Annotated in this window: 53 protein-coding genes and 1 CRISPR repeat array (1 of these 54 cut by a window edge); of the genes, 23 read left to right on the plus strand and 30 right to left on the minus strand. The window is 60.3% G+C overall.

The features are described 5' to 3' along the window. Positions 1-7 precede the first annotated feature (7 nt). From yajC to HPY65_02635, 7 genes are all read right to left on the minus strand, one after another. Positions 8-316 (minus strand): preprotein translocase subunit YajC, encoded by a 309-nt coding sequence (gene yajC / locus HPY65_02605; protein NPU83353.1) that lies wholly within the window; start codon positions 314-316, stop codon positions 8-10. A 39-nt stretch (positions 317-355) separates the two neighbouring features. Then, on the minus strand, positions 356-1510 hold the full coding sequence (gene tgt / locus HPY65_02610; GenBank protein ID NPU83354.1) for a tRNA guanosine(34) transglycosylase Tgt: 1155 nt from the start codon (positions 1508-1510) through the stop codon (positions 356-358). Between the two features lie 540 nt (positions 1511-2050). Then, the gene (queA, locus tag HPY65_02615) at positions 2051-3091 is read right to left on the minus strand and encodes a tRNA preQ1(34) S-adenosylmethionine ribosyltransferase-isomerase QueA (GenBank protein NPU83355.1); all 1041 of its coding nucleotides are present in this window, start codon (positions 3089-3091) and stop codon (positions 2051-2053) included. A gap of 1 nt (position 3092) precedes the next feature. Beyond that, entirely contained in the window at positions 3093-3278 is a 186-nt protein-coding gene (locus HPY65_02620; protein NPU83356.1) for a DUF2065 domain-containing protein, read from the minus strand. 102 nt (positions 3279-3380) lie between these two features. Beyond that, complete coding sequence (locus HPY65_02625) at positions 3381-3809, minus strand: NUDIX hydrolase (GenBank protein NPU83357.1); 429 nt, start codon at positions 3807-3809, stop codon at positions 3381-3383. Then, on the minus strand, positions 3806-4579 hold the full coding sequence (locus tag HPY65_02630; GenBank protein ID NPU83358.1) for an NRDE family protein: 774 nt from the start codon (positions 4577-4579) through the stop codon (positions 3806-3808). The genes HPY65_02625 and HPY65_02630 overlap by 4 nt, the downstream gene beginning before the upstream one ends. A gap of 1 nt (position 4580) precedes the next feature. Continuing rightward, positions 4581-5363 (minus strand): NAD-dependent deacylase, encoded by a 783-nt coding sequence (locus tag HPY65_02635; GenBank protein ID NPU83359.1) that lies wholly within the window; start codon positions 5361-5363, stop codon positions 4581-4583. Positions 5364-5569: 206 nt separating this feature from the next. On the opposite strand from HPY65_02635, the gene corA reads away from it, so the two are divergent. The 4 genes from corA (at position 5570) to HPY65_02655 (ending at position 9333) form a co-directional block, all read left to right on the plus strand. Further along, positions 5570-6640 (plus strand): magnesium/cobalt transporter CorA, encoded by a 1071-nt coding sequence (gene corA / locus HPY65_02640; GenBank protein NPU83360.1) that lies wholly within the window; start codon positions 5570-5572, stop codon positions 6638-6640. A gap of 33 nt (positions 6641-6673) precedes the next feature. Continuing rightward, positions 6674-7159 (plus strand): ferritin family protein, encoded by a 486-nt coding sequence (locus HPY65_02645; GenBank protein ID NPU83361.1) that lies wholly within the window; start codon positions 6674-6676, stop codon positions 7157-7159. A gap of 76 nt (positions 7160-7235) precedes the next feature. Continuing rightward, a complete protein-coding gene (locus HPY65_02650; protein NPU83362.1) occupies positions 7236-7916 on the plus strand; it encodes an enoyl-CoA hydratase/isomerase family protein in 681 nt (226 codons plus the stop codon). 73 nt (positions 7917-7989) lie between these two features. Then, a complete protein-coding gene (locus HPY65_02655) occupies positions 7990-9333 on the plus strand; it encodes an aspartate aminotransferase family protein (protein ID NPU83363.1) in 1344 nt (447 codons plus the stop codon). 20 nt (positions 9334-9353) lie between these two features. Here the strand turns inward: HPY65_02655 and HPY65_02660 are convergent, their stop codons facing one another. The 3 genes from HPY65_02660 to HPY65_02670 form a co-directional block, all read right to left on the minus strand. After that, positions 9354-9956: a DUF488 domain-containing protein gene (locus HPY65_02660; GenBank protein ID NPU83364.1), complete on the minus strand. Its 603-nt coding sequence runs from the start codon at positions 9954-9956 to the stop codon at positions 9354-9356. 115 nt (positions 9957-10071) lie between these two features. After that, on the minus strand, positions 10072-10851 hold the full coding sequence (locus HPY65_02665) for a VacJ family lipoprotein (GenBank protein NPU83365.1): 780 nt from the start codon (positions 10849-10851) through the stop codon (positions 10072-10074). A 10-nt stretch (positions 10852-10861) separates the two neighbouring features. Then, positions 10862-12136, minus strand: a complete 1275-nt coding sequence (locus HPY65_02670) for an alpha/beta hydrolase (protein ID NPU83366.1) — start codon at positions 12134-12136, stop codon at positions 10862-10864. A gap of 310 nt (positions 12137-12446) precedes the next feature. Between HPY65_02670 and HPY65_02675 the strand changes: the two genes are divergently transcribed. The 8 genes from HPY65_02675 to HPY65_02710 all read left to right on the plus strand — a co-directional run bounded on the left by HPY65_02675 (position 12447) and on the right by HPY65_02710 (position 23798). Beyond that, positions 12447-14162 carry a mucoidy inhibitor MuiA family protein gene (locus tag HPY65_02675; GenBank protein ID NPU83367.1) on the plus strand — a complete coding sequence of 572 codons (1716 nt, stop codon included), beginning with the start codon at positions 12447-12449 and terminating at the stop codon, positions 14160-14162. Positions 14163-14182: 20 nt separating this feature from the next. After that, a complete protein-coding gene (locus tag HPY65_02680; protein ID NPU83368.1) occupies positions 14183-14545 on the plus strand; it encodes a nitrous oxide-stimulated promoter family protein in 363 nt (120 codons plus the stop codon). A 48-nt stretch (positions 14546-14593) separates the two neighbouring features. Further along, positions 14594-15412, plus strand: a complete 819-nt coding sequence (locus HPY65_02685) for a 3-keto-5-aminohexanoate cleavage protein (protein NPU83369.1) — start codon at positions 14594-14596, stop codon at positions 15410-15412. 467 nt (positions 15413-15879) lie between these two features. After that, positions 15880-16488: a TetR/AcrR family transcriptional regulator gene (locus tag HPY65_02690; protein ID NPU83370.1), complete on the plus strand. Its 609-nt coding sequence runs from the start codon at positions 15880-15882 to the stop codon at positions 16486-16488. 18 nt (positions 16489-16506) lie between these two features. Beyond that, positions 16507-17577, plus strand: coding sequence for an efflux RND transporter periplasmic adaptor subunit (locus HPY65_02695; protein ID NPU83371.1), 1071 nt, complete (start codon positions 16507-16509; stop codon positions 17575-17577). Next, positions 17574-22073 (plus strand): TolC family protein, encoded by a 4500-nt coding sequence (locus HPY65_02700; GenBank protein ID NPU83372.1) that lies wholly within the window; start codon positions 17574-17576, stop codon positions 22071-22073. Before HPY65_02695 ends, HPY65_02700 begins: the two co-directional genes overlap by 4 nt. 302 nt (positions 22074-22375) lie before the next feature. Next, complete coding sequence (locus HPY65_02705; protein NPU83373.1) at positions 22376-23371, plus strand: hypothetical protein; 996 nt, start codon at positions 22376-22378, stop codon at positions 23369-23371. Between the two features lie 175 nt (positions 23372-23546). Then, a complete protein-coding gene (locus HPY65_02710) occupies positions 23547-23798 on the plus strand; it encodes a hypothetical protein (GenBank protein ID NPU83374.1) in 252 nt (83 codons plus the stop codon). A gap of 384 nt (positions 23799-24182) precedes the next feature. Continuing rightward, positions 24183-29701: direct repeats of the CRISPR family, unit length 29 nt; unit sequence CGGTTCATCCCCACGCCCGTGGGGAACAC. Between the two features lie 86 nt (positions 29702-29787). On the opposite strand, the gene cas2 is transcribed toward HPY65_02710, so the two are convergent. The 19 genes from cas2 to HPY65_02805 form a co-directional block, all read right to left on the minus strand. Further along, complete coding sequence (cas2, locus tag HPY65_02715; protein NPU83375.1) at positions 29788-30093, minus strand: type I-E CRISPR-associated endoribonuclease Cas2; 306 nt, start codon at positions 30091-30093, stop codon at positions 29788-29790. Then, entirely contained in the window at positions 30074-30994 is a 921-nt protein-coding gene (cas1e, locus tag HPY65_02720) for a type I-E CRISPR-associated endonuclease Cas1 (GenBank protein NPU83376.1), read from the minus strand. Before cas1e ends, cas2 begins: the two co-directional genes overlap by 20 nt. Next, the gene (locus tag HPY65_02725) at positions 30970-31425 is read right to left on the minus strand and encodes a Bro-N domain-containing protein (GenBank protein ID NPU83377.1); all 456 of its coding nucleotides are present in this window, start codon (positions 31423-31425) and stop codon (positions 30970-30972) included. The genes cas1e and HPY65_02725 overlap by 25 nt, the downstream gene beginning before the upstream one ends. A gap of 39 nt (positions 31426-31464) precedes the next feature. Further along, positions 31465-32073 carry a type I-E CRISPR-associated protein Cas6/Cse3/CasE gene (gene cas6e, locus HPY65_02730; protein NPU83378.1) on the minus strand — a complete coding sequence of 203 codons (609 nt, stop codon included), beginning with the start codon at positions 32071-32073 and terminating at the stop codon, positions 31465-31467. Then, entirely contained in the window at positions 32048-32740 is a 693-nt protein-coding gene (gene cas5e / locus HPY65_02735; protein ID NPU83379.1) for a type I-E CRISPR-associated protein Cas5/CasD, read from the minus strand. The genes cas6e and cas5e overlap by 26 nt, the downstream gene beginning before the upstream one ends. Positions 32741-32742: 2 nt before the next feature. Continuing rightward, positions 32743-33951 (minus strand): type I-E CRISPR-associated protein Cas7/Cse4/CasC, encoded by a 1209-nt coding sequence (gene cas7e / locus HPY65_02740; GenBank protein ID NPU83380.1) that lies wholly within the window; start codon positions 33949-33951, stop codon positions 32743-32745. A 27-nt stretch (positions 33952-33978) separates the two neighbouring features. Next, positions 33979-34440, minus strand: a complete 462-nt coding sequence (gene casB, locus HPY65_02745) for a type I-E CRISPR-associated protein Cse2/CasB (protein NPU83381.1) — start codon at positions 34438-34440, stop codon at positions 33979-33981. Next, positions 34424-36004, minus strand: coding sequence for a type I-E CRISPR-associated protein Cse1/CasA (gene casA / locus HPY65_02750; protein NPU83382.1), 1581 nt, complete (start codon positions 36002-36004; stop codon positions 34424-34426). Before casA ends, casB begins: the two co-directional genes overlap by 17 nt. Continuing rightward, positions 36001-38637: a CRISPR-associated helicase/endonuclease Cas3 gene (gene cas3, locus HPY65_02755; protein ID NPU83383.1), complete on the minus strand. Its 2637-nt coding sequence runs from the start codon at positions 38635-38637 to the stop codon at positions 36001-36003. The genes casA and cas3 overlap by 4 nt, the downstream gene beginning before the upstream one ends. Further along, positions 38634-39164: a 3'-5' exonuclease gene (locus tag HPY65_02760; protein ID NPU83384.1), complete on the minus strand. Its 531-nt coding sequence runs from the start codon at positions 39162-39164 to the stop codon at positions 38634-38636. The genes cas3 and HPY65_02760 overlap by 4 nt, the downstream gene beginning before the upstream one ends. 379 nt (positions 39165-39543) lie before the next feature. Further along, positions 39544-40413 (minus strand): alpha/beta hydrolase, encoded by an 870-nt coding sequence (locus HPY65_02765; GenBank protein ID NPU83385.1) that lies wholly within the window; start codon positions 40411-40413, stop codon positions 39544-39546. Positions 40414-40474: 61 nt separating this feature from the next. Next, complete coding sequence (locus tag HPY65_02770) at positions 40475-41251, minus strand: RNA methyltransferase (GenBank protein ID NPU83386.1); 777 nt, start codon at positions 41249-41251, stop codon at positions 40475-40477. Between the two features lie 15 nt (positions 41252-41266). Further along, the gene (locus tag HPY65_02775) at positions 41267-42229 is read right to left on the minus strand and encodes a TerC family protein (protein ID NPU83387.1); all 963 of its coding nucleotides are present in this window, start codon (positions 42227-42229) and stop codon (positions 41267-41269) included. Between the two features lie 6 nt (positions 42230-42235). After that, entirely contained in the window at positions 42236-43432 is a 1197-nt protein-coding gene (locus HPY65_02780) for a glutathionylspermidine synthase family protein (GenBank protein ID NPU83388.1), read from the minus strand. Between the two features lie 5 nt (positions 43433-43437). Then, positions 43438-44058, minus strand: a complete 621-nt coding sequence (locus HPY65_02785) for a hypothetical protein (protein NPU83389.1) — start codon at positions 44056-44058, stop codon at positions 43438-43440. Between the two features lie 19 nt (positions 44059-44077). Continuing rightward, positions 44078-44899: a DUF350 domain-containing protein gene (locus tag HPY65_02790; protein ID NPU83390.1), complete on the minus strand. Its 822-nt coding sequence runs from the start codon at positions 44897-44899 to the stop codon at positions 44078-44080. Between the two features lie 62 nt (positions 44900-44961). Then, positions 44962-46161: an FAD-dependent oxidoreductase gene (locus tag HPY65_02795; protein NPU83391.1), complete on the minus strand. Its 1200-nt coding sequence runs from the start codon at positions 46159-46161 to the stop codon at positions 44962-44964. Between the two features lie 3 nt (positions 46162-46164). Then, positions 46165-46296 (minus strand): NAD(P)-binding protein, encoded by a 132-nt coding sequence (locus HPY65_02800; protein ID NPU83392.1) that lies wholly within the window; start codon positions 46294-46296, stop codon positions 46165-46167. A gap of 19 nt (positions 46297-46315) precedes the next feature. After that, positions 46316-47161 (minus strand): prolipoprotein diacylglyceryl transferase, encoded by an 846-nt coding sequence (locus HPY65_02805; GenBank protein ID NPU83393.1) that lies wholly within the window; start codon positions 47159-47161, stop codon positions 46316-46318. Between the two features lie 297 nt (positions 47162-47458). On the opposite strand from HPY65_02805, the gene HPY65_02810 reads away from it, so the two are divergent. From HPY65_02810 to HPY65_02820, 3 genes are all read left to right on the plus strand, one after another. Then, complete coding sequence (locus tag HPY65_02810) at positions 47459-48088, plus strand: DJ-1/PfpI family protein (protein NPU83394.1); 630 nt, start codon at positions 47459-47461, stop codon at positions 48086-48088. Between the two features lie 45 nt (positions 48089-48133). Next, a complete protein-coding gene (locus tag HPY65_02815; protein ID NPU83395.1) occupies positions 48134-48466 on the plus strand; it encodes a QacE family quaternary ammonium compound efflux SMR transporter in 333 nt (110 codons plus the stop codon). Positions 48467-48547: 81 nt separating this feature from the next. Further along, positions 48548-48967 carry a DUF1893 domain-containing protein gene (locus tag HPY65_02820; GenBank protein NPU83396.1) on the plus strand — a complete coding sequence of 140 codons (420 nt, stop codon included), beginning with the start codon at positions 48548-48550 and terminating at the stop codon, positions 48965-48967. On the opposite strand, the gene trxB is transcribed toward HPY65_02820, so the two are convergent. Further along, positions 48961-49926 (minus strand): thioredoxin-disulfide reductase, encoded by a 966-nt coding sequence (trxB, locus tag HPY65_02825; protein NPU83397.1) that lies wholly within the window; start codon positions 49924-49926, stop codon positions 48961-48963. The genes HPY65_02820 and trxB overlap by 7 nt on opposite strands. Before the next feature lie 179 nt (positions 49927-50105). On the opposite strand from trxB, the gene HPY65_02830 reads away from it, so the two are divergent. The 8 genes from HPY65_02830 to HPY65_02865 all read left to right on the plus strand — a co-directional run. After that, entirely contained in the window at positions 50106-50852 is a 747-nt protein-coding gene (locus HPY65_02830; protein ID NPU83398.1) for a YebC/PmpR family DNA-binding transcriptional regulator, read from the plus strand. Positions 50853-50878: 26 nt separating this feature from the next. Then, positions 50879-51376 carry a crossover junction endodeoxyribonuclease RuvC gene (ruvC, locus tag HPY65_02835; protein ID NPU83399.1) on the plus strand — a complete coding sequence of 166 codons (498 nt, stop codon included), beginning with the start codon at positions 50879-50881 and terminating at the stop codon, positions 51374-51376. Further along, positions 51376-51984, plus strand: a complete 609-nt coding sequence (gene ruvA / locus HPY65_02840; protein NPU83400.1) for a Holliday junction branch migration protein RuvA — start codon at positions 51376-51378, stop codon at positions 51982-51984. Before ruvC ends, ruvA begins: the two co-directional genes overlap by 1 nt. Before the next feature lie 259 nt (positions 51985-52243). Next, a complete protein-coding gene (ruvB, locus tag HPY65_02845; GenBank protein NPU83401.1) occupies positions 52244-53251 on the plus strand; it encodes a Holliday junction branch migration DNA helicase RuvB in 1008 nt (335 codons plus the stop codon). Continuing rightward, positions 53248-53844 carry an epoxyqueuosine reductase QueH gene (locus HPY65_02850; protein NPU83402.1) on the plus strand — a complete coding sequence of 199 codons (597 nt, stop codon included), beginning with the start codon at positions 53248-53250 and terminating at the stop codon, positions 53842-53844. Before ruvB ends, HPY65_02850 begins: the two co-directional genes overlap by 4 nt. A gap of 229 nt (positions 53845-54073) precedes the next feature. Continuing rightward, the gene (locus HPY65_02855; GenBank protein ID NPU83403.1) at positions 54074-55006 is read left to right on the plus strand and encodes a UDP-3-O-acyl-N-acetylglucosamine deacetylase; all 933 of its coding nucleotides are present in this window, start codon (positions 54074-54076) and stop codon (positions 55004-55006) included. 178 nt (positions 55007-55184) lie between these two features. Continuing rightward, complete coding sequence (locus tag HPY65_02860) at positions 55185-55754, plus strand: DUF4390 domain-containing protein (protein ID NPU83404.1); 570 nt, start codon at positions 55185-55187, stop codon at positions 55752-55754. Next, positions 55751-57671: the 5' portion of a HAMP domain-containing protein gene (locus tag HPY65_02865; protein NPU83405.1), read on the plus strand. Its footprint extends 350 nt past the window's final position; only the first 1921 of its 2271 coding nucleotides appear in the window; it begins with the start codon at positions 55751-55753; the stop codon falls past the right edge of the window. Before HPY65_02860 ends, HPY65_02865 begins: the two co-directional genes overlap by 4 nt.

Here is a 57671-nt window from a genome sequence, read left to right on the forward strand (position 1 = left end):
CCCCTGATTATTCCTTTGTTTCCTTCCCAGCCTTCTGGATGACGGCGGTGATGAAGGTCTTGCCCACCTTGACCCTCACCTTCTCGGCGATCTCCAGGGTTATCACGTTGTCCGCGATGGCGGTCACTTTCCCCTGGATTCCCCCGGAGGTGATGACGAGGTCTCCATGGGTCAGGTTGGCCAGCATGTCCTTGTGTTCCTTCTGCTGTTTCATCTGGGGCCGGATGAGCAGGAAATAGAAGATGGCGAACAGGACGCCCATCATGATGAAGAAGCTCCAGTCCCCGCCTCCGCTTCCGCCTCCGGGCAATCCCATGGCATATGCGTTTTCGATCACGAAAATATCCTCCCTGATTTATTCGGAGATATCCGTTTTCTCTCCGATATCCCCCGCCGGTCCGTCTTCCCACCGGTCCAGAAACTCCCGCTGCCAGACCGAATACGTCCCCCCTCGGATCTCTTCCCGGATCCGTTCCATCAGACGAAGATAGAACCGGACGTTGTGGATCGTGTTGAGCACCATGGCCAGGATCTCCCGGGCCATGTAGAGATGCCGGAGGTAAGCCCGCGAGTAGTTCCTGCATGTATAGCAGTCGCAGGCTTCGTCGAGGGGAAATCCATCCTCCCGCCAGCGGGCGTGCTTTATAACAACCTTTTGGGTGTTTGTAAATAATAATCCATTCCTTGCGCATCGTGTGGGGAGAACGCAGTCGAAGAGATCGATGCCGGCGGAGACGCTCCGGACGATATCGGCGGGGGTCCCCACGCCCATCAGGTAGCGGGGTTTCTCCCGGGGCAGGAGCGGGGCTGTCCCGTTCACGATTTCTTCCATCATATCTTTCGGTTCCCCGACGCTGAGACCCCCCAGGGCATAGCCCTCGAAATCGAGGGCCGCCAGTTCCTCCAGGGCCTGCCGGCGCAGGTCCGGGTACATCCCTCCCTGGACGATGGCGAAGAGCATCTGCCGCCTGTTCGTCCTCGCCTCCAGGGAGCGCCGGGCCCAGCGGTTCGTCCGCTCCATGGAGACGCGGGCCTCCCGGACCGTGGCCGGGTAGGGGGTGCACTCGTCGAGGCACATCATGACGTCCGAGCCGAGGGCCTCCTGGATAGCCACGGCGGACTCGGGGGTGAGGGAGTACGGAGAGCCGTCGATGTGGGACTGGAAGGCGACCCCCTCCTCGTCGATCTTGCGGAGGGCGCCGAGGCTGAAGACCTGGAACCCGCCGCTGTCGGTTAGGATCGGGCCGGGCCAGTTCATGAACCGGTGAAGGCCCCCGAGGCGTCGGATCAGCTCATGGCCGGGCCGGAGATACAAATGGTATGTATTTCCCAGGATGATATCGGCGCCAAGCTCCCGGACCGTTTCGGGCATCAGGGACTTGACGGTTCCCTGGGTCCCCACGGGCATGAACGCGGGTGTCCGGATCTCGCCGTGGGGCGTGGCGATCCGCCCCAGCCGGGCCTTGGTCCCGTGATCCTCCTTGATCAATTCAAAGCCTGGTTCTGTCATGGACATCCTTCAATCTGCTTTTCCCGTAATTTACGGCTACGACGCCGCAGCATACTTTTCTTCCAGGGCGCGGGGGCTGCCACGGGGGCTTCCGCCGTCGCGGCCTTTTTTCCCGCGATTTGTCGTCGACGGCCAGGAAGGCTGGAGGGATGGGAAAAAAGTCCCAATTGCTCCTCTGGGAACCCCCGGTCACGCCCCCGCGAACGTCGGTCGGGGAGTGGGGCTTCCCGGAGCGCGAATAGCGGCTTTTTCGGGGCACCCTGCCGTCGCAGCGCAGCGGCCGCAAAGTCATCTGTCTCTACGCCGTCCGGCGCGAGTTATGACTTTGCAGTGGAGCGAGACGATGCAGGGTCGAAAAAACGCTTCTGAGCGCGAGGGAAGCCTCTCTCACACGTATTTCCATGAATCAACCCGGCTGTTCAAAAAGGGTTGAATGCAAGGCGCCCGAAATCCCGGTCCGCGAGGCGTACCAAGTGGTACGTCGAGCGGAGCGGGATGAGGGCAACGCAGCAGACGCCCTTTTTCAACAGCCGTTCACAGTTACAGGATCAGCATCGCATCCCCATAACTATAAAACCGGAATCCATCCTCCACGGCCCGGCGGTAGGCCTCCTTCATCCGCTCCGTTCCGGCGAAGGCGCAGACCAGGACGAAAAGGGACGACCGGGGGAGGTGAAAGTTCGTCACCATGGCCCCGGCGCAGCGGAACCGGTGTCCGGGTCGGATGAACAGGTCTGTGTATCCCTCCCCGGCGGCCACTCGCCCGTTCTCGTCGGCCAGGGTCTCCAGAACCCGGGTGGAGGTCGTCCCGACGGCCACCACGCGCCGGGCTTGGTTGATCAGGCGGGCCGCCTCGCCGGTCAGCTCGTAATGCTCCGCGTCCAGGCGGGTGTTTTCCACCGGACCCTCCGGAAGGGGCTGGAAAGTGCCGTATCCCACATGGAGCGTCAGGCGCGCGGTGAGGATATCCCGCTTTTCCAGATCTGCAAAAATCGCCGGAGTGAAGTGGAGCCCCGCCGTGGGAGCCGCCACGGAGCCGGGCGCCCGGGCATACACCGTCTGGTAGCGCTCGCGGTCTGCCGGAGTACTCGAATCTCCGGCAACGCGTCGGATGTATGGTGGCAGGGGAGGCCGTCCATGGCGATCCAGGTAGGCGTCGAAGGTGTCTGTGGTTTGAAATGCAAGGAGCCACTTTTTGTCCGAAATGCGTTCCCGGATCTCCGCCTCGGCGCCCTCGGGGAGTAGAATCCGGTCGCCCGGCCGGAGTCGGCGGGCCGGCCGCAGGAGGGCCTCCCAGGTTCGCCTCTCCGGGTCTACTCCCGCCGGAAGCGGGAGAAGCAGGATCTCCACGGCGCCCCCGGTTTCCCGCCGTCCGTTCAGCCGTGCCGGGATGACCCGCGAGTCGTTGACGACCAGGACATCTCCCGGTTGCAGGAGGTCCGGAAGATCGGCGAAAACACGCTCCTCCGACCCGTCCCGGCCCCGCCGGACCACCAGCAGGCGCGACCGGTCGCGCTCCGCCGCCGGCTCCTGGGCGATCCGCTCGGGGGGAAGGCAATAGTCGAAGGCCGACGGGTCCATCCTACCGCCTGCCGAAGTAGACCAGGAGCAGCCCCGTAACGATGGCCCCCAGGCCGAGGATCCGGAGCGTCCGGTCGGGAACTTCCAGGAGCTTGACCAGGTACTGCTTGACCTGCGCCGGGAAGGCGAAATAGGGCAAACCCTCGATGATGAAGATCAGTCCGAGGACGCAGAGGAAGAATTCCAGCCCGTTTGTCTGTTCCATAAGCCGTTATGCCTCGATGCGGGACGACCGGAGCGGCTCCGCCGTGCACGCGTACAGGTTCACCCGATTGCGAACCGGCCCCCCTCACGGGAGAAAGCCGATCCTCCTCAGGACCCGCAGGGTGTTTCGCGACACGGGCAGGGCTTCCAGCTCGTCGGGCGACAGCCAGCGGGCGTCCGCGGCATCGTCGGCGCTCTGCACCCGGCCGGAGACATACTCCGCCGCCACGTCCACGATGACGTAGTGGAAGCGGATCCGTCCCGCCTGGTCGCGTTCGAAGAAATCAAACGTATAGACCGGTTCGCCGGCCCGAATGACGATGCCCGTTTCCTCCAGGATCTCCCGTTCGGCGCCTTCCTGAATTGTCTCGCCCAGTTCCAGGGATCCGCCGGGAATGGCCCAGAGGCCGCGGCTGGGCTCGATGCCCCGTTGGACGAGGAGAACCCTGCCCTCCCGGATGACGATGGCCCCCACGCCGACCCGGGGCCGATCGGGGTATTCCCGCCCGCTCATGGCGACACCTCCGCGGAAAACGCGAACCGGGCCGTCATCCAGGGTTCGGGAGCGCCCTGGAAGGAGCGCTCGATGAACGTGACCCCGCCGCGGCGGTTGATCATCAGGATGGTGGAAGAGCGCGTGCCGTACGTCGGGCTCGCGATGAACAGCGGGGACAGGATCCGCTCCCAGTCGAGGCCGATCCCCGTCTCGGGAAGATCCCCGTCGGGGGCCCGTTCCATGTCCGTGAGAAGCCCGAACAATGCCTCCGGGTCCGGTTCGGGATTTTGCGCCAGGAGGAGGCGGAAGGCCTCCCGGCCCCGGCGGATCTTGGGCCAGGGCGTGTCCAGGATGGCGTTGGAGAGGCCGTGGATGCCCGGGGAAACGGGACCCGACGGCCCCCTGCTGGATAGATAGTAGAGGGAGGCAGAATCGCCCGCGAAGAAATTGAAAGGATTGTAGTCCCGCGCCCGGGGGGTGAGTTTGTTCACGTACTCCGCCGGCCGCTCCGGGCCGGTCAGGAAGTTCCGGACCAGCCATCCCCGGGAAGGCGTCCCGGGCCGGATGGACGCCGGGTCCCGAAAATTCGTCAGCGCCGCCCAGCGGCCCCGGCGGGTGATGCCCAGCCAGGTACCACCGTCCTGCAGGTCACGCCCGCCCAGGATGTCGGGCCGGTCTTCCCAGAAGTCAGCCGCCGCCGTCGGCCGCTCGTAGAACTCGTCCCGGTTGGCCGCCAGGATCAGCGGGTATTCGGGGTGGGCCTGCCAGGCCAGGAGGATCAGGCACATGTCAGGACAGCCTGCCCCGGACGCCCGCGAGGATCTTCTCCATCGCGTCGCCCGCGCCGGCCCGGATGATCAGGTCCGCATCCGTGTCGTAGGGGGTGGATGTCATGTTGATGATGATGAGCCTGGCGCCGGCTTCCTTGGCATAGGCGGGCATGTAGGCGGCGGGATAGACGACCAGGGAGGAGCCGATGACGATGAAGAGGTCGCAGCTCCGGGCGTGCAGGGTGGCGTCCCGCAGGACCTCCGGGGGAAGCATCTCGCCGAAGAAGATCACGTCGGGCTTCAGGATGCCGCGGCACTTTTCGCAGCACGGCACGTCGTGACCGGACATGGACTGCCACAGGATCGACTCCAGGGCGTAGCGCTCGCTGCAGTCGAGGCACTTCACCCAGGCCATGTTGCCGTGCAGCTCGTAGACCCGCTCGGGGTTGTTCCCCGCCTTCTGGTGCAGGTTGTCCACGTTCTGGGTGATGACGGCCCGCAGCCGCCCCATCCGCTCCAACTCCGCCACGGCCAGGTGTGCCCGGTTCGGCTCGGCGGCGGTGAACAGGCCGCTCTCCAGGAGAAACCGCCACTGCTTCCGCCGGGTCTCTGGGCTGGAGAGGAACTTGTCGATGGTGAAGTCCTCGGGATCGAACCTGGTCCAGATGCCCCCGGGACTCCGGAAGTCGGGGATGCCGGATTCGGTGCTCACGCCGGCGCCGGTGAAAACGACGAGGCTGGTCGACCGGGCGATCATTCCGGCCGCGGCGTCGATCTGCTTTTCCAGGTTCGTCTCCGTCATGCCTGTTTCATACCCCCTCTGGAAGTCGTTCCTCTGTAAGGAGAAAGGAGGGCGATGTCAACGGGAAAGACACTTCGGGAGTGGCCGGATCGGTCCCGTTCCGGGGTTTTGGCGGCCCCGTCCGTACTTTTTGTTTGTCTTTGGCCCCCGATTTGGTTAAGGATAATCGCTCCGCTCAGGATAGTGGCTCTCCGGCAGAGGAAACCATGGCAAGACGCAGGATCAAACGGTCGGCCAAGTCCGGCCTCCCCCCCGGAACGCTCGTACACATCGGCGAACGCCGCGCGGAAGAGTCGCGGATCACCCTGCTCCGATATGAAGGGGAACATTTCGAAGAACGCGCCGTTTCGGTCAACCAGATCGTTCGCCCGCCCCGGGATCAGGCAGGGGTTGTCTGGTACCATGTGGCGGGAATCCACGACGTAGCGGTCCTCGAACGTCTGGGAGAGGTCTTCGGTCTCCACCCCCTGATCCTGGAGGACATACTCAACACGGAGCAGCGCCCCAAGATCGACGAGGGGGATGAATATGTCTTTCTCGTCCTGAAGGGATTCGTCATTGGAGAGAAATCCGGCGACGAGCTGATTTCCGAGCAGATCAGCCTCGTTCTTGGACCGAACTGGGTCCTGTCCCTCCAGGAACGGGAGGGGAACCGCTTCAGTGCCGTCCGGGACCGGATCGCGTCCTGTCAGGGGCGGATCTGCCGCCACGGCGCCGACTACCTGGCCTATGCCCTCCTGGATCAGCTGGTGGACGGATACTTCACGATCCTGGAGCAGATGCGGGAGCGGATCGGGGACGTGGAGGATGCGGTCCTGCAACACCCCGTCCCGGAGACGCTTCACGCCCTTCAGAAGCTGAAGCGGGAAGAGGCGTTCCTCCGGAAATCCGTCTGGCCCCTGCGGGAAGTCGTGAACCGCCTGGACAGGATGGAATCGAACCTGATCCGGCCGTCCATGCGGATCTACCTCCGGGATGTGTACGATCACGTGATCCAGGTCAACGACGCCATCGAGAACGACCGGGACATGCTCTCGGGCATGCTCGACATCTACCTGTCGAGCATCAACAACCGGATGAACGAGGTCATGAAGGTGCTGGCGGTCATCGCCACCATCTTCATGCCCATGACGTTCCTGGCCGGCGTGTACGGCATGAACTTCAAGCATTTCCCGGAGATCGAGCTGGCCTGGGGCTATCCGTACCTGTTCTGGGGGCTGATCGTGGGAATGGGCCTGTCGATGTTCGTGTACTTCAAGAGAAAAAAATGGATGTAAGATAACGAAAACAGAATCGAGGAGGTATTTGCAATGGGAAGCCTGTTTGACGCCACCGACATCGTCCAGTTCGCCGTCCGCATCGAGGAGAACGGCGCGAACTTCTACCGGTTCGCCGTGCAGCTCATGAAGGACGACGATGCGAAGAAGATTTTCGAGAAACTTGCAGACGAAGAGGTGAAGCACGGGAAAACCTTTTCCCGGATTTTCGCCGCCATGGAGAAGAGTCCGCCGCCGCCGGAGCTGTTCGAGGGGGAATACGGCGCGTACCTGCGGAATTACGTGGACAATGCCGTCATCTTCAAGAAGGACGTCCTCGACAAAGAAATGGCCCTCGTGAAGGACACCGTCTCGGCGCTGGATTTCGGAATCCGCCGGGAACTCGACTCCATCACCTACTACCATGAGATCAAGCAGCTCCTGGGAGCCGGAAATTTCGACGCGGTGGACAAGATCATCGCCGAGGAGCGGAAGCACTTCTGCATCCTGACGGACCTGAAGGCGAAGTACTCGAAGTAAATTCGGCATGGATGCCCGGAGCGAGCCGTTTCGGGCATCCATGTGTAGGAAAAAGGAAGGGGGAGAGATTGAATTCATGGCCACAATGAACCTGACAAAGGAAGGATCCGTTTACGTCCTCACCCTGACGAACGGAGTGGAACAGAACACCATGACCCTGGACTGGACCGCCGAATTCCAGGCCGCCCTGGACGAAGTCGCGGCGGCCGAGGGAAACGCGGCCTTGATGGTCACGAGCGACGACCCGAAATTCTGGAGCAACGGGATCAACCTGCCCTGGCTCCTCGCCCAGCCCAAGGACTGCTTCCCGAAGCTGGCGAAGCAGCTCGACGACCTGTTCGTGCGGATCGCCCTCTTGGACATGCCCACGGTGGCCTGCCTCGTGGGGCACACCTTCGCCGGGGCGGCCGTCATGTCCACCTGCTTCGACTTCCGCCTCATGCGGGAGGACCGGGGCTTCTTCTGCTTTTCCGAGGTGGACGTCCGGGTCCCCTTCACGCCCCTGATGCACGAGATGATTTCCACCCTGGCGGATTACCCCAGCCTGCGGGAGCTGATGCTGACGGGGAAGCGGATCGCCGGGCCCGAGGCCCTGGCCATGAAGGTCGTCTCGGCGATCTACACGGGCGACGTCCTGCCGGCGAAGGCCATGGAACTTGCTGATTTCCTGTCCAAGAAGGACCGGGCGACCTACACCTCCATCAAGCGGGGTCTCCGGAAGGGGCTCGTCGCCATGGTGGAGGCGCAGAAGAAATAGACACGGCCCCGGGGAGGGATTTCGGATCGATCCACGGGAGTACGGACCCTGCGGCAAAGGACGGGTGAACGACATGGCGAGCCGGACGAACGACGACCACGTTTTCTACCGGAGCCCCGCGAAGTTCTATCCCACGGTGGAGCGGGGCGAGGGCGTCTACCTCTGGGACAGCGACGGGAAACGGTACCTCGACGGCTCCGGCGGAGCCGTGGTGGCCTCCATCGGCCACGGCATCCGGGAGATTGCCGCGGCCGCGGCGGTCCAGATGGAGAAGGTCACCTTCGTCCACGGCAGCCAGTTCACGAGCCGTCCCGCCATGGATCTGGCAGAGCGGCTGGTCGGGATGGCATCCCCCAGGCTGGAGCGGGTCTACTACTGCTCCATCGGCTCCGAGGCGGTGGAGACGGCCGTCAAAATGGTCCGGCAGTACCAGGTGGACCGGGGGAAGCCCTCGAAATACAAGGTCATCTCCCGCTGGACCAGCTTCCACGGCAACTCCCTGGGCGCCCTGTCCCTGGGGGGCCACACGGGACGGCGGAAGTATTACCTGCCCCTGTTCCCCCACACGCCCCACATCCCCCCGGCCTACTGCTACCGGTGCCCCTGGGGCCGGGAGCCCGACTCGTGCTCCCTGGAATGCGCCGACGAGCTGGAGCGGGCCATCCTGTACGAGGGACCGGACGCCGTGTCGGCCTTCATCGCCGAGCCCGTTGTCGGGGCCACCGCGGGCTGCCTCGTACCGAAGGACGGCTATTTTCAGAGAATCCGGGAAATCTGCGACCGCTACGACGTGCTCCTGATCGCCGACGAGGTCATGACCGGGGTCGGCCGGACGGGGCGGAACTTCGCCCTCGAACACTGGGGCGTCGTCCCGGACCTGATCGTCTGCGCCAAGGGGCTCTCGGCGGGCTACCATCCCGTCAACGTGGTCATTGCCAAGGGAGAGATCCACCGGGTCATCCGGGAGGCCACGGGGACCTTCGTCCACGGCCACACCTATAGCCAGAACCCCCTGGGATGCGCCGTCGCCCTGGCGGTCCTCGACTACATGGACGCCCACGGCCTGGTGAAGCGATCCGCCGTCCTGGGGGCGTATCTCCTCGAAAAGCTCCAGGTTCTCCGCCGGCACCCCATGGTCGGGGACATCCGGGGTCTGGGACTCTTCGCCGGGGTGGAACTGGTGAAGGACCGGGAGACGAAGGAGACCTTCGCGCCGGCGCAGAAGGTCAACGCTCTCGTCGGGAGCCGGGCCTTCGCGAAGGGCCTCATCACCTATCCCGGTGGAGGCGGTGCCGACGGCGTCCGCGGCGACCACATCCTCCTGGCTCCGCCCTTCATCATCACGGAGGCCCAGATCGACGACCTGGTCGCCGTGCTCGACGAGGCGATCGGCGAGGTGGCGGCGGAACTGAAATAGATCCTGCGGGATCTCCAGGTTCAGGAATTTCCGCCCGCAGCTCCGTCCGTCACTTTCTCGTAGGCGATCTGCCGGCCCCGGCGGGCATAAGCGTCTTCCAGGATTTCCTCCCTGCTCCGGAACATGTCCGTTTCCGGAATCCCCAGTCTCTCCAGCATGCGCCGCTCTGTCTCCTGTTGCGGTTCGATGGATCCGTCCGCCAGGATGTGCAGTACTTCGACGCCCCGTTTCCGGAGGTGACGGCCCACGAGAACGGTCCGGTGACAGTCCAGGGGATCCTTCTCCGCGCACAGCAGGACAACGCGATACGTTTCGATTCCCTTCAGGACACGTTCGATGCCTTGCCGGAATGGTTCATCCCGGGCCAGCCGGTCGAAGCGAACCTTGCCGTTCGTGTAGTGTTCCGGGTTTTCGCTCCGCGCCCCAAGCTCACGGCCAAGGAAGGCATACGCGATTCCTGCCCCCTTCAATTTCGGCTGAAGCTCGCTCCTGCTGAAATGGGGAGAATGGCGGCTGTAAGGTTGGGACCGGACGTCCGCAACGGCGTCAATGCCGTGGTTTTGAAGCAATCGGAGAAATTCCGCCCATGAGTGGTTCGAATGGCCGATGGTGTAAACCTGCATGATCGCCTGGCTAGCTCCTCTAATCGAAGGTCTGCCAGGCGAAATCGGGCGCTGCCTGCTTGGCGGAAGGGGATTCCGGAGAGGTTTTCATGTGCGGACTTCCCTGGTCGCTACTTCATTTCATGAGAAGCATCTCGTCCCACTTGCTGTAGAGAAAACGGATAAAATCGTACTCGAACGGGAAGCCGCTCTCATAATACCGGAACGGTACCCGATGCCGCGCGTCGACGGCCTCCAGCGCGGATGTGCCGGCGAGAACGATTTCTCCGTGATCGACGCCCTTGAGGGGGTCGATCACGCTGATCAGCGCATAGCGGATGCCGGCGTCCACCGCGGATCCGCCGGCGCTGCGCAGGTTGTTGGGACCCAGCACCGGCAGGACCAGGTAGGGACCGGAATCGACGTTCCAGTGGCCCAGGGTCTGTCCGAAACCCTCGTTTTGCTTCGCCAGGCCCATCGGTGTGGCCGGGTCGAGCAGGCCGCCGATGCCGATGGTGCTGTTGGCCAGGAAGCGGCCGAACGTGATCAGGAACTTCTTCCCTTTCAGCTGGAAGGCGCTGTTGTAGAGCGTGCGGAACTCTCCGATGTTGCCGAAAAAGTTGGAAATCCCTTTCCGGGCGAAGGTGGGGACGACAAACTCGTAACCCCGCACGACGGGGAGAAAGAAGTATTTATCGAACCGGTAATTGAAGTTGTACATGCTGCGGTTGAAGCCCTCCCAGGGATCCGCAATGTCGGCGATCCGCTCGTCGTCACTGAATTCGGCGACCGTGTGCCTGGCAGGCTCCTCGGGAGGCAGCGCCGAGGTCCTTGTCACGGCGCACCCGGAAAGGAACAGGACCAGGTACAGGGCGACGACGAAAAACGGGCATGTGCGAGAAAGGAGAAACGTCATGCGGTACGCCTCATTCCTGTTTGAAGAAGCCGATGAAGTCGGCCATGTTGTCCCGGTATTCCAGGTTGCCCATGTGGCCCCCTCGGGGATAGATCCTGGCCCGCTCGCCGAACAGCCCGCGGAGGTAGTCGACCTCCTCCTTCGTCAGGATGAAGTCGTCTTCGTTCGTCATCGCCCCGAACTTGGGGGACGCTTTCAGGTACCCTTCGATGCTCCTGAGGCCAAGGGAAGCGATGTACGCGGCCCGGTCAAGACCCGGCCGCTTCTTCCGGATATAGGGATAGAAGTATTCATCGAAATAGGTGAGGAAACTCAGATGGACGGACACCCGGAAATAGTCGCCAAGCGGGTCGGTGGCACCGAGGACCCGGTTTTTCGGCACGACGTAGCCGCTGTTGGTCATGACGTCCGAGGAAAAGACCATTCCGGCCAGGGAGATCCGGAAGGAAAGACCGATCAGGCCTCCGCTTTCATCGCGGGAGAAAAGATGGGCCTTGTAGACCGCGTAGAGGAAATTGTCGTCGATGTCGACGTAATCGCCCCTGCGGTAGAAATCGATGACTTTGGCGAGCATCCGGTTGAAATAGACTCCGATCTTCCGTGATCCTCCGGGTATTCTCTCCAGCAGTCCCTCGATGCGGTTTACGGAGTTGAAGAGGTTCACCGCCGGATTGACCAGAAGGACCTTGCGAAAGTTGAAAACCTTCCTCTCTTCGTCCAGCCGGGCCACGAAAGCGGCATGGGTCCCGCCCAGGCTGTATCCGCAGAGGTGGAATTCGGACACCTCGACGTCCGCCTTCACCCTGTCCCAGGCGAGTTCCATTGCCCGGTGGAGATCCTCCGCGTCTTCCGTCAGATCGCCGGGGACGTGGCTTCGAGAGGCATTGATGATAAAGTTCGGGTGGGTCGGAGACGGCAGCGTAATGACATGATAGCCTGCTTTGTAGAGCGCCGCCATCATCGCCAACGCCTTCTGCGACTGGTCGTCGGCGCCGGTCCCGGCGATCAGGAAAACCAGGGGCGCCTTCCTGTCCTGGTAGGCCAGCGTGCAGCGGAGCCCTTCATCGTAAAAGAAAACATCGGGCTTCCGGAGAGCGGGGTTGATTTCTAAGAAGAGCTGGCGCACGGACATTCGCTCCGGACGCGGGGCCTTGAGGGGACCGGGAGTCCCCAGGATCGTGGCCTCGTAGGCGCCGGGGATCGGATAGCCGTAATCGTCCGCCGCCGGGACTGCAGCAGGCAGCAGCAAAAGCCAGAGAATAAGGAGGGCGAGCAGGCGCTTCATTCAACAGGACCACGTTCTTTCGAGTCTTGTTTCGCTGGGATCGTCGGACGAACACGCGGTGCGTCGCAGCATCCCCATGAAGGGTGTATGCCGGGGACAATTCCTTATACATGAATGGAGGCCGAATGCAGAGAAAAAAACGACGGCTCGTCCGTGGCGGGCTCTCCGCGCCGTCTGCTCGTCGCATTGGCGGGGGTGCCGTGAAGAGTGAAAGAACATCTTGCCCAACGGCCGGGAGGATTGTATCCTCTGCCCCGGCATTGCTTTTTCGTTTGCCGTACCCCTTGCATCCCCCGAAAAGGAGAAAATCATGTCCCTTGATAAATTCATGATTCGCGGCGATTGGATGCGACATTGCCTCGGGAGAGTCCTCTCCCTTCTTCTTTTGCTGTTCCTGGCCGTGCCGGTCATCCCGGCCGGGGCCTCCGAGACGGTCCCGTCGAAGATCCGGGACGTCATGCTTTTCTCGGACCAGGCCCTGGTGACAAGGGAGGCATCGCTCCACGTGAAGCCGGGACTCCAGGAGCTGTTCCTGGACGTGGAGGCCTTCCAGGTGGACGGCGACTCCGTCACGGCCAAGGTCTTCGGTGACGGCGAGATCCTGGGCGTCCAGTTCCGGGAGGTGCCCCTCCGGGAGGCGGCCCAGGAGAACATCCGGGCCCTGGAGCAGAAGCTCCGGGCCCTGCGCCAGACGGAGCGGCGCCTGAACGACGACAAGGAGGTCCTGGCGAAGAAGGAGCAGTTCCTGAAGGCCATCGTCACCTTCTCCGAGGGGCAGGTGCCCAAGGACATCAAGACGTCCTTTCCGAAAATGGAGGACCTGGACAAGACGCTGCGCTTCCTGGGGACGCACTTCGACGCCGTTGCGCGGGACCGGCGGGCCCTGGACGAGAAGATCGAGGACGTCCGGAAGGACATCGCGGTCGCCGAAAAGGAGCTGCAGGCCCTGAGGAGGCCCTCGGGAGAGGCGAAGAAGGTCGTCGAGGTGACCTTCCGGGCCGTCCGGGAGCAGCGGATCCGCATCGAGGCATCCTACCTCGTGCGCCGGGCGGCGTGGGGACCCCTCTACCGGGCCTCGGTCTCGTCGTCGCTGGACGGCGTGGACCTGTCCCTGTTTTCCCGGATCCGCCAGAAGACGGGAGAGGATTGGGACAGGGTGGCCCTTTCCCTTTCCAACGTGATCCCCCTCAAGGGTGTCGATCTCCCCGAGCCCGCCCCCTGGATCCTCTCGCTCCCGAGACCCGCGCCGACCATGTACAAGCGGGCCGAGCGGTATGACATGAACCGGTCGAAGGCCGCCATGGCGGCGCCGGCGCCGATGGCGGAGGCGATGGCCGGTGCTGTGGAAGATGAAGCCCCGGCCCGGGAGGCCGCTTTCGTCTCCGCCGCCCGGGAGGCGGGTGCGCTGTCCTTCGAATACCGCATTCCCCAGGCGGTGAGCATCGAGTCGCGGGACAAGGAAACCATCCTGCCCCTGACGACGAAACGCCTGACCGGGGAGTTCTTTCTCTACACCGTGCCGAAAACCAGCAACCTGGCCTTTCTCGTGTGCCGGACCGCCTCCGACGCGGAACTCCTGAGCGGCCCGCTGAACGTCTATTTCGGCGGGCGCTACGTGGGCAAGACCATGCTGGCGGAAAAACGGCCGGGCAAGGAGTTCTACCTGAATCTGGGGGCCGACCGGGAGGTGAAGGTCCAGCGGGTGAAGAGCCGGGACAGGCTGAAAGAAACCCTCTTCGGGATGGAGCGGAACACGACCGTCCGCGAGCTGTCCTATATGCTGACCGTCGAGAACCTGAAGGATAAACCCGTTACCGTCCGGATTCTCGATGCCGTGCCGGTCTCCCGGACCGACCGGATCCAGGTGAAGGACCTGAAGCTCGATCCCCAGCCGAAGGAAAAGGACGTCCAGGGCCAGGAGGGCGTCTACCTCTGGGAAGTCACGCTGAAGCCGCGGGAAAAGCGGGACGTCGGGATCTCCTTCGAGGTGTCCTACCCCAAGGATTCGCCGCCTGTCGGCCTGTAAAGGCCGCGGGGAGGGAGCCCATGGAAACGGCCGGACGGCGGCTGTCCCGGGAATGGAAGACCCTGGAGGCCATGATCCGCCTCCGGTGCCGGGATATCCACAAACCGGAGGGAGGCGATCTCTGCGGGGAGTGCCGTGATCTTCTCGGGTACGCGGAAGGGCGCCTCGCGAAGTGCCCCTTCGGGGAGGACAAGCCCGCCTGCACCCGCTGCCCCGTCCACTGCTACCGGCCGGAGATGCGCGAGCGGATCCGGGAGGTCATGCGTTACGCCGGGCCCCGGATGATCCGGGAGCATCCCTGGCTGGCCCTGATGCACCTTCTGGACGGACGCCGGAAGGCGCCGGATCTCAGGTGCAAGAGGCCCGGCGGCAAGGGGGAATGACAACCGGCGGTTCCCGCCCCCATCAAACCATTCAGGAGAATTCGCTTCATGGACAAGGTCATCATCACCGCCGCCATCACGGGCAGCCGCATGACCCGCGACGTTGCCCCGCACATCCCCATCACGCCGGAGGAGATCGCGACATCCGCCTTCGAGGCCTGGCAGGCCGGGGCTTCCATCGTCCACCTCCACGTCCGGGACCCCGAAACGGGCCTCGGCTCCCAGGACCCGGCCCTGTTCCGGCAGGTTGTGGAGCCCCTCCGGGAAAAGACGGACCTGATCCTGAGCCTCACCACCAGCGGCATTCCCGGCCGGAACCTGCCGACGGAGGAGCGCCTGGCGCCCCTGGCCCTGAAACCGGAGCTGGCCTCCTTCGACGCCGGGTCGATCAATCTCGGCGGCGGTGTTTTCGCCAACAGCCCGGAATTTCTGGACGAAGCGGCCCGGATGATGCGGGAGGCGGGGGTGAAGCCGGAGATCGAGGTCTTCGACCTGGGAATGCTCGTCACGGCCGTCCGGATGCGAGACGAGGGGAAACTGGACGACCCGCTCCATTTCCAGTTCGTCCTGGGGACCCCCTGGGGTGCGCCGGCGACGCCCAAGTCTTTCCTCCACCTTCACGAGCATCTGCCCGCGGACGCCACCTGGTCGACCATCGGCATCGGCCGGGGCTCCCTGCCCATGGCCATGATGGCCCTCATCCTGAACGGCCACATCCGGGTGGGCATGGAAGACAACATCTACGTGGACCGGGGGGTGCCGGCGAAGACGAACGCCGAGCTGGTGGAGCGGGTGGTCCGCATCTGCCGGGCCTACGGCCGGGACATCGCCACGCCCGCCGAGGCAAGAAAGATCCTGGGATTTTAGTTTCCTGCCGAAATTCGGATTCATTCTTTCAACGAGGTAAACCATTCGTTTCCACCGGATTGCCGCCTTCCGGGCGGCAATCCACCGTTCCAAGGACCGGACTATCCCATTGCCCCGCCACACCTGCTCCGACGGGGACAAAGCCGGCTGACCGGCTTCCACGTGTGGTAGGCAAAGGTTTTCTTCCCTTCTGTACGGCTGACGTGCACCCGCTTCAGCCCCGTTTGATTTCCCCGTAATAATTTTCATCCCGGAATGCACCTTTCGGCCATGACCAAACGGTTTGGTAGAGGTCCGTACCTGTACCTGGGGCCGAACGTTTCCCCTCGGCCACGGCGATGCAGGTCGGTGGAAGTATAACATTCCGATTATTTTACGGATTACATGACCACGATAAAAACGACTTGACAGGCAAACGGAGAAAACTTAATTTTCGAACCAAAAGTTAAGTTTTTCTGGAGCGACTCATGGCCAAGAATCTCGACAAAGAAAAAATCCTCGATGTGGTCCGCACGATGTCGGTGAAATACGGCTTCGACAAGCTGACCCTGGCGGACATCGTCCGCCCCCTCGGCGTCAAGAAAACGGCCCTCTATCACTATTTCCCCGGCGGAAAGTGGGAGATGATCGAGGCCATGCTGCACTCCGAGGAAGAGAAGATCATGCGGAAGATGGAGGAGGCCGTCGCCGGGGAATCCGATCCCCGTCAGAAGCTGCGGGCCATGGTCCTGTCGGTCCTCGAACACACCCGCGGCCTGAGGGAGATGCTGGACGTCCCCCGCGAGATGGCGGAGCAGCTGGGCGTCATTTACGGAAACCTTGAGCTGTCCTTCAACCGGAACATGATCGACATGCTCGTGGCGATTCTCGAAGAAGGGAAGTTGCTGAAAATATTCATGGACATCGATACGAGTCAGCTGGCCATGTCGATCCATTTCATCATGCATCGCATCCATCCGCCCCTTGCCTACGAGGAGAGCTGGCCGGTGCTGAAGGAGCGGGTGGACGGGTTTCTGAACCTGCTCTTCTACGGGATCGTCCGCCCTGAGTGCCGTCCGGTGCCCGAGCAAGCATGAGTGGAACGGTGAGGCCGCATGTTGAAAACCAGAGGTAATCGTCTCGAAAGTGCTCGGTTCATTGCCTGCCTCCTCGTGATTCCGGTTTTCCTTGCCGCCGGCTGCAGCGGCGGCAAGGGCGCGAACGAGCAGGCCAGTGCCCCTGTTCCCGTGGTCCTGAAGACAATCGAGAAGGCGGATGTCGAAAGGGTGATCTCCGTCACCGGGAACATCGAGGGGTTGAGAACCGCCCGGCTGGGCTTCCTGGTGGCCGGGAAGATCAACTACATTGCCGCGAGGGAAGGGGAGACCGTCCGGGCGGGGCAGCTCCTGGCGAGCCTTGATCCGGAGAGTTACCGGATCGGCAAGGAGATGGCGGATGCCGCCGTCGCCCAGCTTGAGGATGAATACAACCGGCTGACCCTCATGCACGAGCGGAAAAGCGTCTCCGACAGCGACTACGCAAAAATCACCAGCGGTCTGAGGCAGGCCCGGGCGCAACAGCGGCTGCAGGCGAAAAACCTGGCGGACACGAGGCTGTACACGCCTTTCAGCGGGATTCTCCTGAAGCGCGGGGTCGAGGTGGGGGAGATCATCGGTACGGGCATGCCCGTCTTCGCGGTCTCCGACATCCACGTCGTGAAGGTCAACGCCTCCGTTCCCGAGACGGACCTCCAGTTCATCCGGATGGGCTCGGAGGCCCGGGTGCGCGTTTCCTCCCTCGATTCGGAATATGCGGGGAAGGTCGTGGAGATCGGCTCCCTCGCGGAAGCGACGACCCGGGCGTTTCCCGTGAAGATAGAAGTCAAAAATCCAGGCCTGCTCATGCGGCCGGGCATGACGGCGGACATCCGGATCCAGTCCGGAAGGAAGACGGAAACCATGGCCGTGCCCGGGGAAGCGGTCCTGCGCGACCCGGACAACGCGGCCTATGTCTTCGTCGTCGATGAAACCAGGAAACAGGCCTTCAAGCGCCGGATCTCCCTCGGGGAGATCCGCGAAAACAGCATCTCCGTGGTCTCCGGTCTCGCTCCGGGCGAGCGGATCGTGGTCGGCGGCCAGCACAAGCTCAACGACGGCACTCCCGTTGCGATCAAGCCGGAACCATGAACTTCGTCAGGAAATCCCTGAAGTATCCCCAGGTCACCGTCTCCGTCCTCCTCATCCTGTTTGCCGTCGGCACGTGGTCCCTCCTGGAGATGCCGCGGCGCGAAGACGCCAGGATCCGTATCCGGGTGGGGCAGGTCATTGCCTTCTACCCCGGGGCCGATTCCCTGCAGGTCGAGGAGCAGGTCACGAAGAAGCTGGAGCAGTACCTGTTCCAGTATGAGGAGGTCCGGAAGGAGAAAACGACCTCCACGACCCGCGACGGCGTCGTTATCATCAATGTCTGGCTGAACGACAGCGTGAAAGACCTGGATGTGTTCTGGAGCAAGCTGAACCACCAGCTGCTCGTCCAGAAGGCCGTCAGCCTGCCGCCGGGCGTGCAGGGCCCCATCGTGAATTTCGAATTCGGCGACGTGGAAGCGCTGATGATCGCCATTGAAATGGACGATCCCGACTATGCCCGGATGAACGACTGCGCCCGGAAGCTGGAAGACGGCCTCCGGACCGTCAAGGCTGTCTCGAAGATCAAGCGCATCGGCGGCCAGAAGGAGCAGATCGTCATCTCGGCGGACAGCGCGAAGCTGGAACGCTACGGAATCAGTTTTGCGACGGCCATGATGGTCCTGCAGTCGCAGAACACCATCGGCCCCGCGGGCGACCTGAAAACGCAGGACTCGCAGGTCCGCCTTTACACAAAGGGATATTACCGGACGGAGGCGGAGATCGGCGACCAGATCATCGGCCTGGCCAGGACCGGCGAGACGGTTCGCCTGAGGGACGTGGCGACGATCCGGAGGCAGTACCAGGAACCGGCCTCCAAGGCCACGGTCAACGGCAGAAGCACCATGCTCCTTGCCGTTCAGATGCACGAGGGCCGCAATATCGTCGATTTCGGCAGGGAGGTAGAGGGGAAGCTGGCCGAAACGGCGAGGCTTCTCCCGGCTGGCGTCAAACTGACCACGATCGTCAACCAGCCCGCCGTGGTCGCGCAGAACGTCGGCCATTTCCTTCGCGAATTCATGCTGGCCATCGTCGCGGTCATCCTGGTCATTGTGCTTCTCCTCCCGTTCCGCGTTGCCGCCGTGGCCGCCATGGCCATCCCCATGACCGTCGCCGTGACGTTCGGTGTCATGCACGCCCTGGGCATCGAGCTGCACCAGGTCTCCCTGGCCTCCCTGATCGTGGCGCTGGGCATGGTCGTGGACGACGCCGTCGTCGTCGCCGATAATTACGTGGAGCTGCTGGACGGGGGAGTGGACCGGAAGATCGCCGCCTGGCGCAGCGCCTCCGACCTCGTGGTGCCCATCCTGACGGCGACGGTGACCATCATCGCGGCGTTCCTGCCGATGACGCTTCTGACGGGCATGGTCGGCGAGTTCATCATCGCCCTGCCCCTGACCGTGTCCATCGCCCTGGCGGCTTCTTTTCTCGTCGCCATGGTCCTGACGCCGCTCCTCTGCCTGACGTTCATCAGGAAAGGTCTTCACGGTGAGGAAGGAACCGGGAAAAAGCGCGGCGTAAAAGAGCGGTCCCTTCTCGACTTCATGCAGCTTGGATATGACCGGGCCATCGCCTGGTGCATGGCCCACTCCCGGGTGGCGATCTCCGCCTGCCTCGTCATCATCCTGCTGGCGGCGGCTCTGTACCAGGCCACCCCCCAGAAATTCTTTCCGGCGGCGGAGCGAAACCAGTTCGTCGTGGAGCTGTGGATGCCCACGGGCACGAAACTGGAGAAGACCGAGCAGGCCGTCCGGAAGATCGAGAGCCTGCTGAAAAACGACCGGCGGGTCGTGAACTATGCCGGCTTCATCGGCATGGGGGCGCCCCGTTTTTATTACAACTTCATTCCTGAACCGCCGGGCGCCAATTTTGCGCAGGTGATCGTGAACACGAACACAGACGAAGAGGCGAAGCAGCTCCAGCGTGAGCTGAACGCCCGGGTGGACGGGGAGGTCCCCGAAGGGAGGGTCCGGGCCAGGCTCATGCAGCAGGGAGTCCCCGCCGCCGCGTCCGTCGAGGTCCGGATCGTCGGCGACGACATCGCGACCCTGAAAAGCGCCGGCCGTCAAGTGGAGGACATTCTCCGGGATACCCATGCCGCTGCCTTCATCCGCTCCGACTTCCGGGAGGATTATTACGGCGTCTCCGTTCGGCTCCTGGACAACGCCGCCCGCATGGGCTTCACCACGGAAAGCGTCGCCAAGTCCATTTACGCCGGCTTCACCGGCGCCCCGGTTTCGACCCTCTACGAGGGCAACACGCCCGTGGAGATCCTGCTGCGCCTGGATGAACGGAGCCGGGGCAGCTTCGACCACCTCCAGAACATGTATCTGCCGTCTCCCGTGACCGGGGCGGCGGTGCCGCTGCGCCAGATTGCGACCCTGGAGCCGCAGTGGCACGACGGCCAGATCCGCCACCTCAATGGTCTTCGGACGCTGACGGTTCAATGCGAGCCCGCGGAGGGCTTCCTGGCCTCGCAGGTCCTGAAAAAGGCGCGGCCGCAGATAGCCAGGATCGCGCTCCCCCCGGGATACCGGATCGAATACGGCGGGGAATACGAAAACCGGAAGGAGACGTTTTCGGAGATGCTGGTGGTGCTGGCCATCAGCCTGGTTCTCATCTTTCTCGTTCTGCTGTTGCAGTTCCGCAATCTGAAGGAGTCCTTCATCGTCATGCTGACCATTCCCCTGAGCATGTTCGGGGCGTTTCTGGGACTGCTGATCACGGGCAATCCCTTCGGATTCACGGCGTTTGTCGGCCTGATCAGCCTGTCGGGCATCGTGGTCCGGAACGCCATCATCCTCATCGACCATGCCAACGAGCTCTGCCGCGGCGGCGCTTCCATCCGGACGGCCGCCCTGGAGTCCGGGAAAAGAAGGCTGCGGCCCATCTTTCTCACGGCCAGCGCGGCGGCGATCGGCGTCCTTCCCATGATCCTTTCCGGGTCACCCCTGTGGAGCCCCCTGGCCAGCGTAATCGCCGTGGGCATCATGTTCTCCATGGTCATCTCGCTCCTCCTGGTGCCCGTTCTTTACGCCGTCATGATCAAACCTTCCGACATCATGGTGAAGTCTCCGGCTGTCCATGAAAGACCCGTCCACGCAGGCTTTCGCGAAACAGTCGCTTCCCTGCTCCTGATCGCCCTGATTCTCGTTCCGATCGGCGCCGGCGCGCAGGACGGCCCGGAGCGGCTGAATCTGCAGAAGGTTACGGAACTGGCCGTCCGGAACAACCGGCTGCTCCATATCAAAGACCTCCAGGTGGATGAAAAGCGGCAGAAGGTGAACGAAAGCAAGGTCAAGTATTTCCCCGCCGTCGTGGTCGGCGGCTCATATCAGTACAGCAGCGTGGCCGGCACGGTCGATCTCAGCCAGGGATTTCTCGGCACGGTTTCCACGGGGTCCGTCCGTCTGCCGGTCCCTTCGGTGGACCTGGCCCTGGATCTGAACAGTTACGATATTGCCGGCGCGGGAGTCCGCTTCTATCAGCCCGTCTCGCAAATCCCGAAGATCCGGTCTGGTGTTGAAATTTCCAAGGCGGACCTGAAGATTTCGGAAATCGAGCAGGCCAGGGCGGCCATGCAGGTGAAGCAGGCCGCGGAGAAGCTCTATTTCGGCCTGCTCATCCTCCAGAGGCAGAAGGAGGAGGCACAGATCAAGCGGACCCTGGCGAAACGGAAGCTGTACGACGTCGAGAGCGCCGTCCTGGCCGGCAAAACGACGGCCTCCAGCCTGGCGGGATTGAAGGCCGCCGTGGCCGACGAAGAGCAGAACCTTCTGAAGATCCGGATCCAGATCGACGACTATTCCGCCGACCTGAGGCACCTGATCGGACTGCCGTTCTCAACTCCATTCGTCCTCGATCCGGTGAGCTTCGACGATGCCGCATACGATCTCTTGCCGGTGGACGCCCTGGCGCGGGAGGCACAGGCCGGCAACAGCGATCTGAAGGCGGCGGCCGTTCAGAAAGCCAAGGCCGAGCATGCGATCGATGCCAGCCGCTACAGCTACCTGCCGGACTTCGGCGTGATGGGCGGCTATACCTGGCAGGTGGGCAATGCACACTTCCGGCAGAGCGCGATCCATTCCGGGTTCGATCCGGGCTGGAACGTCCGGGACGCCTTCGTCGGCGTCTCTCTCCAGTGGAACATCCAGGACGCCGTCTCCAACGTGTACGTGAAGAGGCAGCGCCTCGCCCTGAAAAGGCAGGCCGAAGAGAACCTGGCCAACACGCTGGAGCAGGTGAATGCGGACATCGAAAAGGCGCACCGGAAGGCCACCCAGGCGGTCGAGCTGATTTCCGTCGCCGGGAAGGTGGTCGACTACCGCCGGGAAGATTACCGGATCCAGAAAGACCGGTACGAGGCCGGGCTGAGTCTCGAAGCGGACTATCTCACGGCGAAGGCGGCCCTCATGAAGGCCGAATCGGACCTCTTCGCCGCACAGCTGAATTACCGGGTCGCCGTGACGGACCTGCAGCTTCTGGCGGGGAGGTTGTAGCGGTTCGAGAAGGAAGGAAGTCCGATTCCACCGGTCCATTGTCAGCGGCCGATACCGATTCATTCCTGTCCCTGCGGGGAACCCCAATTGCGGCAGGCGGCAGCCGGCTCACACCAATCGATGCCGGCCTGGAAGCGGATCGACCTGTTCGCTGTGACCGGAATCGCAGTACGCGGCTCCATTCGACGGGAATGGAGCCGTATATTTCTTTGACATACCAGGGCGCTTCGTTTATACAGGCCAGCAAAACAATAGTTGTTTTCTAATAATTTCCTCAACTCAACCGCGAAAAGGAGAACGTCATGATCTTTCCCCGCCGATTTTCCCTCTCCCTGTGCCGAACTTTTTCGGTTGCCGTTGTTATGTGTTTCTTCATCTGTGTTTCTCAGGCCCAGGCGTTTTCCCTGGAGGGTGCGCTGAAAAAGGTGATCCCTCCGGTCAAGAAGGCGCCTGCATCGCAGGCGCAGCAGTCTGACCGGAATGCCTCGCCGGCCGGCGGCTCTTCGGTCCCGTCCGGCATCCCCGTGAAAGGTCTGGCAGGTGAGATTTCGCCGAACCTGCAGTTTTCCGTGACAAAGAACCTCACGACCTATGAAGGCTCAAACATGGAGTTTGTGCCGGGAGATTGGGTCGTCGGATTTACAAAGAGTTTCGATAAGCAGGTCGCCGCCGAAAACCAGGACAAGGACGTGACCTTCATCTACGAGTTCCATACGGACGGCACACTGCTGGCAACGCATTCCTTCAAACGGAAATTTCAGCTTCAGGGCAGCTACTTCCAGTTCAACATCCTGCCGGATCCCTCGTCCTCGGTGAACAAGTCCCTGCGCTGGGACTGGTCCGGCCGCTTTGCTGTCGCCCTGTCCACCCTGTCCGCAGGCAAACATCCCATCCTGGTCAAGGGATACATCGAGTCGAGCGGCAAGAAGACGTTGGTGATGCTCGGCACCGTGACGTACAACAATTCCGGCGGTAACGGCCAAATGGCCAGTTACGGCCCGCAGATCGACAAAAACGCCAGCTTCGATATCGAGGCGGAGAACGCCAAATTCAAGAGCAAGGGGGAGTGGGAGGACTTCAGGCTCAATGTCTACAACGACTGCGGCGTGAGGGTGATCATCAAATTTGCCAACAAGAAGAGCTCCGACTGGACCTTGTCGCTGTCTCCCCTTGAAACCAAAAGCATCACCATCACGGACATGGAATCCATTTATGTAAAGAAACCCGGTCGGGATTTTATCAGCGGTCCGTCCGTGTCGACCTTCGACAAGGGAAAAACCATCCGGCTGTGCCGCTGACAGAGCGGGCGATTTCAACAAGTGGTCAAGATGGAGAATGTCGAACTGAATAAAACGTGAACAGGAACGATCGATCTTAAGAATTTTCTTGAGCCCGGATCCGGGTTTGTAAAAACGCGGGTGTCCATTTTGGACGGTGCTCAAGAGATTTCAAAAAAAACTTAAAGGAGGATGTATGAAAAAATTGTTGATCGGAATCGTTGTGGTTGCTTTTTTCGCGTCGAGCAGTGCGTTTGCCCTCCAGGGCAAGGAATTGGTGGACTGCGGCATTCAGGTTTCTAAAGCATTGGAGGAAGATAATAAGAAATGCCATGAAAAGTATGGGCAGGACGGATCGAAAGACAGAAAAGGATTCAATAAGTGCAAATATTATGCGAAAGATAAGTATGAGGAAGGCAACAAAAAGTGCAAAGAAAGAACTAAGTAGATAGCCGTATTTCGTGTGGCGAGTGGACTTGCGGATCAGTCTGTCGCGATAGCCGATATCTTGGGCGCCAGCTCTCCACTCCATCAGCACAAAGAAAGGGCTGCAGGCCGTTGGTGGTCTGCAGCCCTTTCTTATTCCGGCCGCGGGACGCAACGTGGCGGCGGGTGCTGATAGACGGGGGCACACCTTTTCTTCGATGGATCGTTCATCATTTGTTGCTGTGATTTCAATCGGATGTATCAGAACCGTGAAAATTCCATTTCTACTAGAGAGATTTCATGGTTCATGCCCGGGTTGAGTCCAGGTGGGACTTTACAGGCGGTCGTTGTTTTCGAACGCCCGTGGCGTGTACAGCGTTTGTCGGTAAGATACCGCCCCCGACAGCGGTTCTTCGCCACGGCCGCGGGGAACACGCAATCCGCTTCGTCCTCCTCTATCCCGTTTGCGGTTCATCCCCACGCCCGTGGGGAACACTATCGTCTCGCTCGCCCGGTGGCTGATTTCCTCGGTTCATCCCCACGCCCGTGGGGAACACTCAGCAACCCCGTAGCACCGTCCGCCAACGGTCGGTTCATCCCCACGCCCGTGGGGAACACACCATGCGGCAGTTGTGCTGACTGGACGACCACGGTTCATCCCCACGCCCGTGGGGAACACCTCGGATGATTGAACCACGCATGACGCGGCGACGGTTCATCCCCACGCCCGTGGGGAACACGGTTCGATGGACAGAAACTTCTTCCCCGGCACCGGTTCATCCCCACGCCCGTGGGGAACACACGCAGAGGCCCGCCTTGCCGAAGAACACGGACGGTTCATCCCCACGCCCGTGGGGAACACATCGAGGAAATCTGGGACGTCTCCCCGGTCGTCGGTTCATCCCCACGCCCGTGGGGAACACAGGATTCCGGACGTTCCCGCGTCGTTGTCCCCCGGTTCATCCCCACGCCCGTGGGGAACACAACAAACACATTGTAATCCATTCTGCTCCACACGGTTCATCCCCACGCCCGTGGGGAACACATCTTCTCTTCCGTGACGGCCAGGTCCGCAATCGGTTCATCCCCACGCCCGTGGGGAACACGTCCATGTCGTCGCGTCCGCGCTGTATCCAACCGGTTCATCCCCACGCCCGTGGGGAACACGCTGAATAGAACTGAGCCTCCGAATCGTCCGTCGGTTCATCCCCACGCCCGTGGGGAACACAGGAGCATCTGGATTTTCGTGATGGCGTAGTCCGGTTCATCCCCACGCCCGTGGGGAACACATTTCTTCCCTTGACAGGATGATTTCAATTCGCGGTTCATCCCCACGCCCGTGGGGAACACCTCACAACTGGCCCCCATGATTGGAGTCGCCGCGGTTCATCCCCACGCCCGTGGGGAACACTCGGGAAACGGTCGGATTTGGCAACCCATAATCGGTTCATCCCCACGCCCGTGGGGAACACGGGGACCAGGGATATCATCCGCCGTGCGCCCTCGGTTCATCCCCACGCCCGTGGGGAACACTCGTCCATGCACCCGTGGACGGTAGCGATAGCCGGTTCATCCCCACGCCCGTGGGGAACACCCAGGCAGAGACAACCACCAGGACGGACAGGCCGGTTCATCCCCACGCCCGTGGGGAACACATGTATCCGATTGTCGATCCGGCGAGATTGTACGGTTCATCCCCACGCCCGTGGGGAACACGCGTTTGGGGCTGTGGTCGTTTTGCTTCTGACCGGTTCATCCCCACGCCCGTGGGGAACACTTCTGCTCATCCTGTCCTTGATCCGTTCGTCTCGGTTCATCCCCACGCCCGTGGGGAACACCACTCAACGTCTGATAACGTCAATTCTGTCAACGGTTCATCCCCACGCCCGTGGGGAACACCCGCCTACTCGCAAACCAATTCATCACCTCACCGGTTCATCCCCACGCCCGTGGGGAACACGATTGTCTCGCTCGCCCTGTGGCTGATCTCCTCGGTTCATCCCCACGCCCGTGGGGAACACTAGCTCATGCCGGACAGGCGGTCTTGTGCTATCGGTTCATCCCCACGCCCGTGGGGAACACTGCCCACTGCGGCGTCAACGCTCTTTTTCGAGCGGTTCATCCCCACGCCCGTGGGGAACACTCTCGAGGAGGCGCCGGAGAATGCGCCGTATCCGGTTCATCCCCACGCCCGTGGGGAACACCTGTCATTGGATGATGTTGGTTCCGTCAATCTCGGTTCATCCCCACGCCCGTGGGGAACACGAGCGGGTACGCGACAGAGGAGGCCATGACCTCGGTTCATCCCCACGCCCGTGGGGAACACATTGGATAAATGGACGCATTTCAGAAAACAACCGGTTCATCCCCACGCCCGTGGGGAACACAGGTCTTTTATTCATACGACGACTGCACGGCCCGGTTCATCCCCACGCCCGTGGGGAACACTTTGTAAAATGCCAAAAACTCCCCGGAGTATTCGGTTCATCCCCACGCCCGTGGGGAACACATCAAATCCCACACGCTCTCCGCCGTCCTGGCCGGTTCATCCCCACGCCCGTGGGGAACACATTCAGCAGGTAGCGGCGCCGTTTGTCCGGATCGGTTCATCCCCACGCCCGTGGGGAACACTGTAGGGGCTACGCCTTGCGCCACTCCTTTAGCGGTTCATCCCCACGCCCGTGGGGAACACGCCACATTTAAGGCGTGTATCAGTTTTGCCACCGGTTCATCCCCACGCCCGTGGGGAACACCTCTTGCTCTGCTTTTCCGTGATCCGGATCGACGGTTCATCCCCACGCCCGTGGGGAACACCCGACGGTTACGGCTTTCTCGGGCCACACTACCGGTTCATCCCCACGCCCGTGGGGAACACACTCCGCACATGGTCTTGATGTCTGCCGAGGTCGGTTCATCCCCACGCCCGTGGGGAACACTTGTAGACCGTGGCGCCGATATAAGGGCTGACCGGTTCATCCCCACGCCCGTGGGGAACACGCCTTGTATTTCACGAAAATTTTCATGACGAACGGTTCATCCCCACGCCCGTGGGGAACACAGGACGTCAGAGCCCCCGGCGGTCCATTCGGACGGTTCATCCCCACGCCCGTGGGGAACACCCCGACGCATTCCACCCTGGCCGACATCATTTCGGTTCATCCCCACGCCCGTGGGGAACACAACAGAGTGTTGTCGCCTTCCTTGGGAACCGGCGGTTCATCCCCACGCCCGTGGGGAACACTCCCCCGGGAGTATTGCGAACCCGTCATGAGACGGTTCATCCCCACGCCCGTGGGGAACACTCCACCTTCCTATTTAGGATCATCCCCACGGCCGGTTCATCCCCACGCCCGTGGGGAACACTCCACAAACGCCATGCTCGTAGATTGATAGTCCGGTTCATCCCCACGCCCGTGGGGAACACGCAAAAAATGCCCTTCGTGGAATGGTCCATGGCGGTTCATCCCCACGCCCGTGGGGAACACTTCGCCCCACTTAAGCATCCCGTTTCTCGCCGCGGTTCATCCCCACGCCCGTGGGGAACACTCCGGGCGGATCGGCACGGCGTTCTCTCCCTGCGGTTCATCCCCACGCCCGTGGGGAACACGTGGAAACCGATTAACCTGTGCGAGACCTGCGCGGTTCATCCCCACGCCCGTGGGGAACACTTCGGGAGCAGCCCGGGAAGAACGTTGCTCGTCGGTTCATCCCCACGCCCGTGGGGAACACGTAAATCTGCGGCCACACAACGCCCGCCTCCACGGTTCATCCCCACGCCCGTGGGGAACACGCCTCCATGAGCCATGGGCTGGCCGGTAGGATCGGTTCATCCCCACGCCCGTGGGGAACACATGGAAGAGGGGGGCTCGGGGGATTGTGAAGACGGTTCATCCCCACGCCCGTGGGGAACACATGATTGTATCAATGGCTGGTTTGAATTCTTCCGGTTCATCCCCACGCCCGTGGGGAACACGGCTGAGTGAAAATTATCTCACCAAAATGGTTCGGTTCATCCCCACGCCCGTGGGGAACACGCCTCCAGGGCGTTCTGGACAATCCAGAGGATCGGTTCATCCCCACGCCCGTGGGGAACACAAATTACATCCCTGGAGGCAAAAAGCCTTAGGCGGTTCATCCCCACGCCCGTGGGGAACACTTGGCGAGGGCCTTCAGGGCATCACGCGCCGCCGGTTCATCCCCACGCCCGTGGGGAACACCCGATGATATCTGTTGAATTTGGAAAAGGAGCCGGTTCATCCCCACGCCCGTGGGGAACACATCGCCGCTGTCGTGACCCCGATTCCCGCCCCCGGTTCATCCCCACGCCCGTGGGGAACACGGTCGGCGGGCGTCATGGCTAGGCTCCTATACCGGTTCATCCCCACGCCCGTGGGGAACACCTGATAGACCGCTGGCGGGACGAACTCCTGTCCGGTTCATCCCCACGCCCGTGGGGAACACCACGCCATAGTTCTGTTGCTCAACAGTGACGACGGTTCATCCCCACGCCCGTGGGGAACACCCCTTCCCTGTATCCCACTTTTTCCTTTAGCTCGGTTCATCCCCACGCCCGTGGGGAACACGCCCAAGATCGCACAGTCATGTCGTGAATGGTCGGTTCATCCCCACGCCCGTGGGGAACACTGCCTGTCGGATACTGCGTAGCCTCAAGAGAACGGTTCATCCCCACGCCCGTGGGGAACACTCGTCCATGCAATTGTGGACGGTGGCGATGGCCGGTTCATCCCCACGCCCGTGGGGAACACGAATCAGAAGGTAGTCGCAAAGTTTTTTGATCCGGTTCATCCCCACGCCCGTGGGGAACACGGGTCATGGTGCTACCTCCCATTCCGTTTCAACGGTTCATCCCCACGCCCGTGGGGAACACCGCCCTGGCCGCGATGGCTGTCGGCGGGCTCGCGGTTCATCCCCACGCCCGTGGGGAACACGCGAAAGAGGGGCCAAGAGCGTCGACGCTCCCCGGTTCATCCCCACGCCCGTGGGGAACACGGAAAAGGGCATCGGAAAGGCCATTCTGGAGGCGGTTCATCCCCACGCCCGTGGGGAACACTGTTGTGCCGTTGCGGTCTGCATATCTTCTGCCGGTTCATCCCCACGCCCGTGGGGAACACCAATCAGGATAGAGCCCGTGCCGCAAATCGTTCGGTTCATCCCCACGCCCGTGGGGAACACTTCAATGAAACATTGCCGCCCCAATCCGCGATCGGTTCATCCCCACGCCCGTGGGGAACACAGGGGATGAATAAGTGGGACGAAATGAGGACGGGGTTCATCCCCACGCCCGTGGGGAACACGCCCGTCGTGACCGAGGGCGGACCGTCCGTGGCGGTTCATCCCCACGCCCGTGGGGAACACTTCCGCTGCAATGAGACTCTAACGCGATGCAACGGTTCATCCCCACGCCCGTGGGGAACACAGGCTACCGGCGGCGTCGTTTCCTGCATGGATCGGTTCATCCCCACGCCCGTGGGGAACACTACCTGCCTCGTCACGGCCCCCTGATCCCCGACGGTTCATCCCCACGCCCGTGGGGAACACTTCAAAGGAAGCTCAATACACGGTCAATAGACCGGTTCATCCCCACGCCCGTGGGGAACACACCGCCGTCCACGGGAGCGGCCATTTCAACCCCGGTTCATCCCCACGCCCGTGGGGAACACCGGACTATCCTTCCGCGCCGTCCGAGCCGAGCCGGTTCATCCCCACGCCCGTGGGGAACACGACTTTTCCCACGTTCCGCCGGATCGCCTGATCGGTTCATCCCCACGCCCGTGGGGAACACCCTCCTCCTTCCTCATCCCAACCGTATTGCAGCGGTTCATCCCCACGCCCGTGGGGAACACATGAGCCGTTTGATTCCATTCATTCTTTGGCTCGGTTCATCCCCACGCCCGTGGGGAACACACTTCTTCTATCCCATTAAAACCATATTGAATTTTCAAAGAACCTTTTTCTACCGACAAATTCCCTGTCCAAAGTCACTGCCTTTATTATTGCTTGACGATGTCCTTTCTCGATTCCTCCGGCAGGAATGAAACGAGCTTGATGCCGTCCATTTCGACGGGAATCCGCCGATTGGCTCCAAGGGTCATGAAATCAAAACCTGATTCCGTATTGGTGCTCCAGGCCATGACGGCATTTCCATCCGCCACCCCTTTTTCGATTTGACTCCAGATCATTTCCCGGATCCGGCGGGATGCTTTTCCAACGTATATTCCCGCCCGAACTTCCAGAAGCCAGATGGCGAGTCTCCCCCGCAGCCGTGGAGGGACATTTTCAACCACGATGACCAGCATCGCCGAGTCCCTCCTTATTGGGTATTGCTGGTTCGATGGATTCAGGCGCCGGCTCCGGCATTTTCAACTCGCCGGAAGCGAGGACTTCCTCAATGGTCGGGATGATTCGATGCAGAATCCTGGATTGGCGGAAAGCATCGCGACAGGCGAGGCGGACCTCCCGTTCGGGATCCCGGGGGGATCGGGCAGCAATCCTGAAAGCCACGGGAACAACCGTATCGAACTTGAAAATATCTGCGATATCGTAGACGAAAGACTGCGGTTTCCCTGTATGGATGAAACCTACAGCCGGCGCATAGCCCGCGGCCAAGATCGCCGCTTCGCAGATACCATACAGGCAAGACGTCGCCGCGGACAGGCAGCGATTCGGAACATCGCCGCTGCCCCATTCATCGTGATTGTAATTCCGACTCTTCCAGGTAACACCGTGTTGCCTGGCCAGCAGTTCATACATCTTGCGGACCCTGACTCCCTCGATCCCTCGAAGCTGCTCCACACTGCGCCTTTCAGGCGGTTCTTCCTTGAAGCGGAGGGTGTACATCTTGCGGACTACCTTGAGCCGGGCTGTATCGTCCAGAGCCAGCCTGGCCTGGTAAAGAAGACGATCCGCCCGGGCACCACCAGGCTGGCCGGAGGCATAGAGCCGCACGCCTCCCTCCCCGGTCCAGACAAGGAGACAGCCTGTCCGTGATGCCAGGGTCACCGCTGCGTGAGACACCCTGATTCCGGGTTCCATCATCAGACAGGCAACGCCGCCGACAGGAATGTGGGTTCGGATTCCGTTCTTGTCCACGAGAACGAATGCGCCATCCAGGACATCGAGGTTCCCCTTCTCGACGAACAGGACTGAAACACGATCTTTGATCGGGATTGGCTTCAGGGGCGGGAGGAGAGGTTGCATGGTCGCGACTCCTTTGTTCTCAAGGTAATCAGGATTTCTTGCCGCATTCTTTTTTCGATCCAGTTGTTGGAATAACCCTTAGCCTTGTAAAGCGCTCGCGTCCGTTTTGTTGCCAGTTCGGGATCTTCGATCTCCTGTAACCATTCATAACCGACCCGTGCCAGCCATCGCTTGAACGGCTCCGCCTTGGGGGAGGGGATAGACTGGATGATGCGGAAAATGCCCTCGGTGTTGGCGCAGTTGGCTTTTTGCTTTCCACCCGGCGTTTCAATCCAAAGGGGGGTGGCAATTTGCCCCCACCCTTTGGATAACTCAGCGTCACGACGACGAATATCTTTTACATAACCGGCAGGATCGATAGAATCTGTCAATACGGCAACAATATCGACAATTGCGAACCACCATTCACTGTTGTGAAGTGTTCGTCTGATTTCCCTGCCCTTGTGAAAGGACCATTCTGGTTTCCATGTTTAGATCCTTGCGAGAGAGAGAAGCCCACATCCGAAGGCCTTGGCTGGGCCGATTCCCTTGATTATCTGGTTCCTGAATTCATCTTGATTGAGGACCTGTAATATCCCTTGGAAAACGACAGGTTGTATCTTTCCGATTCGCTTTTCTCTAATCTTGTGGAAATTCAGAACAGGCCGTTTTTCCACTTCAGCAATTTCAACCACAGCAAAACCGTTTAGTTTTCTGGTTAACCAAGTCTGTCGGTCTTCGTCACGCAATAATGGGACACGGCATTTTTTCTCCTGGCCATCCCCCTTTAATCGTCCATGCTCGTCAGCAATCGTTTTCACCGGGTTGGCAACCAGCAAAAAACGCAACCGCTGTCCTGCACGCAATAACAGAGGATATTCCTTGCAGGCGACGAGACGGACCTCTTTTGATGGCGATGGCAATGGTTCACGAATGGATTGAAGCAATACTTCGGCACTTTGCTGTCCGGAATGCTCTACACGAAACAAAAAATCCCGTTGCGCATCGGCATCTTCCGGGAACAGTCTCCATAACGCGCGATGAATTTCGTAAGGATTCCGGCATGTCGAACCGCTAATCATTACTTTGCTCAAATGCATTCCTTCCTCCATAGATGTAAACATTGCGGCTGGCAAATTGACGAGGCTGATTCACAAGGGGGACATCGCGCATGCGGATTGTCCTTACAGCCCCTTGTTCTTCGCTGTAGATTGTGCCGCTATCTGAAGTCATGCTCCAAAGTGCTGTTTGTGCGTTCTCTGCCACAACTCGTGTTTCAAATAGCGGACGAGACAGGGGGCAACAGCGACGTCCCAGATATGGTGTGAACAGGGGTTTTTTGACCGCCTGCTCAAGTTCATTGAGTGAAATGAAAGCTGGCTCTATGTTCCAGACTGCGACAGTGTAAAATGCATCGAAGAGATACTCTCGCCATGTTTGAATGGTCTCATGGGTCTTGAGGCCAGTATAGTCCTTCCTTGCTTCTTTTACGGTGTGATAATCAACAAGTTTAACCGTCTGTAACGCGTACTTCTTCCCGCTGTGCCTTATCAGGAAACGATCTTCCTTACATACTGCGAAACAGATACTTTGGGCCAATTGTTGCTGGCGTTCTCGATCATTGCGTTTTATTCCTAGGCAAGCGCCGAGTAGTCCAAGCAGAGCGCTCCTGGAAGGGAGGTTTGCCGACGGGCGATATCCCTCGAACGTATGCTCTCCCCAGGCTTGCATCGGCCCATACAGCTTCAGGATCAGATAGTCCCCCATCATTACACCTCGCCGTCTCCGCGAACCCATTCTTTCAGATTATCGAGCGTTGATTTGCGGTCGATTCCTTGTGGTGTCTCGAATTGGCCGAGTACAAACGAACCGCAGCGCTCTTCCAGTCCATATCCGCTATGGATCTGTTGCCAGTAGTTCAAGAGCGCCCTGATGGATACCGCACGAAAACCGTTTCCATTGGAGCGGACCGGTTCTTCGAAGGCATTGGCCAGCGAGACCGGAATGTCGGAAAAAGAAACGAGAACGAGGTCAGCCAAATTGTGAGCGGCAAAGCTGTGCTGCTTTGCCGAAGGGACGACCGTCGCCATCATGTGCAGCACGTGTGCGGCGATTTCCAGCGCCTTTTCTCTTGGTGCGTTTCCCAGATTGTCCTGTAACTGCTTCAGATTAAGGCTGGCATATCGGTAAAAGACACCGCTCGAAAATTCCTGCGTATCAAGGTGGCCCGACCCGAGTTCCTGCAGATCATCGACAGCCGTGAACCAATCGATATCGGCGTCGACGGCGTGAGTGGTCAATATATGGGCGACAGCCAGAGCTCCTTCAATGGTTGTCATCAAGCCTGAAGTAGCCATCCTGCCGGAGAGCGCTACATCTATTGCTGATCTCATGGCTTGTCGTAATGCTGTTCGGTTATCTTCTAATCTTTTTCTAATTTTCTTATCTAATGCATCATCGCGAAAATGATCGAGAGCCTTCTTCTTTTTCCCCTTCTGTTTTTCATAAAGTTGTTTCGCTTTTTCCGTTTCCTCGTCAGATAATCCTTCTGCCCTAATATCTTTAACTATCTGGCAAATTATCTTGAATTCTTCTTTCATCCATGGAGCTACTGCAAGTCTATTATCATCGGAATCATCCGGCACTCGTTCATCCAGATTTTCGTCTTGATTGCCACTTGGTTTAGTTTTTGCGAATCTTTCTATAGCATCATTGATGGTTGCTTCATCGAACTCATCTCTTAACAACGTATGGAACTGATCTTTCAGCAATGCGAGGTCGCGACTGCGAATGCTCGTTTCTCCTAGATGCTTTCCATAGTACTCGCTCTTGCGCATGGCACGCTTGAGACTCTGGCTTGAGATTCTTACCCGGCGGACACCACCGAAAACAGCCGATTTCTGCATGTTCATGTCATCGCGGTTGAGGCAGGAGGGACTGTGGGAGATCAACACGTGGAAATTGATAAAATTTTTCATGTTTGTCTTCTCCTTTGGTAAAAATGTTCAGTTTGTTTGATTAAGAAAGAACTGTTCGAGAAAATCACGTTTGCTTCGTTCGTTCCAGTACCAGAGAGTCATAGCTGTTTTTTGCCAGTTTACGGTTGGCTCAACCATGCGGAGTACCCGGCGTAACTGGATTATGTCGTTTGGAAAGTTGCTTCGGACAACTTGGAACAGCCTCTTTTCACTAACCACTGTACGGCCGCCCTTACGGATATCGGCCAGTGCAGCGCCCAGCGTGACCGGTCTGTCCGTATGCTCCTTGATACAGGGGAGGCAATAAATAAGCCTCTGATAGGCTTGCTTTTCCCATTCCGTTTTCCCCCTTCCACTGTACAATCGATAAAAAGCGGGGATTGCCAAGAGGTTTTCAGGGTGGCTGACGCGGCGTAGTTCGGCCTTCGGTCCGGATGTCAATCTCTGCCATGCCTGATACAACTCCATGAAGTCATGCGTTTGTCTCATCGTCACTCCTTCCATCATGTTGTGGTTTGAGTGCCTTCAGGTTCTTGTTCAGAATTTTCCTCGAAATGGCCATTGTCCGTACCAATTCGGGATCATTTAGATACGGATGTACCGATTCATTGAAAAGATTTGTGGTGATTCGATTCAACTTCTCACCCATTGCCAATAATTCCGATGAAGGATTTTCGAAATCAATGCAGCTTAAAGTGTGGAGCACCGCATCTTCACTGCGCCTGAAGAATTTCCCCTTAGCTATCTCGTGCAAATTGATTTTAATACCTTTGGCCCCCGTGAACTTCTTAGTCTTCTTGAGTCCTTTGATAAAAACGCCCAGTGCATTGAATAGTGAATTACCGTATCCCTTGGCGAGTTCAACGAGATCGTGAATGATGTTTGTATGATTACTCCATCCGTCATTGAGAAAAATCAGTTCGTGACGGCGCTCCTGGATGTCAGCAAGTTTACTTGGATTTCGATAACCTCCTATGTTCAATCGGAGTCCACGTACGAGACCTTGAGCTTGTCTAATAACTGCTGCCGGTTGTTGCCCTTCAGTCTTATCATCTGTCTGGAGTTGGACAACAAAACGGCTCAATTGAGTCCAAGCAGGAGCCAGTGTTGTAAAAGATATGAATCTTTCTTCAGGCACATTATTTTTGAATGTTGTTGTCCGCACACCATGAGGATGGGGCCAAAGACCTTGAATTGTGTATCTAAATTGGACCCTTTTAAATCCTCTAAAAACTTTCTGTCCGGAAAAGCCACAGCAACTACAAGAGTGTGGTCCATTCAGGGGAAGCAATTCGATGTGGGCGGGCTGCCAAAATAGTCCCCTTAATAGGCCAATGGTCTGTGCCGGAATGATTGATAATGCCTTGATAGGATCGACCCAAGTCGGCTTCTGTTTTTGTGTTTCCCGATGCCACGGTAAATCGGCAATCACTTTTTCTTTACTCAGGACATTGAACCAAACCGTTTGTCGAAGATCTTCTCCCTGCACCAAAGTTGTTACTGGAGAACCGCTAAATCCTCCTTTCCCATCCTTTCCTGGCCACCGTCCATCACGAAGATTTGACTTAAAACCGCCACCAAAGCTGGGTGCGCAAGAGGCTTGATTGAATAAGGCGATTGCAGCACACCCACCACAAAGGTGTGAACCAAGTCCGGGTTCGTTTACGAAGCAACTGTTGGTTGCTCCACTCAACCCCGCCATCAGCTTACCCATTGGGATGATTTCCTTGGCATCGGCTTCTCTTACCTGCATAAATGGATGTTCGGGGTGGTCAAGTTGAAACCAGTCATCATAGGGTGCGCATCCTTCATCGAATGTGCCCGTCTCCAAGGGTGATACAATTCGTTGTTTTAATTCCTGGATATCCTTCGGCAGGAAGAAGACCTGCGCTATGCAGATGAGCAACTGCAAGGCCGCCATCTCCATGTCATCACGCGGGAGAGAGAGTTCCCATCTGTCATCTTCGCACAATAGCTGTCGCAGAGTGATCTTTACCGGGTTCCCAGCAGGTAAAGGCCGTACGGGTATCCACTGATCCGTAAGAAGATTCATCTTTCCATCTCCAATCCGGTATCCCTATGATACCTGAAAACAATATTGTTCCATTCGCTCACGAAATTCCCCCCTTTCTCCGTCATTGCAAGCCAGCAACCTTTGTCATCAACCTCCCTGCATGCATTCTTGAGCCATCCTCTCCAACCATGGGGCACGCTTACACTATTGAGGGCAAGTTCTTCTGCTTGCCGGTAATCATCCAAGTCGTCGATCAACTCGCCATCAAGCAGTCGCTTGCCGTCCGGCGATTCCAAATACGGGATTACCGTCAGGTTCATCTCCCCGTCACGAGTGACGGCGGCCACGACTTCATCCGTATCGCCAAAAGGGTTCGCTGCGGAATGAATCATCACACGAGCCTTGCTTCTGGAAACGAAAAGGTCATTTGCAAACTGCTCGTATGCTTTTGTGATCTCATTCGGTTCTTTCTCCCATGCTGTCTCCTGATAAACCGGTTCAATCCAATTGCGATAAGCGCTAGGGAACATGACCTTTTCGTCAGTTGTGTTGATGAGTAATTGTTCGGTTCTCCAAAGGACGCGCGTGTTCGAGTAAACCTTCCCGGTTAGTCCATAATCACTATCTCGTGGCAACAGAACTGTGCAGACAGGCTTTTCAAAGTTTGGCGGACGCTTGCTATGTTCATGCCGATGTAGCCGGCCCATCCGCTGAAAAAGGAGGTCAACCGGGCAGAGTTGGGTCACGATCCAGTCAAAATCAAGGTCGAGCGACTGTTCGACAACCTGCGTGGCCACTAGGATCCGGCCTTGATCCCGGTTGCCTTTGGGGCCAAATTGTTGAATGATATTGTTCTCTTTTGTCTGTCTATCCTTGAAACGGTAACGAGCATGAAAGAGATCTACGGGCGCCGACGAAAAATTTTTAAGTCTACGAGCTACACCTTGAGCAGTAGCAACGAGATTACATATTATCGCTACCTGTGCGCCTTCATCGGCAGCCATGACTGCGCGTTGTAGTATGCTGTCATCTGGCTCCATTTTATCAGTCCGGAGACATTCAGCTTTGACTTCCTGCGACTTGGGTTGATCTTGTTGCGTGAGTGATAACTGCCCCGATTCATTCTCGCCAACCCAGGTGATTAGAGGATAAGGTGCCTGTCCTGTCATGTTTCTACTGCCGGTCTGCCATGTTGCGCAAAGTTGTCTTTTCTGGTTTGCCGGCAGGGTTGCCGACATCAGGATGACTGATGCTCCGGCTGCGTGCTGTTGGCGTAAAACCTCTTCGAGCAGACCGTACATGTACGCATCATAGGCATGAACCTCGTCTACGATGAGTATGCTTCGTCCGATTCCAAAACTACGCACGAAACGATGTTTGACCGGCAAGACGGAGATCAGCACTTGGTCAATTGTGCAAATTCCGATCTGACCGAGGAAAACCCGCTTTCGGCTTTCCGCGAGCCACTGTCCACATTGCACCCATCCGTCCGGCTCCCCGTCAGCATAGATCCCCTTGCGTTTCAGACCCGCAAATTTGTCATTGAATCTTGCTGAACCGTGCGCAAGCAGCAAGTTTGGCGAGTTATTGAATAGTTTCGTTGCGACTGTCTCCAATCGCCCCAACATGGCGTTTGCCGTTGCCTGGGTCGGCAGAGCGAAAATGATCGAATCGACTAAGTCAGCGGCCAATAGTCGCCATGCATAGGCGAGGGCTGCTTCCGTTTTTCCTGAACCGGTGGGGGCCTCAATAATCGTCAATGCAGAGTGCAGAGGCAGATCATTAACCATGGTCTGGAGAGGATGGGGTGAGGTGCAGACCGGCAACAATTGTTGTATGCCGCCGTAATCTTTTGGGGAACCGTTAATTCCTGAGAAAGAAAAAATTCGGGGTGCATCATCCGAAAGCTTTCTTTCAAAATATGAGGAAAGCGGCTCCTTTTGATTCTGAAAGGTAAAGTTCACCTCATCGCAACGGGATGCAAGCCAATCGGCCACAGAACAGAGTCCCGCGAGAAGGGGTGATGGAGGCGGCGGGCTGTCATTCAAAGAAAGGCCTACTGGTTGCAAAAAGAATTGGCAAAGTGTTTCCAGCCACGAGATGCGTACCGTGCGATCTAACTCTGCAGGCCCCTGGTCAGATAGTGAAGACAGAGCAGTTTCTCGAATATAAGAAACGTCCTTCACATGGCCGTGATGCCCGGTTGTCGCCTCAATCCAGGGTTTCCACTGCAACCAATGAGCCGGGTCATCTTCGTCAACGAACATGGAATTGCTCTGGCTGCATCCGAAACATCGGAAGAAGTCTTGCTTGAACCATGACAGTCCGTTTTCGCCATGCATGTACTCCCTGCATTCATATTCAGAGGGTAGGCGGCGACTTTCATCGGAGAGAGGGTAAAGTGCTTTCCATGCAGGTTTGACTTTTAGTTGGAAACGAATGTCGTACTTTCCGTAATCGTGGAGGGCTGTAAACATCAAGAGCCATGCACGTATCTGCGTCTCGGTCACAGCGGAATATTGACAAAAGCTCCTTCGAATCGTTGCACTGGCATCCCACCACGTGGCAATGACCGCCGCCACATCCAGGCAGTGATAAGGCAAAAGATGGTAGCTCGCTCCTTCCCTATCCGCTTTTCCCCAATACCGGTAATAGGCGGGCTGTATGCTCATCTCCCCTCCATCTTCATCCAGATTTGAGCTACCATGCGGGCATCGGCCAAGGCGCGATGGTTCTGGCCGCAATTTTCAGCCTGGCCGCACAGGTGGCGATGGACGGTTTCCAGGCGGTGGTTCGGAAGATGTGGGCAGCGGCGGCGGCTCATTTCCAAGGTGCAAACGTGGGGATGTGTGAGGTTCATTCGGAGACGCTGGAATTCGTAACGAAGAAAACGGAGGTCAAACGGTGCATTGTGGGCGACGAGCAGGCTGTCACGAATAAAGTCCTGGAAGCGCGGGATGATTTCTTCCGGCGCGGGCTGGCCGTGAAGCATGTTCTGTGTAATGCCGTGAACCTTTGCTGCACTTTTGGAAATCGGTACCCCTGGATTAACAAGGCTGTGAAATTCGGAGACGGTTGATCCATGGCGGGAAACGGCTATCGCTCCGATCTCGATGATCCGGTGTCCATGGGTGGGAGAAAGCCCCGTGGTCTCCACGTCGAAGAAGACTATGGATTTGCTGTACGGATGCTTTGGCATGAATCCACCGTTGGCAGAGGACGTCGGCAATCTGTTTCTTGGATTCCTTTTTGATCGATGATTTGTTTTTCGATGCTTTCCGGGGAACGTCGTCGAAGGTGAGGAAGGGAAGCTGCTCACGAGTTCAATTCGGCGTCCGGCCGGTTCCGTCGTGCTATCAACATCCGGGTTGATGCTATAGCGCATCGTTCCATCTGGTTCCAGAGATTATTGCTATTCAATAATAGTATTCACATGGTGTGCATGTTTGGTCAGAACGATGCTGTGGTATCATGGTGAAGAAAACAAGGCTCAAACGACGAGGGAGTGTCGCATTTCTTTGGAGTGAAAAAAGAAAAGAAGGAAAATCAGGATAGGGAGCAGTTCTACCGACTGCTTCTCACCTCCCCAGCCGCCCCATCCACCCGTCGATGTAGGCGGCGACTTCCTGCCAGCCCGGTTCGGCGATGATGAAATGGTCGCGGCCGGGGAATTCGCGGTACATGGAGACGGCCCCGTACTTCTGGTGGATCTTCTTGACGATGGAGGGGGGCAGGAGGCGGTCCTCCCCGGCGGCGACGGTCAGGACGGGGCAGGTCACCTTCGATTCGTCCACCTCCGTCGCCTTGCTGCGGTCGAGGAACCAGAAGCTGATCTCCAGGGCCGCCTTCGGGGACTCGTAGGTCAGTTTTTCGAACACCCGCTTTCGCTGATCTTCCGGCATGCGGTGGAAGGAGGAGTACACGGCCCCCTCGAAGGTCGGGCGGATCGGCTCTTTCCAGGAACCCCAGCGCCCCATGTTCATCCAGGCGCTCTTGAAGCCGGTCCAGGACAGGGGGTTGACGCCCCGGGGAAAGGCCGGCGCCACGAGGACCGCCGCCTTCGCCAGGCCCCGGCTGGCCAGGATCTGGGCGATGAGGCCGCCCATGGAGTGGCCGATGATGACCGGTTTCGTTGGGAGGGCCCGGATCTCCTTCTCCACGTCCGCCGCATAATCCAGGATGCCCGTTTCCGTGAGGCGGGGATCCGGCGGGGAACTAAGGGGGATGTTGTGATACCGGAGGGTCGGGGTGACGACTTTGTAGCCCCGGGCCTCGAAGTAGCTCCGGAAGGAATCCCAGCACCAGGGACCGACGAACATGCCGTGGATCATGACGAGGATCGGTTTCTCCCCCTGGGGAGGGGGCACGGCGTCCGCGGCCGGCGCCGGGGCTGCCAAGGCCAGCAGGGCGATCAGGATTGCAAGGGCATGGTTCACAGCGCGTTTCATGTCTTCCTCCCGGTGAGGTCCCGTGGGATTCCATGTCCCGCGGTTCAGGGAATATGAAGGATCAGCCGGCGGTCCAGGCGTACATCAGGATCGCTGCCGCTTGCGGCAGGCTGAGCGATTCGGCGTCGCCTTTCCCGGGGATCGTCCAACGCTCGTCCGCCAGGGCCAGGAGATCCTCCGGCAGGCCGTGGCTCTCGCTTCCCAGGAGGATCGCCGAAGCACCGCCCGCGTGCGGGGGCATGCCGCCCGCGGCGACGGCCGCCGCCACCGGCCCGTGCTTCTTCAGGACCGGGATCGCCTCCCGGAGATCCACGTCTTCCAGGATATTCAGGTGGAAAAGGCTCCCCATGGAGGCCCGCACCGCCTTCGGGTTCGTCGGGCTGACCGTTCCCGGGTCGAGCAGGATCGTCCCGATCCCGAACCAGTGGGCCGTCCGGATGAGGGCGCCCAGGTTGTTCGGATTGTTCACCTCGTGGAGGCAGAGGACGGGTCCGGTCTTCCGCGACAGGACCACCGCCGGCTCCTCCCGCTCGGCAACTGGTACGACGGCGATGATCCCCTCGGGCTGGACGTCCTGGCTCAGTCCCTTCCAGTCTTCCTCCCTCACCGCATAGACGGGGGCTCTTTCAGCCAGGGAGTCCATCAGGGACGGCCAGGATTCCCCGCGATCTCTCCGGACGAGGACCGCCGAGACGGACCGGGCGCTTCGTTCGAGCTCCCGGACCACCTTCACCCCCTCCGCCAGGAACAGGCCTTCCCGCCGTCGGTATTTCTCCAGGCGGAGCTTCCGCCAGGACTGGATCTCGGATCGGGAGGGGGCGGGGTAGGGATCGATCAAGACAGGATCCTCCGTTCAGGCCGGCGGGTGCCCGCCGTCCAGGGATACGCCGGTGTCTCCCTCCTCGATCGGCTTGGGCCACAGGACGGAGGCCAGGATGGACAGGGCCAGGACGCCGACGATCACTCCGAGGGAGACGAAGACGGGGATCATCACCAGGTGGGACAGGAGCATCTTGACGCCCACGAAGGACAGGATGACCACCAGGCCCCAGTGGAGGTAGTGGAAAATCCGCATCAGGCCGGAGAGGGCGAAGAAGAGGGACCGGAGCCCCAGGATGGCGAAGACGTTGGACGTGTAGACGATGAAGGGGTCCGTCGTGATGGCCAGGACCGCCGGGATGGAGTCGACGGCGAAGAGGATGTCCGTCGTCTCCAGGGCCAGGACGACGGCGAACAGCGGTGTGGCATGGCGGATGCCGTCTTTGACCAGGAAAAAGCGGCCTCCGTCGAAGGAGTGGTCCACCGGCATGATCCTGCGGAGCCCCTTCAGGACGGGGTTCTTCTCCGGGTGGACCTCCCGGTCCGTGCTCACGGCCATCTTGGCCGCCGTGAAGATCAGGAACAGGCCGAAGACATAGATGATCCACTCGAACCGCTCGATGAGGGCGACGCCGGCGAAGATGAAGACGGCCCGGATGACGAGGGCGCCGAGAATCCCCCAGAACAGGGCCTTGTGCTCGTACTGGGGGGGCACCTGGAAATAGCCGAAGATCATCAGGAAGACGAAGAGGTTGTCGACGCTCAGCGAATACTCGATCAGGTAGCCCGCCAGGAACTCCAGGGCCTTGTGGTGCCCCTCGAACCAGTAGACGCCGCCGCAGAACAGCATGGCCAGGGCGACCCAGAAGCCGGTCCACAGGAGGGCCTCCCTGACATGGACCACGTGGGCCTTCCGGTTGAAGACCCCCAGGTCCAGGGCCAGGAAGACGAGAATGAGAATGGCGAAAACGGTCCAGCCGACGATGGTGACGGTCATTTCCTCCTACCTTGGTCTTGATTCCGGAAAACCGGCACGAACTGCATGCCCTGCGAACTGGGAGAGGTTGTGGATGATGCCCTTCTCCCGGCGGAAGCCGAGGCCGCAGGGCTCCCAGGAGAAGAAGACCCCCGCCTGGTAGAGGCGGCCTTCGCTGTCGGTCGGGAGGTCCGCGAACTCCTGGTAAATGGAGCGGTACGATACATAATCCCCGTCCCTTCTGTCCAGTTCATTTCCCGATTGGTCGAGGATGCGCACGTTGTCCCCCTCCCGGCTGAAGGTCTTTTTCTCCACGCAGGTGGTTCCGCGGAGCGGCTCGAAGGATGTTTCCAGGAGGAGCGGATGGCCCGGGAAGAGGTCCCAGAGGACCTTCAAAATGCCCTTCGACTGGAAGAGGAGCGAATAGGGCGGATTCAGAAGGACGACCCTGTCCCGCCGGAGAAGGTCCGTCAGGAGCTCCGCCAGCTCCGGCTCCTCCATGCCGATGTACTCGTAGGGCAGGAGCTTGTACCAGAAATCAAAACGGTCGCCCGCGGGATTGGAGATCCCCTCCTCGTCGAAGCACACGTCATGGGCGTACTCGAAGCCGGTTATGAATCCTGCCTCGTAGGCCATTTCCTCCAGGAGGCGGGTCGTATTCTCGTCCTCTACGCCCAGGTCGAGGCAGGAGAAAAGGATGCACGGGATGGGGGCATCGGCGCCGGCGAAGGCCGGATGGAGGCTGCGCATCCGGATGAAGGACTCCTGCAGGGTTTCGTAGAGGCGGTTGAACTGCAACTCTTCTTCCAGGCCGTTGTGGCGGAGGACCATCCACTGGATAAGGGCCGTCTCGAAGATCATCGAGGGCGTGTCGGCGTTGAATTCGATGAGCTTGATGGGCTTCCCGTCCAACCCGCCGGCCAGGTCGAAGCGCCCCAGGAGGTGGAAGTGGCGGTCGTCCTCCCAACTGAGCCGGATCATCTCCACCAGGTTGTCCGGGATGTCCAGGAGGTCGAACAGCCCGTGATCGATGACGTGCTGGGCTGCCTGAACATAGAGGCCGTAGAGCTCTTCCGCCGCCCGGTAGAATGCCTCCCCCTCCTCTTCCGTCACCTGGACCAGTTCGTTCGCCACATAGTCCAGATCGCCGGAGGAGTCGTACCAGTAAAACCCGACCTGTTCGAAAATGGAGGGGGGGATGGGGTTCACCCTGAGGATTTGCACGGCTTTCAGCCCGAGAAGCTTCGGAAACTGCTGGTCATCCGGGAGAAGAACCCGCTCTTCCGGGCGCCCGGCGAGGTCGATGTGTATTGGCGGTTTCCGTAGCTGTATCCGTAGTAGCGGCTTCCATACCAGTAGCTTCTCGTGGGATTGCCTGCCCGCTGCTCCTCTTCCTTGAGGCGCTCTTCCAGGGGGAGGCGGCTGGCCAGGCTCTGCCGGTAGACGGCCTCGTTGCCGTAGACGAAGGGATTCGGGGCTGTGTTCTTGCCCATCATGTAACCCAGGAGACCCGCCGACAGGACGGTCCCCAGGCCCAGCATGCTCCGCTCCTGGCCCGCTCCGTCCATGAGGCTGCGGACCTTGTCCTCCGGGAGGGTCTCGCTGGTTCCGTCCCGCCTCTTTACGACAACTCCCGTCGTGCTGCTGGGGTATTCGTTCACGATCTTGTAATCCCCCGGCGCCGTTTCCTCGATCTGGGTCATGACGCCGGCTTTCCGCTCCTGCATGACGTTCCCGTCCCCGCCGCCGGTCGTCGTGACCGGCGCCTCGTCACATCCCGTGAGCAAGGTGTGGGCCAGGAAAAAGACGCCCCCGGCGATCATTCGGCTTTTTCGTCCCGGTTGTTTCATGGCTCCCTCCGGTTTTCGATCAAACGATCATGCGGCTGATGACGACGGCGAGGGCGATGACGAGCCCCTGCACCAGGAGGGCCGCGGCGCTGTTTCCCGCCTGGATCTGGTCTCCCAGTTTCGTCTTCGGGAGAAAGATCCAGTCGGAGATCTTCTCGAAAATCAGGAGAAACAGCATTCCCGAAGCAGCGCTGATGAGGAACCAGCCCAGGCTCTCGGCCCAGCCGACAAAATCGCCGGCGATGCTGGACCGCAGGATGATGCTGTAGGCCACGAGCAGTCCCGCCACGGTGATCCCGGCGCTGAGGTTGCCCTCCTGCAGGCAGGCCGCCGTACGGAAACGGTAGATCCGCTGGTGCAGGAAGACCGCCAGATACAGGAAGATCTGGGCCAGGGCGAAGAAGGCCACGGCCGAAAGCAGGCTCCCGGTTTCGCCGGCGAAGGCACCGTTCAGCAGGATGCCCGTGGCGATGAAGCTGCCGGCCTCCACGATCCCCGTCGGCACATTTCCCGCCTTGATCAGGTCATTGTTGCGTACACCCGGGACGAGGATGCGGTCGTTCAGGAGGTGGGCGGCGAAAAAGAGAACCGTCGTGATGGCCCCGTCGGTTAGAAAAACCACGAGGTCCGCCCTCCGGAGCCCCCCCTGGAAAACCCCCGCCAGGGCGGTGCAGATCCCCACGTAAAGCCCGAACCGGCGCAGCGCAACGGCGGTGTTTCCCTCCTTTTCCACGGCGAGGTCGTCGTCGAACTTCGTGAGGACGTCGGCGATCCGCTTCGAAATGTAGAGGAATGCCAGGATGAGCGCCACGTACACCACAATCATGCCGTATCGTTCCATCGTTCACTCCTTGTCGTCAGGTCATTCCGCCGGTATCGGCGCAATCCGGGTTCGCGGATTGTTCAAAGTTTCCGGAGCAGCCCCTGGGCGGCGATGTGGATCGGGTCCCAGGCGCCGCCGAAGGGCGGAGAGTAGGCCAGGTCAAGGTACGCCACGTCCTCCAGGGACATCCTCGCCCAGAGAGCCGCCGACAGGGTGTTGACACGGCTCACCGCTCCCGCCTCGCCGACCGCCTGGACTCCCAGGAGCTTTCCCGTACCCCGGTCCGCTGTGAGCTTCAGGCCCACTCTCCTTGCCGTGGGCATGGATCGGGCCGCACTGTTTCCCCAGAGGATGGTGCTGACGGGATGGAAGCCCGCGGCGGTCGCCTCCCGCTCGCTCAATCCCGCGGCGGCGGCTTCCAGGCCGAAGACCTTGAAGGACTGGGCTCCCACGATGCCGGGAAAGGTCATGGGGTCTCCGCCGATGTTGCTGCCGGCCACGCGGCCCTGCTTGTTGGCGATGTCGCCGAGGGGAATGTTGACCCAGCGGCCGCTCACCCGGTGGTAGGACTCGCAGCAGTCTCCCGCTGCGTAGACGTTTTCCGCACAGGTGCGCTGGGCGAAGTTGACGGCGATGGCCCCCGACGGTCCGAGGGTGATGCCTGACTCCCGGGCCAGGTCGACGTCCGGTCGGACCCCCAGGGCAAGGAGGATGATGTCCGCTTCCAGGGGGCCGGCGCTTGTGTTGAGGCGGTTTCGGCATTCCGATCCGGGTTCGATGGACGTGACAAGCGTGTTCGGCAGGAAGGCCACGCCATGGCGCTCCATTTCCTCCAGGATCGGACGCGACAGCTCGGGATCCCAGCGGGCCGCCGGCAGGGCGCCGCGGTGGACCATGGTCGTTTCGATGCCCGCCTCGCGGAAGGCCTCAGACATCTCCAGGCCGATGAAGCCGGCGCCGATGATGACGGCCCTCCGGCAGGGGGTGTCCTGAAGAAGCTGCTTGATGCGGATGGCGTCGCTCAGGCCCTTGAGGACAAAGACGCCCTCGCGGTCCTCTCCGGGTATCCCCGGCGTGAAGGCCCTGGTTCCGGTGCCGAAGACGAGGAAATCGAAAGGCAGCTTTTTCCCGTCTTCCGTGAGCACCGCCTGCTCCTTGATGTCCACGGTTCCCACCCGGGTTTCCGTGAAGACTTCAATTCCCGTCTCCCGGAACTGCTCCGGGGTCCGGGCCACCAGCTTCCGATTGTCCTTGATTACATCGCCGATGTAATAGGGCATCGGTCAGGCGGCGGTGGATGTGTGGGGCGTCCGCTCGATCATCGTAACGGTCAATCCCGGGTCCTTCCGCCGGGCCTCCGCTGCCGCAGAGGCGCCTCCGGCGCCGGCGCCGATCACGATCAGGTTCTTGCTCATGCCGGATCCTCCTTTGCGATTATCGATTCCGCTCCGCGGCGGTTTTACGCATCATGAAGACCGCCAGTCCCGCCCCGATCATCAGCAGGCAGAGGAGCTGGCCCATGCTGAGGGAAAACAAGAGAAGCCCGAGCTGGGCATCGGGTTCCCTGAAGAACTCGATGACAAACCGGATAAGGCCGTAGCCGATCAGATACATGGAGAGCAGGAACCCGTCAAAGGGACTTTTCCGGCGGATCGCCCAGAGGATTGCAAAGAGGACGACGCCTTCGAAAAGGGCCTCGTAGAGTTGGGAGGGGTGGCGAAGCAGGCCCGTGGGGTCGAGTGGAAAGTACATCCCCCAGGGCATCGTCGTGGCGCGCCCCCAGAGTTCGCCGTTCAGGAAATTCCCGAGCCGGCCGAAGGTGTAGCCCAGTGGAACGGTTGGGCAGATCAGGTCCGCCATGTTCCAGAAGGCGATGCCGTTGCGCCGGCAGAACCAGACGGCCGCCAGGACCACTCCCACGAGCCCGCCGTGGAACGACATGCCGCTGATGCCGACGAAGCGCATACCGCCGCCGCTGAATTCGAACGGCAGAAGGATCTCCAGGGGATGTCCGAGGTAGTAATCCAGGTTGTAAAACAGAACGTACCCGAGGCGGCCGCCCAGGATCAGGCCGAAAATGATCCAGATGAAGAGATCCTGGATCGTCTCAGGCGTGTAGGGGAACTTTTCCTGGCGGATCCGGCGGACCACCAGGAAGTAGGTGAGTCCGAAGGCCGCCAGGTACATCAGGCTGTACCAGCGAAGCTGGAAGGATCCGAACTGGAAGAGGAAGGGGCTGATGTGGCTGGGGAGGCTCGCCCAGCCGGTCGGATTGTCCATGAAGTCTGCTTTCTCCCGCCCTGAATTCCTGCGATGCAGCGGGGATCGAAGAAGTGGAGGTTCCTGCCGGGCGGCCCTTCCGACAACCCGGCCGGCCCCGTTCGCGGTGTACACCGGCAGTCTCTTACCACAGCGGGCGGCCGATGCGCAACGGAAGTCCGTGAAACCGGGGTGTATTGACAGGGGGTGGCGCCTTCTGTATCGTTGCTGCGGTCCGGACGGGCCGCGGTCGTGTCAGTTGATGCGCGTTTCACCCGGAGCGTCCCTTCCCGAGACGGCACTGCAAACGGAGGCGTTATGAATTGGGGCGTCCTGATTTTCCCGAACGTGGAGGAGCTGGATTTCGCGGGTCCCTGGGAAATCCTCGGCATGTGGAGCAAGTTCGCCGGGGGGCCGGATACCCGGCTGATCATTGCCGAGACATCCGGGCCGGTCGCCTGCGCCAAGGGCCTGATCGTCCTTCCGCATGTTACTTTCGCGGATTGCCCGCCGCTGGATTATCTTCTGGTCCCCGGGGGCGAGGGGACGCGCCGGGAGGTCGACAATCCGGCCCTGATCGATTTCATCGCCGGGCAGGCGAAATCGTGCCGGGCCGTGCTTTCGGTCTGCACCGGCTCCTTCCTGCTGCACCGCGCCGGGCTCCTGAACGGACGGAAGGCGACGACCCACTGGGGTTCCCTGAATCGGCTCCGTGAACTTGGAGACGTGAACGTCGAGGAAGACCGGTTCACCCGCGACGGGCCCGTCTGGACGGCCGCCGGCGTGTCCGCCGGGATCGACATGATGCTCGCCTTCATCGCCGAGACGGCGGGGGAACAGGCCGCGGGCATCGCCCAGTTTTCCGCTGAGTATTACCCCGCCACCCGATCTTACGGCGGATTCGAAAAGAGCAGCAATGCCCCGGCATATCTGAAGAGGGGGGGCTGAGAAGCCCGGGCGGGGTCGTCTGCGAAACCGTTTTTGGGGGAGTGCATGAAGAATTGGATTTTTCTCGCGATCGCAATCGTCAGCGAGGTGATAGCCACCTCGGCGCTCAAGAGCAGTGCAGGTTTCACGAGGCTCCTGCCTTCGCTTCTCGTCGTTGCGGGCTACGGCGCAGCTTTCTATCTCCTGTCCCTGACGCTCCGCACCATTCCGGTGGGGGTTGCGTACGCCGTCTGGTCGGGAGTCGGCATGGCGCTCATTTCCGTGGTAGCCTGGATTTTCCTGGACCAGAAACTCGATGCGCCGGCGATCATGGGAATCGTCCTGATTGCGGCGGGGGTTGTTGTGATGAATGTTTTCTCAAGGACACTCGTACATTAGACGGCAGAAAAGGAGAAAGGGGACAGATATTTATAAGTCCCCCCGCCACTTGTTCTTGCCGATCGGAGGCTCGCGGACCTGATGGAAAATCGTTTCCGGGATTACAATCTGGCCCTCTTCTCCGGGGGGCGGCGGGTCTTCTCGTCGCAGGGGAAGGGGCTCCGGCCGCTGGTGGAGTGCCTGGACGCCTGCCGGGACTTCCGGGACTGCGTGCTCCACGACAAGATCATGGGCCTGGCGGCGGCGAGGCTTGCGGCGGACTCGGGGATCGTGCGGGAAATCGCGGCGCGGACGGCCTCGGAGCCGGCGGCGCGGTTCCTTGGTGCAAGAGGCATTCCCCTGGAAGCGGAGGGAACCGTTCCCGCCATCCTGACGCAGGACGGTGGCGCCGTCTGTCCGGGGGAGCGGATCGCCCTGGCCGTGGAAGATCCGGGTCGGTTTGAGAAGGAAATCCGGGCGATGATCGCCTCCGGTGCGGCAGGGCAACCCACCGGTCAGTAAGCCGTGCCCTTGAGGTCCTCCACGTAGAGCTGGGCCGAGTAAGCCGCAACGGCTCCATCACCGCAGGCGGTGATGACCTGCCGCAGGGGGGTGACCGTGCAGTCCCCGCAGGCGAAAATGCCCGGTGCCGAAGTCCGCATCGCCCGATCCACCCGGACGGCCCCGTCGGGTTCGCAATCGGCAAGGTCCCGGACAAGGTCCGTATTGGGGATCAGCCCCACGAACAGGAACACGCCCTCCGTCGGGACTTCCCTTTCCTCCCCCGTCTTGACGTCCCGGAGACGCACGGCCTCCACCGTCTCTTTCCCGAGGATTTCCTGCACGACGGAGTTCCACGCGAAGGCGATCTTTTCGTTGGCGAAGGCCCTGTCCTGGAGAATCCCCACGGCGCGAAGGCGGTCCCGCCGGTGGACCACGGTCACCTTTCCGGCGAAGTGGGTCAGGAACAGGGCTTCCTGGATGGCCGTGTTGCCGCCCCCGACGACGACGACCTCGCGGTTCCGGTAAAAGGGCCCGTCGCAGGTGGCGCAGAAGGAGACCCCCCGGCCGATGAACGCTTCCTCACCCGGGACGCCGAGCCTCCTCCAGGAGGCCCCTGTAGCCAGGACTACCGACAGGGCGTCGATCGTTTTCCCGCCCGCGCTGATCCGCCAGACCGGAAGGTCTCCCCGGCGGCCGGCTTCCAGGGACGTCGTGTCCTCGGACAGGATTTCCAGGCCGAACTGCGCCGCCTGCTTCTTCAGGCGCTCCACCAGGTCGAATCCGTTGATGCCCTCCGGAAACCCCGGATAGTTCTCGATCATGTCGGTGATGGTGATCTGGGAGACGGTGGAGGCCCCCTGGACCAGGATCGTCCGGAGGTTGGCCCGGGCGGCGTAGATGCCTGCCGTCAGGCCCGCCGGACCTCCGCCGATGATGGCCACGTCCCAGGGTTGGTCCGGATGCGCCGCTTCTGCCATGGAAAGCCTCCTGTCCGCCGGTTGCGGAATCGTTTTACACCCTTTAGACAATCGGGGCGGACCTGTCAACGGACGGCCTTTTTTGCCTTGGCAAGCAGGAGTGGGTATGCTATGAAACGGCGAATAAATCAGAATATTTATGGAACTTAACCCGTTCCGTTTCCAAGGAGAAATCCCTTATGTCCGGCCATTCCAAATGGAGCACCATCAAGCGGAAAAAAGGCGCCATCGACGCGAAGCGCGGCAAGATCTTCACGAAACTCGCCAAGGAAATCAGCCTGGCCGCCAGGCTGGGCGGCGGCGATCCCGAAGCGAACGCGCGTCTCCGTCAGGCGGTCATCGCCGCCCGGGATGAAAACATGCCCAAGGACAACATCGAGCGGGCCATCAAGAAGGGAGCGGGTGAGCTGGGTTCGGTGAGTTACGAGGAAGTCACCTATGAAGGATACGGTCCCGGCGGCGTGGCGCTGATGGTGGAAATCATGACGGACAACAAGAACCGGACGGTGGCCGAGATCCGCCACATCCTCTCCAAGCACGGGGGGAACCTGGGGGAAAACGGCTGCGTATCCTGGATCTTCTCGAAACACGGCAGCATTCTCATCGACAAGAAGCAGATCGGCGAGGACGAACTCATGGAGCTTGCCCTGGAGGCCGGGGCGGAGGACGTCCGGGAGGAGGAGAACGAATTCGAGGTCCTCACCGATCCGCTGTCCTTCGAAGGCGTCCGGAAGGTCTTGCAGGAGAAGGGCCTGAAGTTCCTCGAGGCGAAGGTGACCATGATCCCCCAGAACCTCGTCAAGCTGGACGGGAACAAGGCGGAGCAGATGCTCAAGATGATGGAGAAGCTCGAGGACAACGACGACGTCCAGAACGTCTACGCGAATTTCGACATCGCCGACGACGTGATGGAAAAGTTGAGCTGACCGGCTTTTCGCGCGTCTCCTGCGGCATGCGAGCGGATAACCCCTTTCGAATTCTCGGCATCGACCCCGGCAGCCACGTGACGGGGTACGGCGTGGTGGAAAAGCGGAGGGCTGGCCTCACCTGCATGACCTATGGGGAGATCCGCCCGCCCCGGGGGGCCTCGCTTACCGTTGCCCTGTCCACGGTATACAAAGGGATCGAGGATCTGATCCGCGAGTCCGCCCCGGATGTCATGGCCATCGAGGACATCTTTTTCGGAAAAAACGTCCGGAGCCTGATCCGCCAGGGCCAGTTGAGGGGCGTCGCCATCCTCGCCGGAAACCACGGCGGCCTGCCGGTTTTTGAATACACCCCCCTGGAGATCAAGAAAGCTGTCGTCGGGTACGGACGGGCGGAGAAAACCCAGGTGCAGAGTATGGTCAAGGCAATTCTGCGGCTTCCCGGGGAGGCGCCGGCGGATGCCTCGGATGCCTTGGCGGTGGCCATTTGCCACGCCCATTTCGGAAAGGACAAAACGGTCTGATGATCGCCCGGATTCAGGGCATTCTTCTCGAAAAGTCGCTCAGCTCCGTCACCCTGGACGTCGGTGGCGTGGGGTACCGCGTTTTCGTTCCCCTAACCGCCATCTACGATCTCCCGGAGGCGGGCGAGAATCTGGTCCTGCACATCCATACGCATGTGCGCGAGGACGCCATCCAGCTCTTCGGCTTCCCCGATCCGGCCCAGCGGGGACTCTTCCAGATGATGATCGCCGTCACTGGAATCGGCCCCCGGCTGGCCATGAACATCCTGTCGGGAATCACCCCGGAGGAACTGGCGGCGGCCATTACCCGGGGAGACCTGGCTCGCCTGGTGAGGATTCCCGGCGTGGGCCGCAAAATGGCCGAGCGGATGGTCCTGGAACTGAAGGACCGGATCCTGAAGGCCGGATTAACGCCCGCGGCGGGACCCGGCGAGACGCCACAGGGGGTTGCCGTCATGGAAGAGGATGTTCTCTCGGCGCTCCTGAACCTGGGTTACAAGGAAACGTCGGCAAAGAGCGCGCTGGACAAGGCGGCCCGCGAAATCCCGGCCCCGACGACGCTCGACGGACTGTTGAAGGGTGCTCTCAAGATCCTTTCAGGCAGTTGAAAAGCGGCCGTCTGCAGCGTTGCCCTTGTCCTTCGCCATTCGACGTACTATAAAGTAAGCCTCATGGCTCACGACTTCGGGCGCCTTGCATCCAACCCTTTTTGATCAGCCTGTGAATGCATAAGCGAACGGGCTGAGGTTTGACCGAGAACGGACGGCTGTGGTCCCGCCGAGGACGGAATCCCCGGATCCGGGACCGGAAAGGAAAGTCCGGGTGACAAACAAGCGAAAACAGGAAGCCCCGGAAGAGAGAAACCCGCTGGTCCATCCGGCGGTCATCGAGGAAGATACCGGCCTGGATGTGTCGCTTCGTCCCCGGAGTCTGGACGAATATATCGGCCAGCCGAAGATCAAGGGAAACCTGTCCCTGTTCATCCAGGCGGCCCGGGAGCGCGGCGAGGCCCTGGACCATGTGCTTCTCTACGGCCCCCCCGGCCTCGGCAAGACGACCCTGGCCTATATCGTGGCCCGGGAGATGGGGGTGGACATCAAGGTGACCTCCGGCCCCGTCATCGAGCGGCCCGGGGACCTGGCGGCGATCCTCACGAACCTCCATGACCAGGACGTTCTCTTCATCGACGAGATCCACCGCCTCTCCCACGTCGTCGAGGAAATCCTCTACCCGGCCATGGAGGATTACCACATCGACATCCTCATCGGCCAGGGACCGTCCGCCCGCTCCATGAAGCTGGGCATCCCCCGGTTCACCCTGATCGGCGCCACCACGAAGGCGGGACTCCTGACGTCTCCGCTCCGGGACCGATTCGGCATGAGCTTCCGCTTCGATTTCTACGATCCCGAGGAACTGGCCGTGATCATCCGGCGTTCCGCCGGCATCCTGTCCATCGCCGTCGACGACGAAGGGGCGGTGGAGCTGGCCCGCCGCTGCCGGGGCACGCCCCGGATCGCCAACCGGCTTCTCCGGCGCGTCCGCGATTATGCCCAGGTGAAGGCCCGGGGAAAGGTCGACCGCGAGGTGGTCGTCCGGGCCCTGGAACTCTTCGAGGTGGACGGCCGGGGGTTCGATCACATGGACCGGCGGATCCTCCTGACCCTGATTGAAAAATTCGGCGGCGGGCCCGTGGGAATCGACAGCCTGTCGTCGGCCATCGGGGAGGAGCGAACTACGCTGGAAGACGTTTACGAGCCTTTCCTGGTTCAGGAGGGCTACATTCAGCGGACCGCCCGGGGGCGGCTGGCGACGAAGGCGGCTTACGACCACTTCGGCCTGGCCTGGCCCGGCGCCCGCCAGGGGGAGTTGTTATGAACGTTCTGCTTCACATCTGCTGCGCCCCGTGCGCCATCGTCCCGGTGGGTGAACTCCGGGACGAGGGCCATGAAATCACGGGCATGTTTTTCAACCCCAACATCCATCCTTTCCAGGAACACCAGCGGCGCCTGGAGACGCTCCGGGAGTACGCGGAGATGGCCCCCTTCCCGGTCATCTGGCCCGAGGACTATCCCCTGGAGGAGTACCTTCAGGCCGTCCTGCCCCTGGGGCCCGACCGATGCACTCAGTGTTACCGGCTCCGTCTGGATCGGGCGGCCGAGGCCGCCAAGGCCGGAGGCTTCGACGCCTTCACCACGACCCTTCTCTACAGCCGTTACCAGCGGCACGATCAGATCCGGGAAGTCGCAACGGAGATCAGCCGGCGGCACGACATTCCCTTTCTTTACCGGGATTTCCGGGAGGGATGGCAGGAGGGGCTCCGCCTGTCCCGCCACATGGGTCTCTATCGGCAGCCCTATTGCGGCTGCGTCTTCAGCGAGAAGGAGCGGTTTTATCGTCCGCACCGAACGGTGAAGCAGGCGGCCGAGAAGGAACCGGCCGGCGCCAGGATGCCTCCCGGATGCGGATGACGGCAACGCCGGGCCATGTCCCGGCGTCTAATTTCGAACCGACAGATGTCGTGTGTTCTTTTCGACACACCCGGGAAAGATCCTGGATCGGGCAGGCCGCAAAATCTTGCCGTTAAACGTTCAATATGAGGGGTCATTCCAAGATTCAACCCTGTTTCTCGCTCCGGCCGGGCAACATGGTGTGGATCTTGCTTTTTAAGACTCCATCACATTTACAGCCGTGGGTACTATGCATTTACAAAGAACGCTCAAGAAAGAAATCAACTGTCACAGCACAGGGTTGCACTCGGGACGGAAGGTCTCCATGACGATCCGGCCCGCCGGGGTGGACGAGGGGATTGTGTTCATCCGCAGGGATATCCCCTCAGGATATCGAATCCAGGCGGATTATAACAATGTGGCGGATACGACCCTTGCCACCACCATCGGCACGAACGGCGCCAGCATCTCCACGGTGGAGCATCTCCTCTCGGCCTTCTGGGGCATGGGGATCGACAATGCCATCGTGGAAGTGGACGCCCCTGAAGTTCCCATCATGGACGGCAGCGCCCGGCCCTTCGTCGAGATGCTCAAGGGCGTGGGGACCCTGACCCAGGGCAAACACAAGAAAGTGCTGGTGGTTCGCCGGGAAGTATCGGTTTCGGACGGAACGGGGACGGCCATGTTCCTGCCGGCGCAGGAATTCAAAATTACCTATAAAATCGACTTCAAGCACCCCATCATCGGCCAGCAGTCCTATTCCATGACCTTCACCGACGAGCGTTACGAGCGGGAGATCTGTTCCGCCCGTACGTTCGGCTTTCTCCGGGACGTCGAATACCTGCAGGCCCGGGGACTCGCTCTGGGCGGCTCCCTGGGGAACGCCGTCGTTCTGGACGACGAGCGGGTTCTCAACAAGGAGGGCCTCCGGTTTCCCGATGAGTTCGTGAAGCACAAGATCCTGGATGCCGTCGGCGACCTTGCCCTTCTGGGGATGCCCATCATCGGCCATTTTGTGGCCTACAAGTCCGGGCATAAAATGAATAACCTCCTCCTGAAGGCGCTGATGTCCCAGGAGGAAAACCGGGAGATCATCGACCATCCCGTTGGAGAGGCCGTCCCGGAGCAGTTCCGGGCGCTGCGCATTCCGGAGTTCCGCATCCTCGATGCCGCCCGGGCCTGATCCTCTGGAAAATATTAATCTTCCCGCCTTGTTGTAGCGTCCAAGGTCCACATCTGGAGCTTGCAATTTCCGTGACAGTTCCTTAAGATCCAAGCTTGCCTTCCGGCGGACGGAGTCGGGCGAGTCCCGAAAACCCCTTCCGTCCGGGGAGGAACGTTTTTGCCAAGGAATGACATCCATGAAAAAAATCAGCTTGTTGACGACTGTCGCCCTGATTCTGATGACGGCCGTCCTCGCAACGGCAGCGGCAACGGCGAAACCGCTCATCCGGGACATTCTCGTCACGACCAAGGGAGAGCAGGTTCTCCTGTACGGCAAGATATCCGACGGCTTCACCCCGGACATGAGTGCGGCCGTGATGGCCGGGTTCCCCGTCCAGTTCACCTTTTACGCCGGTATCTACCAGGAGCGTTCCTTCTGGTTTGACCGCCGGATCTCGGATATCGAGATCAACCGGACGCTCAAGTACGATAACCTGAAAAAGACCTTTCAGGTTTCCTCCGACGGCGGATCCGAGCCTGCGGTGTTTCAGACCCTCGGCGATGCGAAGGTCGCCATGTCGGATCTGAACGGCTTTCCCGTCGCTTCGGTGAAGGCGCTTTCGAAAAACACGGAATACTACATGAAAGTGATGGCCAAGCTGGACCGGGTGCGTCTCCCCCTCAGGCTGGAATATGTCTTTCTGTTCGTCTCCCTGTGGGATCTGGAGACGCCCTGGCACACATACAGGTTCATCTATCGCGAATGAAACCGAAACGGAAGAATCCGGCGATCGACGAGAAGGAGGCCCGAAAAAGGCGGCGTGAGCGCCTCATCATCCTTTTGACGGTGGCGCTGATCATCCTGCTGGCTTATGTGGAGAGCAACGTTTCCTGGCGGGGCCATGTTCTGCCCATATCGGACAACGTCCTGATCTTCGGCTTCATCAACATCAACATCATCCTGATCATCCTCCTCATCTTCCTGATTGTCCGCAACGTGGTGAAGCTCGTGTTCGAGCGGCGGCGCGGCGTCATCGGGTCGAGATGGCGCGCCAAGCTGGTGGCGGCCTTTGTGAGCCTGTCCCTGATCCCCACGGCCCTCCTGTTTGTCGTGTCCATCAATTTTCTCTCCTCCAGCATCGAGAACTGGTTCAACGTGCGTCTTGGAGATGCCCTGAACACGACCCTGGAGGTGGCTCAGTACTACTATCAGCAGGGGACCGAGTACGCCCGGTACCATGCCCGCGGCATCAGCGGGGAGATCACCGACAACCGTCTTTATGAGCCGGACAAGCATTCGTATCTGAAGGCCCTCATGGAGCGGCGGCAGGCCAGCCTCAACCTTGGGGTCCTGGAGGTGCACTTCGACAGCAAGCGGGAGGAGATGATCGTCCGCAGTACCGCCAGTGAAACCATTCCCCCGTCCGTCCTGACGGCCGCGCAACTCGAGAAGGTCTATGCGGGACAGGAAGTGGCGGAGATCGAGTCCTCCACTGCCGCCGGGGAGATCATCCGGGGGATTGCTCCGGTTTACACGTCGCTGGTCCCCAAGGAGGTCATCGGATACGTAACGGTCAGTTACGTCATGCCCAAGACCATGGTGGACAAGATGGCCGTCATCTCCGCCGCCTCGGAGCAATACCGGCAGTTGAAGATCCTGAAGAACCCGGTCAAGTTCACCTACGTGATCACCCTGTCGGTGGTGACGCTCCTGATCCTTTTTTCCGCCACCTGGTTCGGCCTGTTCCTGGCGAAGGGCATCAACGAGCCCATTGCCGATCTGGCGGAGGCCACCCGGAGGATCGCCGCCGGCGACCTGGACCACCAGATCAACTCCGCGGGGGATGATGAGATAGGAGTTTTAGGGCAGTCCTTCAATGCCATGACCCGGGAACTCAAGAAGTCGAACCAGCGCCTGGAGGAAGCGAACGAGGACCTGGAAGAACGCCGGAAATACATGGAAACGGTCCTGGGCAACGTCTCGGCGGGCGTGATCGCCGTCGACCGGGACGGCAGCATAACCGCCGTCAACCGGGCGGCGGAGCGGATGCTCCATCTCCAGACGGAGCGGATTCTCTGGAAGTCTTACCGCGAGTTCCTGACGGCGGAACAGCTTACGATGGTCCGGGAGCTGCTTCAGGAAATGAAGGAGAGTCCCGAGGGTTCCATCCAGAAGCAGATGGAGATCGTCGTGGAGGGCCGGGCCATCACAATCCTCATGACCGCGACCGACATCCGGGACGACGAGGGGCGCGACATGGGGGTCGTGGTCGTCTTCGAGGACCTGACGGAGATGCAGAAGGCCGAACGGGCCGCGGCCTGGCGGGAAGTGGCGCGGCGCATGGCCCACGAGATCAAAAACCCCTTGACGCCGATTCAGCTTTCTGCCCAGAGACTGCAGCGCAGATACGGAGACCGCCTCGGGGAGGACGGAAATGTCTTCCAGGAATGCACAAAGACCATCATCGCCCAGGTGGATGTCCTCAAGAACCTGGTCAACGCCTTCTCCCAATACGCGCGGATGCCTGTGACGAATCCGTCGCCCAACGACCTCAACGCGGTCATCACCGATCCGGTGGTCCTGTTCCAGGACGCCCATAAGGACCTCCAGTTCGATCTCGATCTAGACCCGGAGATTCCCCGGCTTCTCATCGACGCCGAGCAGATCAAGCGGGTCATGGTCA

Source organism: Syntrophaceae bacterium (assembly GCA_013177825.1).
GTDB lineage: Bacteria > Desulfobacterota > Syntrophia > Syntrophales > PHBD01 > PHBD01.

What these genes read in the sequence shown, in the direction of transcription:
- yajC (NPU83353.1), bottom strand. Translation starts at nt 316, where the DNA reads ATGGGATTGCCCGGAGGCGGAAGCGGAGGCGGGGACTGGAGCTTCTTC.
- tgt (NPU83354.1), bottom strand. Translation starts at nt 1,510, where the DNA reads ATGACAGAACCAGGCTTTGAATTGATCAAGGAGGATCACGGGACCAAG.
- queA (NPU83355.1), bottom strand. Translation starts at nt 3,091, where the DNA reads ATGGACCCGTCGGCCTTCGACTATTGCCTTCCCCCCGAGCGGATCGCC.
- HPY65_02625 (NPU83357.1), bottom strand. Translation starts at nt 3,809, where the DNA reads ATGAGCGGGCGGGAATACCCCGATCGGCCCCGGGTCGGCGTGGGGGCC.
- HPY65_02630 (NPU83358.1), bottom strand. Translation starts at nt 4,579, where the DNA reads ATGTGCCTGATCCTCCTGGCCTGGCAGGCCCACCCCGAATACCCGCTG.
- HPY65_02635 (NPU83359.1), bottom strand. Translation starts at nt 5,363, where the DNA reads ATGACGGAGACGAACCTGGAAAAGCAGATCGACGCCGCGGCCGGAATG.
- corA (NPU83360.1), top strand. Translation starts at nt 5,570, where the DNA reads ATGGCAAGACGCAGGATCAAACGGTCGGCCAAGTCCGGCCTCCCCCCC.
- HPY65_02645 (NPU83361.1), top strand. Translation starts at nt 6,674, where the DNA reads ATGGGAAGCCTGTTTGACGCCACCGACATCGTCCAGTTCGCCGTCCGC.
- HPY65_02650 (NPU83362.1), top strand. Translation starts at nt 7,236, where the DNA reads ATGGCCACAATGAACCTGACAAAGGAAGGATCCGTTTACGTCCTCACC.
- HPY65_02655 (NPU83363.1), top strand. Translation starts at nt 7,990, where the DNA reads ATGGCGAGCCGGACGAACGACGACCACGTTTTCTACCGGAGCCCCGCG.
- HPY65_02660 (NPU83364.1), bottom strand. Translation starts at nt 9,956, where the DNA reads ATGCAGGTTTACACCATCGGCCATTCGAACCACTCATGGGCGGAATTT.
- HPY65_02665 (NPU83365.1), bottom strand. Translation starts at nt 10,851, where the DNA reads ATGACGTTTCTCCTTTCTCGCACATGCCCGTTTTTCGTCGTCGCCCTG.
- HPY65_02670 (NPU83366.1), bottom strand. Translation starts at nt 12,136, where the DNA reads ATGAAGCGCCTGCTCGCCCTCCTTATTCTCTGGCTTTTGCTGCTGCCT.
- HPY65_02675 (NPU83367.1), top strand. Translation starts at nt 12,447, where the DNA reads ATGTCCCTTGATAAATTCATGATTCGCGGCGATTGGATGCGACATTGC.
- HPY65_02680 (NPU83368.1), top strand. Translation starts at nt 14,183, where the DNA reads ATGGAAACGGCCGGACGGCGGCTGTCCCGGGAATGGAAGACCCTGGAG.
- HPY65_02685 (NPU83369.1), top strand. Translation starts at nt 14,594, where the DNA reads ATGGACAAGGTCATCATCACCGCCGCCATCACGGGCAGCCGCATGACC.
- HPY65_02690 (NPU83370.1), top strand. Translation starts at nt 15,880, where the DNA reads ATGGCCAAGAATCTCGACAAAGAAAAAATCCTCGATGTGGTCCGCACG.
- HPY65_02695 (NPU83371.1), top strand. Translation starts at nt 16,507, where the DNA reads ATGTTGAAAACCAGAGGTAATCGTCTCGAAAGTGCTCGGTTCATTGCC.
- HPY65_02700 (NPU83372.1), top strand. Translation starts at nt 17,574, where the DNA reads ATGAACTTCGTCAGGAAATCCCTGAAGTATCCCCAGGTCACCGTCTCC.
- HPY65_02705 (NPU83373.1), top strand. Translation starts at nt 22,376, where the DNA reads ATGATCTTTCCCCGCCGATTTTCCCTCTCCCTGTGCCGAACTTTTTCG.
- HPY65_02710 (NPU83374.1), top strand. Translation starts at nt 23,547, where the DNA reads ATGAAAAAATTGTTGATCGGAATCGTTGTGGTTGCTTTTTTCGCGTCG.
- cas2 (NPU83375.1), bottom strand. Translation starts at nt 30,093, where the DNA reads ATGCTGGTCATCGTGGTTGAAAATGTCCCTCCACGGCTGCGGGGGAGA.
- cas1e (NPU83376.1), bottom strand. Translation starts at nt 30,994, where the DNA reads ATGCAACCTCTCCTCCCGCCCCTGAAGCCAATCCCGATCAAAGATCGT.
- cas6e (NPU83378.1), bottom strand. Translation starts at nt 32,073, where the DNA reads ATGCATTTGAGCAAAGTAATGATTAGCGGTTCGACATGCCGGAATCCT.
- cas5e (NPU83379.1), bottom strand. Translation starts at nt 32,740, where the DNA reads ATGGGGGACTATCTGATCCTGAAGCTGTATGGGCCGATGCAAGCCTGG.
- cas7e (NPU83380.1), bottom strand. Translation starts at nt 33,951, where the DNA reads ATGAAAAATTTTATCAATTTCCACGTGTTGATCTCCCACAGTCCCTCC.
- casB (NPU83381.1), bottom strand. Translation starts at nt 34,440, where the DNA reads ATGAGACAAACGCATGACTTCATGGAGTTGTATCAGGCATGGCAGAGA.
- casA (NPU83382.1), bottom strand. Translation starts at nt 36,004, where the DNA reads ATGAATCTTCTTACGGATCAGTGGATACCCGTACGGCCTTTACCTGCT.
- cas3 (NPU83383.1), bottom strand. Translation starts at nt 38,637, where the DNA reads ATGAGCATACAGCCCGCCTATTACCGGTATTGGGGAAAAGCGGATAGG.
- HPY65_02760 (NPU83384.1), bottom strand. Translation starts at nt 39,164, where the DNA reads ATGCCAAAGCATCCGTACAGCAAATCCATAGTCTTCTTCGACGTGGAG.
- HPY65_02765 (NPU83385.1), bottom strand. Translation starts at nt 40,413, where the DNA reads ATGAAACGCGCTGTGAACCATGCCCTTGCAATCCTGATCGCCCTGCTG.
- HPY65_02775 (NPU83387.1), bottom strand. Translation starts at nt 42,229, where the DNA reads ATGACCGTCACCATCGTCGGCTGGACCGTTTTCGCCATTCTCATTCTC.
- HPY65_02785 (NPU83389.1), bottom strand. Translation starts at nt 44,058, where the DNA reads ATGAAACAACCGGGACGAAAAAGCCGAATGATCGCCGGGGGCGTCTTT.
- HPY65_02790 (NPU83390.1), bottom strand. Translation starts at nt 44,899, where the DNA reads ATGGAACGATACGGCATGATTGTGGTGTACGTGGCGCTCATCCTGGCA.
- HPY65_02795 (NPU83391.1), bottom strand. Translation starts at nt 46,161, where the DNA reads ATGCCCTATTACATCGGCGATGTAATCAAGGACAATCGGAAGCTGGTG.
- HPY65_02800 (NPU83392.1), bottom strand. Translation starts at nt 46,296, where the DNA reads ATGAGCAAGAACCTGATCGTGATCGGCGCCGGCGCCGGAGGCGCCTCT.
- HPY65_02805 (NPU83393.1), bottom strand. Translation starts at nt 47,161, where the DNA reads ATGGACAATCCGACCGGCTGGGCGAGCCTCCCCAGCCACATCAGCCCC.
- HPY65_02810 (NPU83394.1), top strand. Translation starts at nt 47,459, where the DNA reads ATGAATTGGGGCGTCCTGATTTTCCCGAACGTGGAGGAGCTGGATTTC.
- HPY65_02815 (NPU83395.1), top strand. Translation starts at nt 48,134, where the DNA reads ATGAAGAATTGGATTTTTCTCGCGATCGCAATCGTCAGCGAGGTGATA.
- HPY65_02820 (NPU83396.1), top strand. Translation starts at nt 48,548, where the DNA reads ATGGAAAATCGTTTCCGGGATTACAATCTGGCCCTCTTCTCCGGGGGG.
- trxB (NPU83397.1), bottom strand. Translation starts at nt 49,926, where the DNA reads ATGGCAGAAGCGGCGCATCCGGACCAACCCTGGGACGTGGCCATCATC.
- HPY65_02830 (NPU83398.1), top strand. Translation starts at nt 50,106, where the DNA reads ATGTCCGGCCATTCCAAATGGAGCACCATCAAGCGGAAAAAAGGCGCC.
- ruvC (NPU83399.1), top strand. Translation starts at nt 50,879, where the DNA reads ATGCGAGCGGATAACCCCTTTCGAATTCTCGGCATCGACCCCGGCAGC.
- ruvA (NPU83400.1), top strand. Translation starts at nt 51,376, where the DNA reads ATGATCGCCCGGATTCAGGGCATTCTTCTCGAAAAGTCGCTCAGCTCC.
- HPY65_02850 (NPU83402.1), top strand. Translation starts at nt 53,248, where the DNA reads ATGAACGTTCTGCTTCACATCTGCTGCGCCCCGTGCGCCATCGTCCCG.
- HPY65_02855 (NPU83403.1), top strand. Translation starts at nt 54,074, where the DNA reads ATGCATTTACAAAGAACGCTCAAGAAAGAAATCAACTGTCACAGCACA.
- HPY65_02860 (NPU83404.1), top strand. Translation starts at nt 55,185, where the DNA reads ATGAAAAAAATCAGCTTGTTGACGACTGTCGCCCTGATTCTGATGACG.